A 55430-nucleotide genomic window follows, 5' to 3' on the forward strand; every position below is an offset into this window, starting at 1 on the left:
CAAAATCCGCCGAGTCGATGGGCGAACGCGCGATCATCGAACGCGGCATGGAGACGCTCGAAGAGATCGGCAAAGGCGAGTCGACGACGTTCGTGTTGCCCCAGGAGATGACCTCGCTGTTGAGCCGCTACGGCAAACACCTCACCGGCAGCGATACGGCCGCACAGACCGACGTCCTCGAGGGGCTCGATTTCGACGCGGAGACGCGCGAGATGCTCGGCTTGGACGACATCGAGGAGATCCTCGGCCAGATCGACCAGGAGGCCGAGATGGACGTCGAGGAGATGGAGGCCGAGGCCGAGGCGATCAAGACCGGGGCCGACCCCGCCGACATCAGGGGCGCCGACGAGGTCATCGCCGAGATGGACGACGAGATCCCCGAGGCGGACGTCGACGACGCCGACATCGAGTCCGCCGACCGCGAGCCCGAAACCGAGACGAACTGACCGGACCGGCGGTCGCGAACGCGACGAACGCGAGAACGTAACGAACGCGGCCCGTGGGAAGTGTTTTAGCTCTGTCCCCCGTACACACGGCTATGACCGACGGGGGAATCGACGAGGGAAAACGCGCCACGTTGAGACGCTTTGCGGCGCTCGGCGCGGCGACGCCGCTCGTGCGGCTCTCGACCGACGACGCCAGCGAGACCCGCGAGGCGATCGTCGGCTACCTCGCGACGACCCCCGGCGCGCACTTCTCGAAGATCCGCGACGACCTCCAGCTCGGGACCGGCGAGACCCAACACCACCTCCGGAAGCTCGAAGCGGACGGCGCGATCGAACATCGCAAGGACGGCGAGTACAAGCGGTACTTCTCGGCGGGGCGGTTCTCGGCGTTCGAACAGCGGGCGCTGGGATACCTCCGCCGGGAGACGCCGCGGAAAACGCTCATCGCGCTGCTCCGGGACCCCGACGCCTCCGGGGGCGACCTCGCCGAGTTCGCCGGGGTCTCCCGGTCGGCCGTCTCGAAGCACGCCGCGGAACTCGAGTCCGCCGGGGTGCTGTCCCGCAGCGACGGCTACGAGCTCCGCCGCCCCGAGACGCTTTTGACCCTTCTCGTCCGGTACGCGGACTCGTTCGGCCCCGACGCGGTCGCCTTCGCCGGCGACGCCGACGAACTCGTTCGGTACGACGCGTGAGCTACACGGTGACCTTCCAGGTCGTACCCGAGGAGTAGCCCCACTTCTCGACGGAGACGTCGAAATCGCCCTCCCGTATGGCGCTCATGTTGGAGCCGATCTCCTTTGCGGACAGCCCGAGTTCCTCGCCGATGAGCCGGGACTTGAAATACGTCTTCGTCCGGCCCTCCTCGCGGAGGTACCCGAGGATCCGACGCTGTTTGTCGGTGAGGTCCGTCGTCCCTCCCGTGGCCGTCGTGCTCATACCGATCTCTCGGAGCGGCGGCCTAATGGGCGGTTTGGTACGGTCCGAAAACACCGCGCAGTCCTGCGGTTTCGCCCGCTGACAACGGCGCGTGAGGAACGAACACGGTGCGGTTGGTACGGCACGGAAACGACGGGCGGCCGCGCTCGCTGCGGGCCGATCGATCAAAAAAGCGGTCGTGGGCCGTCAGTTATTCCGCGGCGTCGTCCGTCTCGTCGTCGTCCGTCTCGTCGTCGTCTGCCTCGTCGTCGTTCGCTTCCCCGTTGTCCGTCTCGTCGTCGTCCGCTTCGTCGCCGTCCGCGCCGCTCTCCTCGCCGGCCGCCCCGTCACCGAGCAGCTCGCCGAGCGAACCGCCGAGGTCGTCGATCGATCCGTTCAGGAACGAGTCGATCCGGTCGTGGATCTGGCCCACGTGATCGGGAACGGGTGCGGGGAGCCCGCCGTCGGGTCCGACGCTCCGTTCTCCGGCCGGGCCGGCCGACGACGCGTTCCGCTCGGTCCCGCTGTCGGCGTTCTCCGCGTTCGTCTCCGCGTCGACGGGCGTGTCACCCGCTTCGGCGGGCGCGTTCTCGCTCGCCTGATCGGCCGGGGCCGCGGCACCGAGCGCCGCAGCGCCGCCGATCACGAGCGTCGATACCACCGCGATCGTCAGCAGTCGTTTGGCGTTCATCGCGTCTGATCCTGCGACCCGTGGCCACTTAGTGGGGGTACGTAGTGAACTCGGATTCAGGCGTTTGAAGCCGCCTATCGCCGATTTAATCCGAATTAATCCGACTAAACGGGACGATGACCCTGCTCTGCCCGGGCCCCGATATTCCCCCTTCGGTCCGCCTGTCCGCGACCGACTTCGCCGACGGCCGATCGAGCGTCGGCGGATCGCTCCGGGTCGCCGACCGCGGCAACAAACCATTTACTGACCCCTCTCGTTCGACAACCCGTGATTCGGGGCTCCGCACTCGCACTCGCGCTCGTGCTCGCCGTGGTAGCGTGCTCCGCGGCGGCCGGTCTCGTCGGCGCCGATCCCGCCGCGACCGACGGGGTCGCACAGCAAGACATCGACGCCGACGACGTGCTGTTGGCGATCGACGTCGAGGACGACGGGGACGCGGTCTGGACGGTCGAGTACCGGACCCGACTCGAAACCGAGGAGGACGCGGCCGCCTTCGAGGACCTCCGGGGCGACATCGAAAACGGCTCACAGCCCTACGTCGATCGCTTCAGCGACCGGATGAACTCGACCGCCGGAAACGCGGCCAACGTCACCGGACGGGAGATGTCCATCTCCGAGACGCGGATCGAGGCCGAGCGCCGCGACCTCCCGCAGGAGTACGGCGTTGTCACCTACACCTTCCGGTGGTCGAACTTCGCGGCCGTCGAGGGAGACCGACTGCGCGTCGGCGACGCGATCGACGGGCTGTTTCTCGACGAGGAGACGACCCTCCTGATCTCGTGGCCGGACGACACCGAACTCGACGACGCGTCGCCGTCGCCGAGCGAGACCCGCGAGGGCTCCGTCGTGTACTCCGGGACGACGAACTTCGCGGCCGGTGAGCCGCGGATCGAACTCGGACCCCCCGGATCCGCGCCGCCGGCCGGCGTCTCGTCGTCCGCCCGGCTCGTCGCCGTCGGCTCTGCGATCGTCCTCCTGGTCGGCGGTGCCGTCGGCGTCTTCGCCTACCGCCGCCGCCGAGAGAGCGACACGAGCCCGGAGGTCCCCGACCGAGACGACGCGCCGGCGAGCGACCAACCGCCGGCCTCGGACGACGACCGGGACGTGGACCCGGAGCTACTGAGCAACGAAGAGCGGGTCATCCGGCTCATCGAGTCCGAGGACGGTCGGATGAAACAACAGGAGGTCGCCGAGCGGCTCGGGTGGACCGACGCGAAGACCAGCCAGGTCGTCACGAAACTCCGCGAGGAGGGCGACCTCGAAGGGTTCCGGCTGGGGCGCGAAAACGTGCTCTCGCTGCCCGACGACGAGTGAGGATCGCCCGTCGGTCGACGCTCGGAGCTACCGGTACCGGTACCGCACCGATGCGACCCCGAGCAGCGCGGCCGCGGCGACGGCAACCGTGAACCCGGGGGCGTTCTCGGTGCCCTCGTCGGTCGGTCCCTCGCGGGTCCGCTCGGCCGTGAGTTCGAACCCATCGAGGGCGGTCCCGGCGTCCCACGTTGCGACCGACCCATCGCCCGCCGTCGGCGTCGGCGTCGCGGCGGTTATCTCGTACCCGTCGGGCGCCGATACGGCGAGCGGCCGGTCGGTCGAAAACCCGCTCGTGAAGGGCTCGGTCACCGTCAACGTCCCGCCGTCGACGGCCGCGAGCCCCCGCCAGCGGACCGAGAGGGCCACGAGACCGATCCCCTCGTCGCGCTCGAACCCGATCGCGGCGTTGCGGACCGACATCTTCCGGCCGGTCCGCGCCGCGCTCCGCTCGGCGACGGTCCGCATCCGGCTCTCGAAGCGATCGGCGAACTCGGCCCCGACGGTCTCGTTGCGCGAGAGCGCCTCGAAGGCCCCCGTCTCCTCGTCGTCGCTCAGGTCGTACGCGTACGTCACCGACACGTCGGCGTTCCCGTCTGCGTCGATCTCGACGCGAAACCCTTCCCCCTCCCCGCCCGACTGCGCCGCGGCGGGCGCCGCGACTAAGCCCGAGATCAACGCGAGACAGCAGACGACGCCGACCGCCCGCCTCGTCGCTCGGTTCACGCTCACCGTCCGCCGTAGCCGCCGTCGTCGGTGCCGCCCTCCGAGCCGCCGGCCTCGCCGCCGCCACCGCCGTCGCCCGCGTCGGTGGTGCCGCTCTCGTCGGTGTCGCCGTCGGTGTCCTCTGACGCGGCGGTCTCCTCGCGCTCGCCGGAGTCCGCGGTGTCGGTCCCGTCCGTCCCCGTCCCGTTCTCGGCGCCGTCCGGTCGCTGATCGGAGACGGTGCCGTTTTCGGCCTCTGCTCTATCGTCCGTCTCCGCCGTGGCGTTATCGGCCCCTCGGTCGGCCGCTCCCGGCGCGGGCTCCGGGAGGCTGCCGCGGTTCGGTCCCGCGATGCTGCGGGCGATCTCGGAGACCTCGGGGCCGCTCAGATCGCTCGCGTTCTGCCGCAGCGTCTCGATCGAGCTGACGTTGACGCCGTTCGCCTCAAGGACGTCGTCGGGTATCTCGGCGGCGGCGGCCTCACTGCGGTTCAACTGGCGCTGGGCGTTGTCGCTCTCGGTGACGACGCGAGCCATGCGCGCCCGGTACTCACCCTGCGTGATCTCGCCGTTGGCCCGCTGGGTTTCGAGTCTGTCCCGGCGCTCCTCGAGTTCCGCGAGTCGCGTCTCGGTGTCGTTCAGTCGACTCGCGATCTCGCTCGCCCGGGTCGCGTTTCCGTCCGCCCGCTGTAGGGCGATCTCGAACGCGTTGTCGTCCAGTTCGCCGTCGAACTCCGCCTCCCCGACGCCGACGACCCCGGAGAGCTGTTCGCCGGGGCTCGTCTCGTCGGTCGTCGGCTCCTCCTGTGCGACCGCGCCGGCCGCGCCGGCGGCGATCAGCGCCGCGGTCACACACAGGACCGCGAGCAGTCTGGTTCGTCTCATCACGCCTCGCCGTACGACCCGTACCGGTATATAAATCCCAGACCGTCCCCCCGGATACGCCCGGTTCAACCCCGATCAAACCGGATTAACGGCGCGACGCGGCGGGGATCCGCCAGAATGCGCCCCCGAGAGCGTAAACGGTCGAAGGGTTTTAGTATGACCTCGGGACGCCGGGCGACAGCCCGGGTCGCGCTCCGTTTTTTACCGAACCGACCGCGCCCGCGACACCCCTCCGTCGGCGCTACTCGATGATCTCGCCGACCGCGAAGTTGGATTTGACCTCCGACACCTCGATCTTGACGCGCTCGCCGACCTCGGCTCCCGGGACGATGATCACGTACCCGCGCTCGACCCTGGCGATCCCATCGCCCTGCTTCCCGAGGTCCTCGATCTCGACGTACCTGATCTCGCCCGCCTCCACCGGTGGTTGGGGCTCGCCCGAGGGCTCGGCGTCTTGGCTCGCCGTCCCGGTCGCCGTCGGTCCGCCTCCGCTTATGAGCGCGACCCGGTAGGTCTCGCCCGCGTCGATGGCCCCCGTCTCGATCTCGCGGCGGGGTATCTCGATCGTGTAGCGGTCCTCGGCCGTCTCGACCTCGGCGCTGAACAGACACAGGAGTTTCTCGGAGATTTCCATAGAGCTACGCTTCTGTTATAACACGCTCGCGTATAGAAGCTATCGACTATCGCCCCGCGGCCGCCCCGCTCACACCGGATCGCACCGAAGACGGGGCGCCGCCGGGTCCGGTCCCCTCGACGCCGGCGGCTACCGGTCGGAATCTCCGGATACGGCGGTCCCGTCCGGCCGCTTTTGACCCTCCGAGTCGTGCACCACGACGCCGCTTGCGTCCGTCGGTTCGTAGCTGTCGCGGACCCCGATCGCCTCCTCGAGTTCCCTGACGGTCCGCTCTTTGAGCGCCGCCGCCAGTTCTCTCGCCTCCGCCCGCGAGATGTCGCGCCCGAGGCCCTCGCACTCGTGTGCCCTGACGTCGCCCCGTCGGTCCACCACCCCGCCGCCCATCGGATCGGGGGCCTCCGAGTCGTCCCCGACAGCGTCGAGCGGGCCGATCGAGAAGGGGTACGTCCGACAGATGAGCGGGCGGTCCTCGTGGACGGTACAGGCCCCGGTTCCGTCGTCGGCCTCGTCGTAGAACGCACAGTCGCCGCAGGCGTCCGTCTGGAGCGCCCACTCGAAGGTCTCGCCGCTCGCCGCCCCGATCCCGTCCTCAAGACCGTACGGCATCGGTCTGGCGACGTCCTGCCAGTCGTAGGCCCCCTCGTCGGCCGCCGCCACCTGTACCGTTCGGATCTCGTCGGGGAACACCGTCGCCGTGTGGGGCTCCGTCTCCCCCGAGGGAGCCGTCTCCGCCGTGCAACACTCCCCACAGCGGGTGCACTCGAAGCCGATCGATTCGATCGCGTCGGCGATACCCTCGACGGACAGCGAGCGCGCCCGCTCGAGTTCGACTTCCAGACCTCCCATACCCGATACACCCGCCTCTCGGGTATAACGCCTGCGACCGGACCCGGGACCGAATCCGCGCTCAGACGCCGCGGTACTGCCCGTGTTTCATGCCCAGCGCGAACGCGACGAGTCCGAAGACGACCATCGACGGCGCGACCATCATCAGGACCGTTCCGGGCCCCATGACCCCGCTGCCGGCGAGGCCGGCCACGCCGATCGCGACGATCACGAGCAACGCACCGAGAGAGACCGGGAGGGTGAATTCCATGTGCGCACTTCGCGCCGGGGGCGCATAACTCTTTGAGGTTCGACCCACCGGCGCCCCCCGACCGCCCCGGCGGTCCGGTCACACGATCGGCTCGAGCAGCGCGACGCCGGCGGCGAGCAGCTCCTCGAGGCGACCCTCGGTTCCGGCCTCCGCGTACACCCGGAGCTTCGGCTCCGTCCCGCTCGGACGGATCAACAGCCACGACCCGTCGCTCAAAAACAGTTTGAAGCCGTCCGTCCGCCCGACCCGATCGATCTCGGTTCCGGCGATCGACTCCGGGAGCGCCTCGGAGAGTTCCTCTACGACCGCCGCCTTTCTGTCGTCGGGACACCCGACGCTCCGGCGGTCCTGGACGATGTCGCCGTGTTCCTCCCGGAGCCGATCCAGCCGCTCGTCGAGGGGCTCCTCGGCGTGGGCGGCCGCCGCGGCGAGCGCGAGGAGCACGCCGTCCTTGTTCCGGAGGTGACCGGTGAACCCGAACCCGCCCGACTCCTCGCCGCCGACGAGGGCGTCGCGGTCGGCCATCGCCTCGGCGACCCATTTGAACCCGACCGGCGTCTCGTGGGCCGCGTGGCCGTGTGCGGCCGCGATCCGGTCGATGAGAAACGTCGTCGAGACCGTCCGCACCGCGTCGCCGCCCCGGTCTCGGTCTCGGTCCCGGCGCTCGAGGCGGGCGTCGTACAGCGCCGCGAACAGCCAGTTCGGGTCCACGACGCCGCGCGCCGGGGTGACGACGGCGAGCCGGTCGGCGTCGCCGTCGTTCGCGATCCCGAGGTCGAACGCGCCGCTGCGGACCGTCCGGACCAACTCGGCGAGCGCGTCTGCGGTCGGTTCCGGGGCGGTGCCGCCGAAGGTCGGGTCCGCTCTCCCCCGACGCGTTTCGACGGTCGCGCCGGCCCGTCCGAGCAGCTCGTCCGTGACGCCGCGGCCGCTGCCGTGCATCGCGTCGTAGGCGATCCGCTGTCCGTCGAGGTCGCCCCCGACGAACGACAGCGCGTGCTCGAGGTACGGTCCGACGAGATCGGTCTCCTCGACCGTGCCCCACCGCGCCCGCTCCAGCGGCTCGGGCGGTTTCAGTTCGGCCGCTAGCCGGTCCGTGACCGCCGGCAGCGCGGGGGCCCCGTCGCTGGGGATGAACTTGATGCCGTTGTCCGTCGGCGGGTTGTGACTCGCCGTCACCTGCAGGGCGCCGGCCAACCCCCGATCGACGACCGTCCAGGCCACCACCGGCGTCGGCGCGTCCCGCGGCGGCAACACCACGTCGTACCCGCCGGCACAGAGGACGCGACAGAGCTCCTCGGCCGCCGGGCGGGAGTCCTCCCGGGGGTCGTACCCGACCGCGATTGCGCCGTCGGCGCCGTCCGCCCGGAGGTAATCCACGACGGCCTGCCCGACGGCCCGTACCCGCGGCGCGGTGAACGCCGCCGTCGTCGTCCGCCAGCCGTCGGTGCCGAACTCGATGTCCATACCGGCCGCTGTGCGGGCGCGGACAAAACACTACTGACGGCGGACGGCTCCCCGACGTCAGGCCAACAGCGCCGCCGCCTCCTCGTCGTTTCTCAGTTCGCCCCGGAGCTCGTCGGCGTTGACGTCGAGGCGGTACTTCGGCCGGCCTTTCCCGACCGGGGACCTGCTATCCGGGCGGTCTTCGGCTATGAGGTCCGTCCCGACGAGGCCGTTGAGCGCGCGCGTGATGTCGGCCTCCGAGACGCTCCGCAGCGCCGCGTCCTCGCTGTGCTCTAAGAGCGCCTTCGCCCGCTCTCGGATCTCGGCCGAATCGACCGGCGTTCGGTCGTCCGCTGTCAGATCGACGAGACAGCAGAGCACGATCCGCTGTACGAACGTCGTCGACTCGGAGTCGTACATAGGGAAGCTAACACACCCGCGAGGAATAAACCTAGCCACCCCGAGACGCCGCCCACACCAAAGAGCTATGCGTCGGACCGACCCACCTCCGGACATGTCAGGACGCGCGGGCTCCGAGTGCCCCGAGTGCGGCGGCCGGTTGCGATCCGAGGACGGCGGCATGACCTACCGCTGTCGGGACTGCGACACCGAGTTCGACTCCGCCGACGTGTTCTTGCTCTGAGCGGTGCCCCCCGTCGGTCGGCGGTCGTCGGTCTCGATCACCGCTCGACGACGAGCAGCGCGACCCGCTCCAACACGAGCGCCTCGATCCCGGCGCCGGTCGCGTCGAGTTCGGCCGCCCCGATGTCGTAAAACGACCTGACGCGGTCGTCGTCGTACGATCCGAGCGTCTCCGCCCGAACGAGTCGCTCCCCGATCGCCTCGGCCGCCGCCCGCTCTCTCCGCTCGCTCTCCTCGTCGTCGGCCTCCGAGTTCGCCCCGTCGACCGCGACGACGACCGGCGTCTCGCCCGCCGAAACGCCCATCTCTAACGCCCGATCGATCTGTCGCCGCCCGGCGGCGTACAGCGTCATCTCGATGCCGCGATCGCGGGCGATCCCCGCTCCTCTGTCGCGCTCCCTGTCGGCCAACTCTAGGGCGCGCTCGAGGTGGCGCTCGGAGACCACGTACCGCGCGTCGAACGCCTGGGCGGTCACTCCGTGTGCGTCGCTGACTTCCTCGAGCACCCCGAGAAAGGAGCCGACGTCGGGAAAGCGCTCGCTGCCGATCTCCACGCTCGCCTCGACGAGTCTCACGCCGGAGCACCGCCCATCAGAAATCACCGAGGCTCGATTGGTCCTCGCCGTCGGTCGTCTCGCCCGCGGTTGCCTCCGGCGTCGCCGAGGCGTCCGGGGTGACGCCCTCCATCGTCGGGTCGCGGTGTCCGGCGGCTTCTAAGACGTTTTCGGCGGTCTTTTCGCGTCCGTCGAGCGCGCCCAACACGACCGCCTTCTCGGCGTTCCGGAGTTCGGCCCGCGTCTCGATGCCGGCGTCGTAGAGCCGTCTGGCCCGCTTTCGCCCGACGCCGCGGACGCCCGCGAGGTCGATGAGCTCCTCGCCGACGCCGTGCTCGACGCGCTTTCTCGCCTCCCGGATCGCGCCGACGCTGTCGAGGCCCAACTCCTCGGCGAGGGACTCGGCGGCGCCGAGTAGCCACTCGGCGGTGTCGACCTTCCCGCGGATGTCGCCCGGACCGACGCCGTAGCGCTCGGCGATCTCGTCCTCGTCGGTCTCGCTCGCCCACTCTTCGAGCATCCGGGCCGTCTTCAGCGCCGCCAGCCAGTCCTCGAAGCGCTCCTCTTCGAACTCGCTCGGCACCGCCCCGAGGAACTCCGATTCCCGCTCGTAGACGGCCATGGTGTACTCCTCCGTGTCCCCCGACCGGAGGTAGAGCTCGTACATGTCCGGCGTCCGGGACACGAGGTGATACAGCCCGAGGGCGGTCGGATCGTCCGCCCCCTCGATCCCGTCGACGATCTCCGCGGCGCTCATCGGGTCGAGGTAGAGCCGCGAGACGGTGTGGCCGAGGTTCGTCGCCTCGATCGTCCCGCCGCGGTCGAGAAACCCGTTGTGATCGAGGTACTCGAGGGTCGAATCGACGACCGCCTCCAAGTTGTCGGTCCCGTCGCCGCGGCGGTACTGCGTCGCGTAGAGCGTCCGGTCGAGAAACTCAAGCAGAGCCGCCCGCGAGTCGGCGAACCCGGAGGCGATCGTCGCCAGCAGGTGCGTCCGCATCGACGGTTCGCGGGCGAGTTTCGACTCGACGGGCTCGGGGTCGGCCCAGACGTACCGATCGAGGAGTTCGTCGAGTTCGTCGTGGCTCTTGGCCAACAGCAGCGCCTCGCCGTAGGGGTCCCGCCCCGGACGGCCCGCCCGCCCCATCATCTGGTGGACCTCCAGCACGGAGAGGGGCTTCATCCCGCCGACGTCCCCCGAGTAGCGCCGCCAGTCGCGGACGACCACCCGCCGCGAGGGGGTGTTCACGCCCGCGGCGAGCGTCGGCGTCGCGGCGACGACTTTGATCAGACGGTCCCGAAAGGCGTCCTCGATCAGCGACCGGTGCTCGCCGGAGCACCCGGCGTGATGAAACGCCGCGCCCCGCTCGACGCAGGCGGCGAGGTCCTCGCTCGTCTCCGTATCGGAGACCCCGCGGATCTCCTCGGCCAACGCCCCGAGTCGGTCGCGTTCGTCGGCCTCGAGACCCTCCGCCGTCGTGTTCGCGAGCCGCTTTGCCGCCCCCTCCGCGTTCCGCCTGGAGTTGACGAACACGAGCGTCGATCCGCCCTCGGCGAGCGTGTCCCTGACGATGGCCTCGGTCGGCTTCTCGCTCGACTCGACGCGGAGCTCGTCCCGCGACCCGTCGCCGAAGTGCAGCGCCTGTCCGTAGTGGACGCCCTTGCGGAGCTCGATCGGCCGCCACGAGGAGTCGACGAGGTCGGCCTCGAGCCACGCCGCCAACTCGTCGGCGTTGCCGACGGTCGCAGAGAGCGCGACGATCTGGAGGTTCGGGTTGATCCGGCGGAGCTTTGCGAGCGTCACCTCGAGGGTCGGCCCGCGGTTCGGATCGTCGACGAGATGGACCTCGTCGGAGACCACGCAATCGAGGTCGTCGACCCACGGCGCGCCGTTTCTGACGAGCGAGTCGACCTTCTCGCTCGTGGCGACGATGACGTCCTTGCCGGCGAGCCACTCCCCGGTGTCCTCGTAGTTGCCGGTCGCGACGCCGACGGAGACGCCGTAGGACTCGAACGCCGAGAACTCCTCGCGTTTCTCGCTCGCGAGCGCCCGTAGCGGGACGATGTACAGCGCCTTCCCGCCGCGGTCGACGGCCGCGAGCATCGCGAGTTGCGCGATCAGGGTCTTGCCGCTCGCGGTCGGGACCGAGGCGACGAGGCTCTCGCCGTCGGCGACGCCGGCCTCGACGGCCTCGGCCTGCGGCGGGTACAGCGACTCGATCCCGTCCTCGTGGAGGTGCTCGGAGAACCACGGCGGCACGCCGGAGACGTCGGCAACGTCCATTGGCGTCCGGTTGTGCGTCGTCGAATGTAAATGATCGTATCGCCGCCGCCCGATCGCGACGGTCGCGTCCGCGCTCGCGCCCACGTTCGCGCTCACGCCCGCGTGTCAGCGATCGAGTCGGCCCGAACGGTTTTTTTACCCCAGCGGAAAGACCGAGCAATGAGCGCTGACCTCCGCGAGCAAACGCCCGACACCGAGCGGATCTCCGTCCTCCACGTGGACGACGATCCGTCGGTGCTGGAGCTGACGTCTGCCTTTCTCGACCGGGAACTGGACGCGGTCTCGGTGGCGACCGCGAACCGCCCGGAGGAGGCCCTCGAGCGGCTCGGTTCGGGCGGCTTCGACTGTATCATCAGCGACTACGACATGCCCGGGCGAAACGGACTCGAGTTCTTCGAGGCGGTCCGCGAGGAGCACCCGCTCGTTCCCTTCGTCCTCTACACCGGCAAGGGCAGCGAGGAGATCGCCAGCAAGGCGGTCAACGCCGGCGTCACAGGGTACTTCCAGAAGGGCGGTCCGGATCAACAGCGCCGCCTCGCGAACCGCGTCGAGCAGGCCGCGGCGGAGTACCACACGAAGATCGAGGCCGACCGCTACTCGACGGTCCTCCGGGCGCTTCAGTACCCGATCTACGTCGTCGACGAGACGGGGGCGTTCTCCTACGTCAACGACGCCTTCCTCGAGATGACCGGCCACGACCGCGAAGAGATCATCGGCGCCGGGACCGACATCATCAAAGACGCCGAGGCCGTCGCCGAGGCCGAGGAGCAACTCGGATCGATCCTCTCCGATGCGGGCCCCGACACCGCGCAGTTCCCGGTCGACATCTACCCCAAGGAGGGCGACCCGATCCCGTGTCGGGACCACATGGGCGTGTTGCCCTACGAGGGCGAGGAGTTCCGCGGGTCGGTCGGCATCCTGCGGGACGTCTCCGACCAGAAGCGCCGCCAGCGGGAACTCGAACGCCGGACGCGGGCGATGGACGAGGCCCCCATCGGGATCACGATAAGCGATCCCGACCGCCCGGACAACCCGATGATCTACGTCAACGACCGCTTCGTCGAGAAGACCGGCTACGAGCGCGCCGAGGCCATCGGCCGGAACTGCCGGTTTTTGCAGGGCCCCGACACGCGCGAAGAACCCGTGGCCGAACTCCGGCGGGCGATCGACGCCGACGAGGCGACGACCGTCGAACTCCGGAACTACCGCAAGAACGGCGAGATGTTCTGGAACCGGGTCACCGTCAGCCCCCTGACCGACGGCTCCGGCGAAACCACGTACTGGGTCGGCTTCCAGGAGGAGATCACCGACCTGAAGCAGCGCGAACGGGAACTCGAACGGCAAAACGAGCGGCTCGAACGGTTCGCCGGCATCGTCTCTCACGACCTCCGGTCGCCGATGAGCGTCGCGACGGGGCGCATCGAACTCGCGAAGTCGGGCGCCGACCCGGAGGCCGCGGACAGCCTCGACGACGCGCTCGACGCGCTCGATCGCATGGGGACGATCGTCGAGGACACGCTCACGCTGGCCCGGCAGGGCGATACGGTCGGCGACATGGAGCCCGTCTCCATCGCGTCCGTCGCCGAGCAGTCTTGGCGGACGACGGAGACCGCCGAAGCGACGCTTGAGGTGGCCTCGGACGCCGAGGTCTGCGCCGACGCCGACCGCCTGGGCGTCATCCTTCAGAACCTCCTCGGAAACGCCGCAAAGCACGCCGGCCCGGAGGCCCGCGTCCGCCTCGGCGTCACGGAGGCGGGATTCTACGTCGAGGACGACGGCCCCGGGGTCCCCGAAGACGAGCGGGCGGCGGTCTTCGAACCCGGACACACCACCGACGACAGCGGCACCGGGTTCGGCCTCGCGATCGTCGAGGAGACCGTCGAGGCCCACGGGTGGTCGATCGGGGTCTCGGACGGCGACCTCGGCGGGGCGCGCTTCGAGATCACCGGCGTCGAGACGATCGGGTAACTACTGCCCGCCACACCTTTGACCGTGAGCGACGAACGCACACCATGCGGATACGATTCGACCGTCAGACCTGCATCGGGATGTTTCAGTGCACGGCCGAGTGGGACGCCTTCGAACGCGACGAGGACGCGGGCAAAGCCGACCTCGCCGGCGGGGAGCGCCCCGACCCCGACGCCGACGTGTTCGAGCGGGACGTGCCCGCAGACGCCGAACTCGACGCGAAGTTCGCCGCACGCGCCTGTCCGGTCGACGCGATCGAGGTTTACGACGACGACGGCGAACAGATCGTCTGAGTCGGTCGTCGCGTCCGCCCCCGACCCGACCGAGGCCGGACCGTCGGCGCGCGTTCGGCCCGTTCAGCCGAGCTTCTCGTACTGGTCGCCGAGCTTCTCGGCCGCGTCGTCCATCAGCTCGGACTCGTAGGCGTCGAGGTCCCACTCGACGACCTCCTCGACGCCCTCGGCGCCGAGCTTGACCGGCACGCCGAAGGCGGTGTCCTCGTAGCCGTACTCCCCGTTGAGGACGACCGACCCGGGGAGGACCTCGCCGGTGTCGTTCAGGACCGCCTCGACCATGTGACCGACGCCTGTTGCGGGCCCCCACTGGGTCGCGCCCTTCCGGGAGATGACGTCCATGGCCGACTCCTGGAGATCGCTCAGGATCTCCTCCTTTTCGTCGGCGTCGAACTCGGGGTCGGCCCCGTCGATCCGGACCTTCGAGAAGACCGGTACCTGCGCGTCGCCGTGCTCGCCGAGGATCGTCCCCTCGACGTTTCCGACCGGGGCGTCGAAGCGGTCGGCGAGGACGTACCGGAACCGCGCCGAGTCGAGCCGCCCGCCGAAGCCGATGACGCTGTGGCGGCCTCGGTCGCCGGACTCATAGAGGTGTCGGTTGAGCAGATCGACCGGGTTCGACGTCGTGATCGAGACGTAGTCGTCGTTGTACTCGTCGAGGGAGGCGCCGATGTCCTCCATGATCGGCGCGTTGTCGCCGGCGAGATCGATCCGGGTCTGTCCCTCCTTGCGGGGGATTCCGGCGGTGATCACGACGACGTCGGAGCCGGCGGTGTCCTCGTACTCGCCCTGTACGACCGTCGTGTTCGAGTCGTACGCGATGCCGTGGTTCGTATCGGCGGCCTGTCCGATCGTCGTCTCCCGCTGGTCGGGGATGTCGACGAACACCAACTCGTCGACGATGTCCCGAAGCGCGAGGTTGTACCCCGCCGCGGCGCCGACGGTCCCCGCGGCCCCGATGATGCTGACCTTGGTCATAACCGTTCGGGAACGGACGTGCGAGCCGATTAACTCTTGTTGTTTCCATTCGGACGCGTGAGCGGGCGGAACCGAACCCAGACGCCGTCTCGGTGTCGAACTAGCGTTCCGTCGAACGGCGTCACGTCAGCGGACGTACCGCCGGCGTCCTCCCGAGCCGCGTCGGTCCGCCGCGGCGACTGCCTCGCCGGCCGCTCGCCGCCGATTGCGCCCGCCGCAACCGACAGGATTTCACCCCGTCGACCCCAGATCGTGGTAATGACCGACGACATCGTCGTCCGCGGTGCGTCCGAGCACAACCTGAAGGACATCGACGTCTCGATCCCCCGCGACGAGTTCACCGTCGTCACCGGTCTCTCCGGCTCCGGCAAGTCCTCGCTCGCCTTCGAAACCGTCTACGCCGAGGGCCAACGCCGGTACATCGAGTCGCTCAGCGCGTACGCCCGGAACTTCCTCGGACAGATGGACAAACCCCAGGTCGAAACCGTCGAGGGGCTGTCGCCGGCGATCTCGATCGACCAGAAGAACGCGGCGAACAACCCCCGCTCGACGGTCGGGACGGTCACCGAACTCCACGACTACCTCCGGCTGTTGTACGCCCGCGTCGGCACGCCGCACTGCCCCGAGTGCGGCCGGGAGGTCGGCGAGCAGAGCGCTCAACAGATGGTCCGCCGGCTGCTCGAACTCCCCGAGGGGACCCGCGCGAAGATCTGCGCGCCCGTGGTTCGCGACCAGAAGGGGGCCTTCGAGGACCGCTTCGAGGCGCTCGTGAGCGACGGCTACACCCGGATCGAGGTCGACGGCGAGGAGTACGACCTCTCGATCGAGACGCCCGAGCTGGACGAGAACTACGACCACACCGTCGACGTCGTCGTCGACCGCGTGACGCTGTCGGCCGACAGCCGCTCGCGGATCACGGACTCCGTCGAGACGGCCCTCTCCGAGGCCGACGGCGTCCTGAAGATCGTCTTCCCCGACCCGCCCGAGGCGGCCGACATCGGCTCTGAGTCCCGGAACACGGGCGATCTGGCCGGCGGGGACGACGACCGACTCGTCGTCGAGTTCTCCGAGGAGCTCGCCTGTACCCACTGCGGGATCGACCTCCCCGAGATCGAGACGCGCTCGTTTTCGTTCAACTCGCCGCACGGCGCCTGCCCGGAGTGCGACGGCATCGGCGAGACGAAGGAGGTCGACGAGGACCTCGTCGTCACCGACCCCTCGAAACCGATCAAGGACGTGTTCGAGCCCTGGAGCTACGGCCGCTCGTACTACCGGACCCGACTCGACAGCGTCGCGGCGCACTTCGGCGTCAGCGTCGAGACGCCCTTCTGCGATCTCGACGCCGACGTTCGGCGGCAGTTCCTCTACGGCACCGACGAGGAGGTCGTCTTCGAGCGCCGGACGAAAAACGGGACCCGCCGCAAGCAGAAACGCTTCGAGGGCGTCGTTCCGAACCTCGATCGCCGCTACATCGAGACCGACTCCGAGAGCACCCGCGAACACATCGAGGACTACATGGCCACGACGACCTGTCCGGCCTGCGAGGGAACGCGGCTGAAACCCGAGTCGCGCGCCGTCCTCGTGGCCGACACGTCGATCACGGCGGTCAACCGCCTCTCGATCGGCGACGCCTTGGAACACTTCGAGAACCTGGACGCCGACCTCGACGAGCGCGAGCGGACGATCGCCGAGGAGATACTCAAGGAGATCCGCGCCCGCCTCGGGTTCATGGAGGAGGTGGGCCTCGAGTACCTCACGCTCGATCGGGAGGCGTCGACGCTCTCGGGCGGCGAGAGCCAGCGCATCCGGCTGGCGACGCAGGTCGGCTCCGGGCTCGTCGGCGTGCTGTACGTGCTGGATGAGCCCTCGATCGGGCTGCATCAACGCGACAACGACAAACTGCTCGACACGCTCGAGGGGCTCCGCGATCTGGGCAACACGCTCGTCGTCGTCGAGCACGACGAGGAGACGATGTGGCGCGCCGACAACGTCATCGACATGGGCCCCGGTCCGGGCAAACGCGGCGGCGAGGTCGTCGCCAGCGGCGACGTCGAGGACGTGATGGCCGCCGAGGAGTCCGTCACCGGCGACTACCTCGCCGGCCGCCGGTCGATCCCCGTCCCCGAGACGCGGCGCGACCCCGAAACGTACCTGACGGTCCGGGGGGCCCGCCAGCACAACCTCGACGACGTCGATGTCGATTTCCCGCTCGGCTGTTTCACCGCGATCACCGGCGTCTCCGGGTCGGGCAAATCGACGCTGCTCCACGAGATACTGTATAAGGGCCTCGTCCGCCGGATGAACGACACGGACGTCTTCCCCGGCGAACACGACGCGATCGACGGGATCGAGAACGTCGAGACCGTCCGGCTCATCGACCAATCGCCGATCGGCCGGACCCCGCGGTCGAACCCCGCGACGTACACGAACGTCTTCGATCACATCCGGGAGCTGTTCGCAGAAACGAAGCTCTCGAAGCAACGCGGCTACGAGAAGGGCCGCTTCTCGTTCAACGTCAAGGGCGGCCGCTGTGAGTCCTGCGGCGGCCAGGGGACCGTCAAGATCGACATGAACTTCCTCTCGGACGTGTACGTCCCCTGCGAGGAGTGCGAGGGCGCCCGGTACAACGACGAGACGCTCGAGGTCACCTACAAGGGCGCGACCATCTCGGACGTCCTCGACATGGAAGTCGACGAGGCCTACGACTTCTTCGAGAGCCACAGCGGCATCCGGCGGCGGCTCGAACTGCTGAAGGACGTCGGGCTGGGGTACATGCGGCTCGGCCAGCCCTCGACGACGCTCTCGGGCGGGGAGGCCCAGCGGGTCAAACTCGCCGAGGAACTCGGCAAACGGGACTCCGGCGACGCGCTGTACCTCCTCGACGAGCCGACCACCGGTCTGCACAGCGAGGACGAGCGCAAACTCATCGACGTGCTCCACCGGCTCGTCGAGGACGGTAACACGGTCGTCGTCGTCGAACACGAGCTCGATCTGGTGAAAAACGCCGACCACATCATCGACCTCGGCCCCGAGGGCGGCGAGGGCGGCGGCCGGATCGTCGCCGCTGGCACGCCGGAATCGATCGCCCGGACCGACGACTCCCACACGGGCCAGTACCTCCGCGATCACCTCCCGGCCGTCGAGTTGGACGGGCCCAGAAGCGACGGCCGTCGCGCCGCCGGCGACGACTGAGCACCGCCGCCTCCGGCCTGCTCACCCCCAGTGGCCGAGGACGTGTACGGCTCCGACGACGACCGCGCCGCCGATCGCGTGCCGCGACCCGACCGGGATCGCGGCGAGGGCCCCGACGACCCCGCCGTCCTCCCTTTCGTCCTCGTCCTTGTCGTCGCCCTCGTCTTCGCTTTCGGACCCGTCTCCGGACGTCCCGTCGTCGGATCGGCCGTCGCCGTCCGACCGCTCGCCGTCGCGCTCGCCCGCCCCGTCGTTTTGCTCCCCGTTCGGTTCGGTGACCGTCAACACGCCGGTCGCCTCGTCGTCCCCCGTCGTGATCGCGTACTCGTACTCGCCGGGCTCGAGGCCGACGTCCCCGCCGAAGGCCACCGCGTCGGTCTCGCCGCCGTCGAGTTCGACGCGGTCGGTGCCCACCGTCCGGTTGTCGACGACGAGTTCGACCGACCGGTTTCCGGGTATGTACCCCGCGTTCCTGACGGTCGCCCACGACGGGACCGCCGCGAGCGACCCCCCGGACGCGACCGTCACCGCCTCGGCGCGATCGACGACGCGGTACTCGACGAGCGGTTCGTCCGCCCCGACGACGACGCCGTCCCGCGCGTCGAGGAGCCGCTGGTCGACGTAGAACTCGACCCTGAGGTCCTCGCCGGCGTCGAGCGCCGAGAGGTCATGCGTGAACTCGAATCCGCCGTCGGCCCCGATCTCGACGTCCTCGATCGTGGTCCGATCGCCGTCGGTCCGGTCTTCCGGCACCAACTGCAGGGACACCTCCGTTCCGGGCGCGAGGTTCGTCCGCCCCGAGACGGTCGCCGACGCCGCGCTCTTCAACACCGGTCGTCCCTGACTGTCGGCCGTCTCGTACTCGACCGCCGGCTCCTCGACCGTCACGAGACGCGTCTCGCTCTCGTTGCCGGCCTCGGCGTCGGCGTACGGGAAGTGCGGTGCGGCGCCGTTCGGGTCGACGGCGCCGTGATCGACGCGTCCGAACCAGTCCGTCTCCCCCGTCGCGTCGTACCCGAACCGGAAGCGGTAGGTCTCGCCGGCCTCGATCTCGCCGTCGAACGCCCCCGTCCCCCGCGTGTCGAACACGAGGTAGTACCGCTCGATCGACCGCCGATCGCCCTCGCTCGCCATCGGCTCGTGGAGCAGGTACACATCGCCGTCCGTCGCGCCGCCGAGATCGAGCGCCGTCGCCCGCTCGTTCATCCCGGGAGCGGTCTGTTCGGCCTCGAGTGCGACCCCGTCGGGAAAGGCGAGCAGCGTCGACAGCGCCGCCGGATCGAACCCAGCCCCGTCCGGCGTCAGCCGGTCGCCGAGCCACGAGACGAGCCCGCTGATGCCGCTCGCCTCGATCTCGAAGACGACGCGATCGCCCTTCGCGACGGTCCGGCGCTGCGTCAACAGCCCCTCGAGTTCGCCGAGGTCGTCCTCGCCGTCGAACTCGCTCGCGCTCCCGGCCGGGGCGACGTAGGTGGTCACGTTCCCGAACCCCTCGGTGTCCTCGACGAGCACGTTCGACCGGGCGAGGGGCCGCTCGAAGTCGGGGATCCCGTCGTCGCGGACGACGACGGACCCCGACGCGCCCGCCACGAGACGGAGCCGCGTCGGCTGTAAGGGCCGCGGGAGGTCGGTGATGCCGATCTCCGAGCGGAACGACGAGAGGTCGTCGGCCGATCCCTCGAAGGTGACGCCGTCGAAGCCCTCGTGGTCCGGCTCCTGGAGGTAGCTCGTCACCTCGGCCCCCTCGGATTCGTACACCTCATCGGATGGGACGTTCGTCCCCAGGAGGCGCGTGTTGATCCGGATCGTCGCCCCGCCCTCGACGTGGAGGACGTCGAAGTAGTTCGTCAGCGCCCCCTCGCCGGTCGCCCGGTCACCGCCGATCATGACGTACGCCTCGTCGGTGTCCTGGAGGCTCACGTCGACTACGACGACGTCGCCGGCCGCCGTCCGAAAGAGGTCGCTGCCGAAGCTCGCGTCGACCTCGCGCTCCTCGACCGACACCGTGCTGTTGGCCGCCGCGCCCGTATCGGTCGCCTCGAACTCGAAGTCGTACGTGGCCGCCAACACCGGCTCGAACGTCATCGGCACCGACTCGCCCGCCTCGACGTCCCGGATCACGATCCGGTCACCGTCGGCGCGCTCGACCGTCCCGCTCGTCTCGCCCTCGAAGACGTCGAACAGCTCCTCGCCGTCGAGCGCCGACGAGGTGACGTTCACGTCGAACGCCGTCGACCGAAGCGGCGAGTCGAGCCGCACGCTCGTCGCCGCGCCCTCGCCGGTGCTGTCGACCGTCCCGTCGGCCTGCGTCGCCGAGAGCTCCTGGGTCCGCACCTGAAAGGCGTTCTCGGCGGTCGGGACGATGTCGCTCCCGTCGTAGACGAGGTACCATCCCGGCCCGACCGGCCCCTCGCCGGTCTCGATCGTCGCCGTCGTCCCGCTCGGTGACACCGATTTGACCGGACCGCCGAGCGTCCCCTCCTCGGGGTCGAACTCGTAAAGCGTGTAGCCCGTCCCCGCCTCGAGGTTCCCGACGGTCACGGCCTGATTGTGGTAGACGAACTCCGTGTCGGGCGGGAACCGCTCGTCGCCGTCGACGGAGTACGAGAGCCGCTTTATGCTCACCGCGGCGCTCTTTTGATCCGATCCGTCGGCGTCCTCGACGGCGGCGTCGATCGCGTAGTCCGTCCCGTCGAAGGACGACTCGAGGGGGTGTTCGAGCGTGAGCGTCACGTTCGCTTCGAGATCGATCGTCGATCGACCGGTGTCGTTGACGTCGAACGTCACCGCCGTCCCGTCCGTTTCGACGTCGCCTTCGAGTGCGACGCCGCTCGTTCGGACCTCGACGTCGGGGTCCCCGACGAGGGCGTCGTCCGGCCACCCCGACGGCGAGACGGTTACCGTCGCCGGGCCGTCGCCGGTTTCTATCCCGGAGGCCTCGATCTCGACGACGTGCTCGGCCTCGAGTCCGATCCACGACTCGTTGTCCGCGACGGTCACCTCCTCGACCGTCGGCTCGGCGGCGCTCGGGGCGGCGAAAAGCGCCGCCCCGCCGAGCACGCAGAGCAGAACGATCCCGACCCGGAGGCTCCGTGACGCCGGGCTCGGAGCGCTCCGTCGTCGGCCGAACGGGGTAGCGGGGATCATCGGTAGACGGCTGCCTACGGGGGGTACTCGCCGTCTCGGTATCAACCACCGGCGCGGTTCAGTTTCCGATACTGAGCCGGAACGAACGTTCATGTGCTCCGACGGCGTACCACGGAGCGATCATGCCGTCGTGTCGGAACTGTGGGACGGAGATCGGGGACTCGTACAACTTCTGCCCGACGTGTGCGACCCCACAGACCGACGAGGCCACCCAACGCCTCGAGGAGTTCGTTGACGAACGGGCGCGACAACGGCGCGGCTCGGCCGGCGGCGACGTCCGCGATCGGGTCCAGTACGCGCTCGGATACGTCGCCGTCGTCGCCGGATTGGCGACGCTGACCGCCGGATCGGGGCTGTTTTTTGTGCTAGCCGGGCTCGTCTTGCTCCCGCCGGTCCGGGCGGCCGCCGAGTCGCGTCTCGGTCGCACGCTCGGCGACAGGCCGACGGCCGCCGCCGCCGGCGCGCTGACTGTCGTCGGCGCGGCCACGTTCGTCTTCGTCTGAGGCCGCCGGTCGCGCCGTCGCTTTGCGCCCGGTCGGCCTCTAAACTTATTCGGGTGGGCGGCCAGGGACCCGTATGGAACTCATCGACATCGGGCTGGTGCTCGCCGGGCTGGCGCTCGTGTTTTTCGGAGCCGCGCTGTCCGTGTACGCGACCGCGCTGTTGGGTCTCGTCATCGGCGCCGCCGGGGGCTACGTCGTCGCTCCGCAGCTTCTCACCGCGTTCGGCGTCGGGGGGACGATCGGCCTCGCGGCCGCCGTCCTCGTCGGGGGCGCCCTCGGGGCCGCCCTCGCGTACGTCGCCCTCTCGTTTGCGACCGCGATCCCGGCGTTCGTCGTCGGCGCCTACATCGGGCTGTCCGTCATCACGCCCGTCTTCACCGAGGGCGGGCTGATCCGCTATCTCGTGATGGTCTCGGCCGGGATCGTCGGCGCGCTGTTGGGGGTCACCCTGACGAAGTTCGCGCTGATGTTCATCACCGCGTTCATCGGCTCGGCGCTCGCCTCCGGGTCCGTGGCAATGGCCGATCTCACCGCCGCACGCGATGGCTTTTCGCCCGACCCCATCCTGTTCGACCCGCTCGGTACCGCCCCGGTCCTCGGCGTCGACGTCCCGCTTTTCGGGCTCCTGTTCGCCCTCGGCGTGCTCTCGCAGATCGGGCTGTTCAAACTCGGGTGGGTCGCGCGCTTGGCGACGGTGCTTCCGGGCATCGGACGGGTGTTCGGCGGCGACGAGAAGGCCTGAACGACCGCTTTCCCCTCCCCTCCGGCCGCGCCGGCCCCGGCTTACCCCCGCGGCCGGGTGACGAACACATCCGAGTCGGTCCCGACCCGGAGGTCGATCCGCCCCTCGAGGACGTTGAGCACGCTCGATAGCTGCGGTCGGGGCGCCATGTAGATGTGTGCGATCGCGCTGACCTCCCGCAGCCGCGAGGAGAGCATGTCGACGAACTCGTACGACGTCCGGAGGTCCGAGGCGTCGACGATGTCGTACAGCACGTCTATCCCGACCGACACCCGCTGTCCCGGAGCGCGGTGTGCGTCGATGACCCGGGAGACGGTCTCGCCGAGCCCCCTCGGGCCCAGGCGCCGGTCGAGTTCGACGAGTTCGACCGGCGCGTCGGAGAGGTCGATGTCGAACGATCCCGCCAGCGGGCGGCGCTGCGTCGTGACGACCACCGTCCGGTCCGGCCACCCGCCCAACCGCCGGTGGAACAGCCGGAGGCGCTCTTTGGGGCTTTTCGTGACGACGATCGCGAGGTCGCTCCCGGAGACGAAATGCACCCTCGCGTCGTCGGCGGCGTTGCTCTCCGGCGGCACGCTGAACAGCACGTTCCCGTTCCGGCCGATCTCGTCGGCGATGTGCGCGCCGGCCTCTATCTCGCCGACGGCGTGCTCCCGCAGGTGACGCTCGAACGCGTCGACGACCGCCCCCTCGTCGTGGGCCGTCCCGCTGGTGTCGCAGTACGGACACGCCCACTGCCGGCGGAAATCCGCCTTCCGCACGCGCCCGGCGTGGTGCTCGAAGAGGTGCGCTCCGGCCGCCCGCGCCAGCCGCGCTCGGCCGTCGGACCACGACGTAAACCCGCAGTGACGACAGCTCCATCTACGTACCATACCGGTTCTGACACGCCCCTGTCCGTGCGTTCGGCGGCGCGTATTTAATAGCCCTCACCGTATCGCCGCTCGAGTCCCGCGAGGGGTCCGCGCCGCGGTTCAGCGAGCGATACGACTCGTGGCTTGAAGTACGGGACGGCCGATCTACGTCGTGTGAAGGGGGGCGAACCCGCACTCGGGGCGAGCGATCACCAACGAGCGTCGGCGAAACGCCGCGCCGAGCGCGCTCGGACGGCGGAGCGTGCGACATGAGCCCGGGCGAGACGGACGCCGAGACCTGGCTGGACCGACTCGAGGACGCGGAGTACTCCGACTCCGAGGGCGAGATCCACCCCTCGGTCCTCGATCCGCCGATCGACGCTGCGGACATCCCGGACCTCCGCCGCCTGCTCCGTCACGGCGGAAGCGAGACGGTCAAACGCCGCGCGGCCGAGGCGCTCGGCGCGCTGGCTCACACCGCCGCCGCCTACGACACGGCGGCCGTCACCGACGAACTGACGCGGGCCGTGCTGGCAAACGCCTCGGCGGGCGTCCGGGCCGAGGCGATCGCCTCGCTGTCGGCCCACGGCGACGAGCACGTCGACCGCCTGGTGGAGCTGATCGCGGCCGCCGTCGGACGCACCGACGGGACCGGACCCGCGGAGTTTTTTACCCGATGGCTCTCCGCGGAGTTCCCCGAGTTTCGGATGGTCGCCGCGACCGCCCTCGGAGACCTCACCGCCGACCGCGCGATCGACCGGCTCGAGGACGCGTTCCGGGACCCCGATCCGCGGGTCCGGACCCGCGCGATCGAGGCGTACGCCCGGTTCGGCGACCGCGCCGACGCCGGCGCGATCGAGCCGATGCTGGACGCCGCCGACTCGGCGGTCCGCCTGGCGGCGGCGAGCGCGCTGGCGACGATCGGCACCGAACCGGCCCTCGAGGCGCTGTTGTCGGTCACGACGGCCGACGACGACCGGCTCCGCCGGATCGCGGTCGGGGAACTTTACCGCCTCGACTCCCGGCGGGCCGCGGCCGCCCTCGCCGAGGCGGTCCGCGGTCGCTCCGCCACCGTCCGGCGGCGTGCGGTCGTCTCGCTCGTTCGGCTGTACGCGAACGGCGAGTCGGTCCGCCCCCGGACGGCGAGGGACCTCCTCCTCGAGGGGTCCGAACCGTCGGCCCTCGCGGCGGTGGCCGAGACGCTGTCTTCGGCCCTCGAAGACGCCGATGGCCCCGCGAGCGCCCCGACGGTCCAAAGAGAGATCGTCTGGCTCCTCGGCGAGACCGCCGACGCCGCCCCCTCCCCGTCGCCGGAGGTCCGGTGTCGCCTCGTCGACGCGCTCGCAACGCCGAGTCCCGCCGGCGACATCGCGGCCGCGTACCTCCGGCGCTTCGAGGGCGAGACGCTGGAGGCGGAACTCCGATCGATGAGCCGGAACCGCGACGCCCCGGCGGCGGCCAGAGAGCGGGCGGAGGCGGTGTTAGAGCGGATCAAGCGCGCGACCGCGACGGCGACCGAGGAGCGGTCCGTCGAGTACACCTACGTCAGGCGGCCGAGCGACTACACCGACGAACACGGCGACTGACACAGAGCGCCGGTCCCGTTGCGGTGGATACTTTTCTCTCGGTCCCGCCCGTACTCGTATGTACGACTTCGTCGTCGTCGGGGCCGGTCCGTCGGGGTCGCGCTTCGCCCGGTCGGCCGCCGAGGCGGGGCACGACGTGCTCGTCCTCGAGTCGGGCGAGATCGGCCGACCCCTCGCCTGTTCGGGCCACGTCAGCCTCGACGTCTGGGCGTTCGTCCCGGACGCGGCCCGCCCGCGGCTCCGGCAAAACGAGATCTACGGCGCGCGGTTTCACCCCGGTGGGGCCGACAGCCACGCCTACCCGTTCTACAAGGACGCGCCCGTCTCGAACGTCATCGACCGCGTCGGCCTCGATCGGACCCTCGCCGAGTGCGCCCGCGAGGCGGGGGCGACGGTCGCGACGGGCCACACGGTGACGAACGTCACGGAGCGCGCCGACCGCGTCGAGGTCGACGCCGAGACCCCGGAAGGCTCCGAGCGCTTTAGCTGTCGCGTCGTCTGCGGCGCCGACGGCCCCCGATCGAAGGTCCGGAGCCAACTCGGGCTCCCGGAACCCGACGAGTTGCTCCACGGCGTGCTCGGGTTCGCCTCCGGGGCGGACCACGACGACTTCGTCGATGTCCACCTCACGGTGCCGGGGTTTTTCGCCTGGCGGATCCCCCGGGGCGAGGCGGGCGTCGAGTACGGCCTCGCCGTGGAGCCGGGCGAGGACGCCGCCGACCGCTTCGACGCGTTCGTCGAGGCCTACGACGTCGACATCGAACGCCGGTGTTCGGGGGCGATCCCCATCGGGCCGCCCGACCGGACCGTCGGCTCGCGGAGCTTCCTCGTCGGCGACGCCGCCGGCCAGACGAAACCGTTCACCGGCGGCGGCATCCTCTACGGCATGCGGGCGGCCGACGTCGCCGCCGACGCGATCGACCCGACGCGCCCGGAGACGGTCGAGGCGTACGAGCGCGCCTGGCGGTCGGAACTCGCCCGCGATCAGCGCCTCGGGGCGGTGATCCGCGCCGGCTACTCGCTTCCGGCCGCGGTCCAGCGCGCCGGCATGCGGCTGTTCTCCGGCGAGATCGGCGTCCACATGGACCGCCCGACGTCGCTGTTTTCGATCGATCAGCTCCGGGCGATGCTGTCGTGGAAGTGATACAATGATACCGCGTCGCCGCCTACGCCCGGTATGACGGCGCACACCGACGGACCCTTCCGGGTCCTCCCGGGCAGACGCGACGGCGAGTCGCTTTTGATCGACGTCGCCTCGGCCGACCCGGTGTACGTCCCCCGTTCGTCGCTGCCGGACGTCTCGGTCGGCAACCGGATCGACGGCGACCTCGAGTGGACCGGCGACGAGCCGACCCTGGAGGCGGCGACCGTCCAGACGGCGACGCGCTTTCGGTTCCGCCGGACCGCCGAACCGATCTTCGAGGCCGCGAGCACGTGCTTCGAGACCGCGCGGGCCACCGGCGACGCGATGAACTCCCGGGTGACGTACGACACGGACCGCAACCCGAACGGGATCGTCTACACCTTCGCCGACCAGTCCGGGACCCGCGATCTCTTCTCGGAGTTCGAGGACGGCACCAAGCCGCTCGAGCCGCTCGTGGCCCGCGCCGCCGAGAACGCCGATCCGCCCTTTTCGGTGTGGATCCTCGACCCCGACGAGCCCTTCGTCGCCGTTTACATCGTGCTCGACCCCGGCGGCGTCCTCGATCGGACGATGCGGGACACCTACGGCTGATCGTCCCCGAGCGCGCCCCGCAGTTCCCCGGCTACGTCCTCGATGGCCCGATCGGCCCCGTCGAGGTGCTCGTAGAGGTTCAAAAACGCGTGGATCTGCGACTCGTAGCGCAACTCGGTCGTCGCCACGCCGGCCTTCTTGAGGCGTTCGGCGTAGGCTTGCCCCTCGTCTCTGAGCGGATCGAACCCCGCCGTCACGACCGTCGCCGGCGGCAGCCCGGAGAGGTCCTTCGCGCGATACGGGAACGCGTAGTGGTTGCCGACGTCGGCCGGATCGACGTACTGCTCGAGGTACCACTCGACGCTGTCCATCTCGAGGAAGTACCCCTCGCCGTTCTCCTCGTAGGAGTCGAAGTACCTGACCGACGGGTTGTTGACCGAGGGGTACAAAAGCAGCTGGTGGGCGAGATCCGGCCCCGTCCGGTCCCGGGCGGCCAGCGAGACCGCGGCCGCGAGGTTCCCGCCGGCGCTGTCGCCGCCGACCGCGACCCGATCGGGGTCGCCGCCGAGGTCGGCAGCGTGCTCGGCGGCCCACTCGGTGACGGCATAACAGTCCTCGAAGCCCGTCGGGAAGGGGTGTTCGGGCGCGCGGCGGTACTCCACGGAGACGACGACGCACTCGGCGCCGCTCGTCAGCCGCCGGCAGAGCCCGTCGTAGGACTCGACGGAGCCCCGGACCCACCCGCCGCCGTGGAAGAAGACGAGCACCGGGACCGACCCCGCCCCGCTCGGCGCGTAGATCCGGATCGGGATCGGCCCGTTCGGGCCCTGGATCTCGACGGCCGCCGTCTCGCCGACCGGCTCGGGATCGGCGACGGCGAACAGCTCTTCGAGCAGCTGCCGGCCGGTCGCCACCGACAGCGTCGCGGACGGCGGCGTGATCCCCGATCCGAGCTCCTCGAGCAGCGCGGCCGCCTGAGCGTCGAGTTCGTCGTCAGATGGCATGCGTTCACGCAGAACCCGGTGGGCGATATATCCCTCGGTGGTCGCGGGCCGCGCTCGCCCCGCGCCCCCGCCGGCCGTCCGGTCAGCTACAGAGCCCGGTCGCCGTGTCGAGGAGGTCGCTCTCCTCGAACGGCTTGGTGACGTACTCGTCGGCGCCGGCCCGCACCGCCTGTTTCATCTTTTCGGCCTGCTCGACGCTCGTACACATCATCACCTTCGTTTCGTCGGTCAGCTCCTTGATGCGGCCGGTCGCCTCGACGCCGTCCATCTCCGGCATCATGATGTCCATCGTCACGAGGTCCGGTTCGGTCGACTCGAACATCTCGACGGCCTCCCGGCCGTTCTCGGCCTCGCCGACGATCTTGAAGCGGTCGCCGAGCGCTCCGGTGATGATCGACCGCTGCAGAGCGGAGTCGTCGACGACGAGTACGGTTCGGGTCATCTCAGTACGTACGCTTGTTAGTGGTCGATCGCACTTAACGGCCGGATCGGTATCGGTCGTTGATACGCGCCGGCACGTGGTTTTATTCGCTCGGCCCCCCGCCGTCCGGTATGCACGAGGTGTACGAAAACAGCGTCCGCTTCGAGGAGACGGACGCCCAGGGGATCGTCTTCTACGGCAACTACGCGACGTACCAAGACGAGGCGTTCACGGAGTACATGGCCGCGATCGGCCACCCCTACGGCGACGTCGAGGACTACGAGTGGGACGTCCACGTCGTCAACCTGGAGCTGAACTACCACGCGCCGGCGCGGTTTCGGGACCGGCTGATAAACTCGATGCGGGTCGGACGCATCGAGCACTCGAGTCTCGTCCTCGAGTACGAGTGCCACAATACCGACGGCGACCTGCTGGCCGACGGGACGGTGACGCACGTCGTCGTCGACGACTCCGGATCGCCGATCAGAGTCCCCGAGGAGCTCCGCGAGGCGATCGCCGCCTACCAGGAGACGCCGCCCAAGACCGCCTGACCGGGCCGGCAGGTTCTTTGAGTTCGCCGCCGGACCGTCGGGTATGCCGACGCCAGGCGTCCTCAAGCGCCTCGAACGGAACCTGATGAGCCTCGGCGTCTACGTCGAACGCCACGCCCGCGAACCCGAGACGCTCCACGTCGAGTACGAGACCGCCGCCGCCGCGCTGGCGAAATCCGACATCGGGAACGTCTGCTCGGAGCTCAGAGACGCCCACGAGGCGGGCTGGGAGCCGACTGACTGCCGGTTTTGGGTGTTCGACACCGACGGCGGGTTCCACGGCCAGTGGGTCGTCCGCGCCGGCTGGCTGCGGGCGCTCGACCGCGGCGACATCTCGGAGACGGACTTCTCGACGCTCGTGCTCTCGGCCCGCGAACCGGCCCCCGAACCGCCGGCGGAGGCCCCCGCCTTCGGGACCGCCCCGGAGTGACCGCGCTCTCGCCGCGGGCGACGCGCTCAGCGCCGCCGCCCGCCGTGGCCGGGGTAGTCGCGCTCGAAGCGCTCCTCGATCTCGTCGGTCGGTATCTCGATGAGCGTCGGCCGACCGTGCGGGCAGGCGTAGGGGTTCTCACACTCGTCGAGCGCCGCGAGCAGTCCGCTGACGCGGCCCTCGCTGAGCGACGTGTTGGCTGTGACCGAGGGGTGACACGCGAGGTCGCCGAGCAACTCCTCGGCGAGGGCCTCGACGGTCCCCTCCGGGTCGCCCTCGACGAACGCGGCGAGAAGGTCCCTGGCGACCTCGGGGGCGTCGCTCCCGGCGTGCTCCGCCAACAGCGCCGGGACCGCCCGGACCGAGAGCGTCCCGTCGTCCGGCCGCCCGACCCGGAAGCCCAACCGCGAGAGCGCCTCGCCGTGCGAGTCGGCGAGCGCCGCCTCCCGGGGTGTCACCTCGACGTCGACGGGTTCGGCAAGCGCCTGCGTCGTCGTCTCCCCGGAGACTGCGGCCCGGAGCCGCTCGTAGTTCACCCGCTCGTCGGCCGCGTGCTGGTCGACGAGGACGAGCCCGTCGTCGGTTTCGGCGACGAGGTACGTCCCGTCGAACTGCCCGAGGACGGTCATCGACGGCAGCGTACCGAAGCCCTCGGGCGTGCCGGCCGTCTCCGCGCCGCCGAGCGTCCGCTGGCTCGGGCGCTCGCGGAACCGCCCGCCGCCCTCGGTGGGGTCCTCGGCGTCGCGCGTCGCGCCGTCCGCCGCGTTCCCGCGGCGTCCGGTCCGGCCCTCGGCGGCCCCTCCGGGGTCGGTTCGATCGCCCGTCCCGGAGTCGTTCGCGCCGTCGCCAGCGCCGGTGTCGGTGTCGGTGTCGGCGTCAGTGTTGGCGCCCGGCGCGACCTCGGTCTGTTCGGGCGCGGAGGCCCCCCGGGGCGCGCTCGATCGGAGGCGTCCCGACGCCGCGAGCGCGTCCTCGACGGCGTTCGAGACCTGCCGTTCGACCCCCGATTCGTCCGCGAAGAGCACGTCCAGCTTCCGGGGGTGGACGTTCACGTCGACGCCGCCGGGCGGGACCGAACAGTCGATGACGGCGAAGGGGTACCGGTCCGGCGCGAGCCGGTCGCCGTACGCGTCGACGACCGCGCCCCGGATCGCCCCGGCCGTCACGTAGCGCCCGTCGATGAGCGTCGTCACGTACTCGCCGCCCGCCCGGTTCGTCTCCGGGTGGCTCACGAGCCCGTCGACCCCCGACAGCGGCCCGCCGTCGCCGCCGGCGTTGAGGGGGATCATCTCGCTCGCGACCACCCGCCCGTAGACCGCCATGACGGCGCTGCGACGGTCGCCGTCCCCGGTCGTCGCGAACGCCTCCCGCCCGTCCCGGGAGAGACGCACGGCGACGTCCGGCCGGGCGAGGGCGTACCCGACGACGACCCGCCGGACGTGATCGAACTCCGTCGCGTCGGTCTTGAGGTACTTCCGCCGGGCGGGGACGGACCCGAACAGCTCCGTCACCTCGACGCTCGTCCCCTCGGGACAGCCGACGGGCTCCCGGGAGACGACGTCGCCGTGCTCGACGACGAGTGCGGTCCCCCGCGTTCCGCCGCGGGGCTTCGTCTCGATCCGGAGCCTCGCGACCGACCCGATCGCGTGCAGCGCCTCCCCCCGGAACCCGAGCGTCCCGATGGCGTCGAGCTCCTCGACCGACCGGAGCTTGCTCGTCGTGTGCTCGTCGACCGCCGCCGCCACCCCTTCGCTCGACATCCCGACGCCGTCGTCGGCGACGACGATCCGGTCGGCCCCGCCGCCCTCGACGGCCACCTCGATGCGGTCGGCGTCGGCGTCTAGAGCGTTCTCCACGAGCTCTTTGACGACCGACGCCGGGCGCTCGATGACCTCCCCGGCAGCGATCCGGTCTCTCGTCTCCGCGTCGAGCTCCCTGATCTCGGGGTCGGGCGTCATCGGTTACGTGCGCCGACGGCCGGCGGGGGTCTAACGGTTTCGCTCCCCGCGTTCGCGCCGGCCTCGGTCCCCGCTCTCGGATCGGCTTTCAGCTCCGGCTTCGCCCTCCCTTTCGGTCCCGCCTCCGTCCGTGCCCTCCTCGAGCCGCCGTTGCCACCCGCGGACGCGGTTCAACAGCTCTATCGGCGGCGTCTCGGCGAGATCGGCCGCCCGGAGTTCCTCGAGGACGGCGGCCGCATCCGGGTCCGTACTCGGGTCCGGGTCAGCGTTCGGGTCCGCCCGCCCGTCCGCCGCGGGTTCGCTCGCCGTTCGCCCGTCCCCGCTACCGCCACCGCCGTCCTCGGCCTCGCCCGCGAACTCGCCGCGCCCGAGGTCGAACACCGCCTGGACGGGCTCGGACGACCCGCCGCCTTTCGCCTCGATCGCCCGGTCCTCCCGGAGGCGATCCAGCACGTCGCCGGCCCGATCGACGACCGGCTCGGGGACGCCGGCCAACTCGGCGACGTGGACCCCGTAGGACCGGTCGGTCGCCCCGGGCTCGACGGTCCGTAGGAAGGTCACGTCGCCGTCGGCCTCCGTCGCCGCGACGTGGACGTTCTCGACGCGGGGCAACTCCTCTGCGAGCGTCGTCAGCTCGTGGTAGTGCGTCGCAAACAGCGCGAACGCGCCGATCTCGTTGTGGAGGTACTCCGTCGCCGCCCACGCGATCGAGACCCCGTCGTACGTCGCCGTCCCCCGGCCGACCTCGTCGAGGACGACGAGCGAGTCCTCGGTCGCCGAGTGGAGGATGTTCGACAGCTCCTCCATCTCGATCATGAACGTCGATCGCCCCTCCGCGAGGTCGTCCAAGGCCCCGACCCGGGTGTAGATCCCGTCGACAGGATCGATCGCGGCGCGCTCGGCGGGGACGAACGAGCCGACCTGCGCCAAGAGCGCGATGAGCGCCGCCTGCCGCATGTACGTCGACTTGCCGGACATGTTCGGCCCGGTGACGAGCAGGAACCGGCGCTCGCGGTCGAGATGCAGGTCGTTCGGCACGAACTGGGTGTTCGTCTCGACGACGGGGTGTCGGCCCGCCTCGACGTCGAACAGCCCCTCGTCGGTGAACGACGGCCGCGCCCAATCGCGGTTGGCGGCGTGCGCCGCGAGCGAACAGCGGACGTCGAGTTCCGCGAGCGCCCGCCCGGCCGCCTGAAGCAGGTCGGCCCGCTCGGCGACCGACCGCCTGAGCCGACGGAAGGCCTCGTACTCGCGGTCGCCGCGTTCGTCCTCCAGGCGGACCAGTTCGCGCTCGCGCTCTCTGAGCTCGTCGAACACGTACCGCTCGGCGTTCTTGAGCGTCTTGATGCCCTCGTAGCGATCGGGGACGGCCTCGGACTCGGATTTCGGGACCTGGACGTAGTAGCCGTCGGTCTTGTTCCGACCGACGGTGACGCGCGAGAGGCCGTGCCGCCGGCTGATCCGCTCCTCGAGGCCGTCGAAAAAGCCCTTCGCGGCGTTCAACCGCTCGATCAGCGCGTCGAGTTCCTCGTCGTACCCGCGCCGTATCAGCCCGCCCTCGTGCAGCGTCTTGGGCGGATCGTCGGCCAGCGCCGACAGCTCCGCCCGGAGGTCGGCGACCGCCTCGCCGTCGACGCCGTCGAAAAGCGACGCGACCGGCGAGTCGGCGAGGCGCGGCGAGCCCTCGATCGTCTCGCGCAGCTCCGGGACGAGCGCGAGCGTCTCCCGTGCGCGCAGGAGGGCGTCGGCGTCGGCGCTGCCGGAGACCGCTCGCGAGGCGACGCGCTCGAGGTCGTACGCCTCGCCGAGCGTCTCCGAGAGCCGCTCCCGGACGAGGGCGTCGCCCACCAGGGCCTCGACCGCGGCGTGTCGGCGCCGGAGCCGCCCGACGTCCCGAAGCGGGCGGGTGAGCCACTCGTTCAACAGCCGCCCGCCGGCGTTCGTCGCGGTGTGATCGACGGTCTCGAAGAGCGTCCGCCCGCCCTCCGTCATCGTCGCCGTGAGCTCGAGGTTCCGCCGCGTCGTCGCGTCCAGCGTGACGTGTTCGTCGGGCTCGTACGACCCGAGCCGCGTGATCGAGGCCAGCGCGCCCACGCCCGTGCTCTCGACGTACCCGATGGCCGCGCCCGCCGCCGCGACCGCGGCCGCCGACAGCCCGACCGTCCCGGCCGCGTCGCCGAAGTGCGACTCGAGGGTGTGTTCGGCACGTCCCGGGGCGAACGCCTCCGTCTCGTGAAGCGTCAGGCGGGCGTCGAACCCCGTTCGGAGCGCCGCGATAGCGTCGTCGTCGTTCCGAACCGTCGGCCCCGGCAGCAGTTCGACGGGATCGAACCGATCGAGTTCGCTCAGCGCGCGGGCGTCCGCGTCCGGCCCCGAAAGCGTCGTCACCCGGAACCGCCCCGTCGTGACGTCGCAGGCGGCGAGGCCGTACGCGCCGTTCTCGCGGACGAGACTGACGAGGTACTGCGCGTCGGCCGCGTCGGTCTCGATCAGCGTCCCGGGCGTGACCGTCCGCGTTATCTCCCGGACGATCCCGTCGTCGGTCTCGCGTTGATCGGCGATCGCCACCCGGTACCCGCGTTCTGCGAGGGCTTTCACGTACGGCGTGAGGTCGTCGACCGGAACGCCGGCCATCGCGTAAGTCTCCCCGCCCGAGGAGCGCTCGGAGACCTTCAGATCGAGCTCCTCGCCGACCGTTTCGGCGTCCTCGCCGAAGAACTCGTAGAAATCGCCCATCTGCATCGCCAACAGGTCGGCCGAGGCGCCGTCTTTCAGCCCGAAGAACTCCCCGACGATACCCGATGCCATGCCAGAACCGGGGGTTCCGGGGAATAAAGCGTGACGGGTTCGCGTGACCGACGCCCCCGGACGCGCCGCCGGAACGCTTTCCGGTCACCTCTCGTGTCGGCCACCGTCCGCGTCGGTCGCCGCCCGCGGCGCGTCCCGGCGGTCGACAAGGTGGTTGACCGCCCCGGGCCCGCGACCGACGTCGTGGTGGCGCTCGATCGCCCGCCGGACGAACGCGACGCCGGCGGAAACGGCCTCTGTCGTCGGTTCCCCGCGGGCGAGTCGCGTTGCGATCGCCGCCGACAGCGCACAGCCGGAGCCGTGGGTCGCGTCGGTGTCGATCCGCGCCCCGGCGATCGTTTCGGCGCCGTCCGCCGTCACCAACACGTCGCGCACCGTCCGGCCGGGGACGTGTCCGCCCGTGAGGAGCGCCGCGTTGGCCCCCATCTCGCGCAACCGTTGCCCCGCCCGCGTCGCGCTCGCTTCGTCCTCCGGGTCGACGCCGGTCAGCACCGCCGCCTCGTCCGCGTTTGGCGTCACGAGCGACGACTCGGCGATCAGCGCCTCGTAGGCCGATTCCGCGTCCTCGCTCAACAGCCTATCGCCCGTCGCCGCGACCATCACCGGGTCGACGACGCTCGGAACGTCGAGGTCGGCGACGGCCGCCGTCACGCGCTCGACGATCGGCGCGGTCGCGAGCATGCCCGTCTTGAGCGCCCGGACGTCGAAGTCCGAGCGAACCGCCTCGATCTGCGCCCCGACCTCCTCCGTCGGGACGACGTGGGTCGACTCGACGCCCGTCGTGTTCTGGGCCGTCACGGCCGTCACCGCCGACACGCCGAACCCGCCGGTCGCCTCGATCGTCTTGAGATCGGCCTGGATCCCGGCGCCGCCGCCGGAGTCGCTCCCGGCGATCGTCATCACGACCGGCCGCTCGGTCGGCTCCGGAGCGCGTCGTTCGTCCATACCGACGGTACAACCCAAGAATACAAATGAGTGGTGGTCGGATCGATCCGGGGGTCCGAGCCCCGTCGGGTCCACGCACCGCGCTCTCGTTGCGGTCCCCTCGCCGCCGGCCAACGGCGGGCGAACGCGACGCTGCGAGCGCTGGACTCAGACGTTGTCGGGCGTTTCGGCGTCGTCCTCGACGGAGCGTTTCATCGACTCGCGCCGCGCTTTGGCGTCGCGGCCGGTGCACTCGAGTAAGAAGTCGTTCTTCGCGGTGTTCGCGTCCCCCGCGGCGTCGACCTCGCCGGCCTCCATCAGCTCTTCGAGGCTGCGCTCCTCGAAGTGGACGGCGAGTTTGTCCTTCTTGCCGGAGTACGACACCGTGCCCGCGACGATCCTCGTGAACACGGGGTTGTCGGGCGATCCGACGACGTAGAGGTCGCTTCCGTTGTACTCCTCGGTGCCGGTTATCTCGCCGAAGTACCCCTCGATTGTCGCCTCCATGTCGGGGACCCGCTCCTCGAGGTACTCCCCGCGCCGCATCTTGTACTCTTCCATGCTGCACCCTTTCGGAACGGTGGTGTTTACTGGTTTCGTTCGGCCTCCAGCCACGCGTTGCACTCGGGACAGGGGTCGCCGTCCCGGTACCCCGACCGGGCGTCGATCCGGAACGAACAGTCCGGACAGACGATCTCGCCCTCGGGGACGGTGAGCCCCGACAGCGACTCCTCGCCCGGCGGCTCGGCGGCCGCCTCGGCGTCGACGGCCGGATCGTCGGCCTCATCCGACCCCTCCGGGTCGTCGCGCTCGTCCGCTTCGGGCCACTCGCCCGGTTCGCGCTCCGGGGAGTCCCCCTCCGTGAGGATCTCGGCGTCCTCCGATTCGGGGTCCGGCGGCTCCGCGTTCGCTTCCGACTCCTCTTGTGGTTCCGGTTCGACCTCCCGCTCGGCTTCCGGCTCCTCTTCCGGTTCCGGTTTCGATTCCGCCCCGCCTCCGGGCTCCGCAGCCGAGTCACCGCCGAGCACGACCGCGTCGTCGTCCTCCGTCCCCGACTCCGTTTCCGGAGATGACCCGGCGTCCGTTCCGTCGCTTACCTCTCCGACCGCCCCGCTGCCGCCCGCCGTTCCGCCGCCGTCCGGGTCGCTCTTTCCGCCCTCCCCCGCCTCGCCGTCACCGTTACCGCCACCGATCCCGACCTCGTCGCCGTCGACGACGGCCGTGACCTCCGTGCTCTCCGAGACGACCCGCTCGGTCCCACAGCGACGACACTGCTCGATCTCGCGTTCGGTCGTGACCACCTCGTCGCCCTGCTGTTCGCGCTCGCGCTCCACGCCGTCGGGCTCGAAGGAGTGGCCCAGTATCGAACACTGTAGTCCCATTACCGGTATGTGGCCGTGACGGAGGCATAAAACTTGAGCCCCGGGCGTCGGCGACCGCCGGCCGCCGAACGATTAATACAACCCCGGACAAACGCGGACGTATGCAGGCGAAGCGGGAGTACCGCGAGCGCGACGAGACGGAAGTCGCGGTGCTCGACGCGCTCGTCGACCGGACCGACGAGGGGATGACCGTCTTCGAGCTTCGGACCGACGTCGACGTGGAGATCGACGAACTCGAGACGGCGCTTGCCGAACTGAAACACGCGGACCTCATCGCCGTCGAAAACGACGACGGGCCGATGCGGATCTACCCCGAGGACCGCGTCGTCCCGGAGTTCGACGCCGACGACGAGCCGGAACGCGAGTCGCTGCTTGAGGGCCTCAAGCGGAAGCTCGGGCTGTGACCGCCGCGACCGCCGGGGCCGCGATCGCCCGTCCGAGACGCGGTTGTTTTACTCTTGGAACGCGTTCGTCCGGTCGATGACAGTCGTCGCGGAGTTACACGACGCCCACGGCGGAACGCTCACGACGCGCGGCGGCCGCCGCGTCGCCGCCCACTACGGCCGTCCCGAGCGGGTCCACCGCGCCGTCAGAAACGTCGTCGGAACGATCGAGATGGGCTACGGCGTCCTCGAGGTGACCGGCGAGGACCGCGTCGAGTTCGTCGACAACGCCGTCTCGAACCGCGTCCCCGACGCCGACGGGCGGGGCGTCTACGCGCTGTTGCTCGACCCCCAGGGGCGCATCGAGACCGAACTGTACGTTTATAATGCCGACGAGCGGCTGCTCTGTTTCGTCCCGCCGGGATCGGCGGCGGCCCTCGCCGAGGAGTGGAACGAGAAGACGTTCATCCAGGACGTGACCGTTCGGGCCGCGACCGACGACTTCGGCGTCTTCGGCGTCCACGGCCCGAAGGCGACCGAGAAGATCGCCTCCGTGCTCACGGGCCCGGGATCGCCCGACGATCCCCTGTCGTTCGTCCGCGGCAGCATCGGCGATTGGGGCGCCACCGTCGTCCGGACCGACGACCTCACCGGCGAGGAGGGCTACGAGGTCGTCTGCGCCGCCGAGGACGCCTCCGAGGTGTTCGACGCGCTCATCAACCACGGGCTCAACGCCGCCCCGTTCGGGTACCGAACGCTCGAGTACCTGCTGCTCGAGGCCGGAACGCCGCTCTTCGAGACGGAGCTGTCGGGACAGGTCCCGAACGTCCTCGGGATCCGAAACGCCCTCGACTTCGAGAAGGGCTGTTACGTCGGCCAGGAGGTCGTCTCGAAGATCGAGAACCGCGGGCAGCCCTCCAGGCGACTCGTCGGGCTCCGCCCCGAAGCCGTCCCCGAGAGCGGTTCGGCGGTCTTCGAGGACGATACGCACGTCGGCGAGGTGACCCGCGCCGACCACAGCCCCGCGCTTGAGGCCCCGATCGCGATGGCGCTCGTCGAGTACGGCCTCGAGGCGGCGACGGTGACCGTCCGGATCGACGGCGAGGCGACGCCGGCCGGGGTGGTCGAGTTGCCGTTCCTCGAGGGGTCGGCGCGCTCGCGGCGCCTCCCGCGGTACTGACCGCCGAAACGTCGGGAGGGGTTTTTACGGTGGCCCCGAGAGACCACGACACAACATGCCCGGCGACGTACTCGCGGTGACGAGCGGGAAGGGGGGCGTCGGCAAGACGACGACGGCGGTCAGCCTTGCCATCGCGCTCCGGCAGTACGGCCACTCCGCGGCGGTCCTCGACGCCGATCTCGGGATGCCGAACGTCGGGACGTTCCTCAGCCTCGACGCGCCGGCGACGCTGCACGACGTCCTCGCGGGCCGGGCAACGACGGCCGAGGCCACCGTCGAGATCGGCGACGGCCTCGGGTTTGTCCTCGGGGACCGATCGCTCGGGGGCTTCGCCGACGCCGACCCGGAGGGGCTCGACGCCGTCGTCGACGCCCTCGCCGAGCGCTACCAGTACGTCCTCGTCGACACCGGCGGCGGTCTGTCCTACGAGGGCGTCTACCCGATGGAACTCGCCGACGCGATCGTCCTCGTCACCTCGCCGGTCCCGGCCGCCATCTCGGACACCGAAAAGAGCACGCAACTGGCCGATCGCCTCGGGGTTCCGGTTCGGGGGGTCGTCGTCACGCACACGGTCGAGGACACCCGCCCGGAGTCGATCGCGAGCGAACTCGACGTCGACTTCCTCGGCGGCGTGCCGACCGACGACGCCATCGTCGAGAGCGCCGCAAAGCGGCAGCCGGTGATCGCGTACGCGCCCGAAAGCCCCGCGACGGTCGCGTACTACCGGATCGCGGAGCGGCTCCGAACCCCGGACGACGCGCCGCTGGAGCCGCTCGATACGGCGACGAAACCCCCGGACACAGACCCGTCGTCCCCGGACGGCCGGCAGGGGTCGGCGCGGGACCGATCGGCGAGCGCCCGCACCGATCCGAGCGCGGGCGATACGAGCGGTTCCGGTGCCGGCGGCGACGGCCGCGATACCAACGCGGACTCGGCGGCGACCTCGGAGCCGACGCCCCCGGGACCGGACGCGTCCTCAGAGCCGGACGCGGAGGCCGACGGCGAAGAGACGGGGTCTTCCAACGCGGAGTCGGCGGAGACCGCAGAGACGGAGCAGGCCCGCACCGACGCGGCGGACCGAGCGCGGGCCGAGACGTCCACGAAGGGCGACGCCAGCGCCAGCCCCGACGCCGATGTCGACATCGACGCCGACGCGGCACCGAACGCCGACCCGAACCGGATGGACGCGACCGCCGCCGGGGATCGGGGGACGAACGAAGGGGCCGGGGCCGACGACACGTCCGGCGTCGTCGCTCGCCTCCTCGATCGGTTCCGGCTCCGGTGACGCCGCCGCTCACCCCTCGTCTCCGCCCCGGTCGTCGTCCCCGGATCCGTCCGGGGCGTGAAGCGCCTCTGTGATCCGCTCGCTGAACAACTCGAGGTCGGCGAGGCGGTCCTCGACGTCCGCGCGCTCCTCGTCCAGTCGGTCGAACCGCGACTCGATCGCCGCCTGGGTCTCCCGGACGTCCCCGAGTTCGGACTCCACCTCCGAGCGGAGCTTTCGGACCTCCCCGTCGATCCCGTCGATCGCTTCGAGGGCCTCCGAGAGCTCCGCGAGCCGGGCGTCGGTCCGCTCGGCCCGCTCCTCGAGCGCCGACAGCTCGTCGTGGACGTCCCCGACGACGGCCTCGAACGTCCCGTACCTGTCGATGAACGCCTCGATCGTGTCGGCGTAGGCGGCGAGGTCGGCGACCTCGTTTTGGAGGTGATCGATCCGCACCTCCTGGCTCCGGCGCGTCTCGACCCCCAGTTCCGAGCGGAGCGCCGCCGTGACCTCCTCGTCGACGCGGCCCTCCCGGAGCTCCGCCAGAAGCGCCCGCGCGACGCTTCGGGGCTCCGATCCCGACCCGGGGTCGGGGTCGTCCTCGTCCTCGGAGTCCCCGTCCGGCGTCTCTCCTGCGTCGGTACCGGCGCCGGGTCCGGGTTCGGTCTCAGCCCCGGATTCCGGTTCTGGTCCGGTCTCGGCCTCAGCCTCGTCCTCGACGGTCGAACCGCCCTCCGAGACGGCCCCCTTTTTTGTGCCCAGGCCCGCTCCGGCGGACGCGCCGCCGTCCGTCCCTCCTTCCGCTCCGAGCGCCAGCGAGCCGCGCTCGCCCCCGAGGAACCCCCGGAGCGCGTCCGAGCGCGTCCGATCGACGATCCCCTCGAGGCCCGCCCGCTCGGTCACCGACAGCCGCGGCTCCGCGCCGAGCGATCCGGGGTCGACGCCCGGGACCCGGTACCGGACCGTCCGGCTGTCGCGGGGGCCAAACGTCCACTCGAAGGTCGCGTCGCCGGCGTCCCATCCGTCGTCGCCGTCCGACCGGAACTCGACGTCCGCCTCGGACCGTTCGAGCGCCGGGTCGGCCAGCCGGACCCGCAGTCCCGCCTCTCGGTCCGACGCGACCGCAAGCGTCACGCGACCGCCGTCCTCGACCGTCTTTCGGACGGTGACGCCGTCTCCCTCGACGGTCCGTGTCGTCTCTGTCCTCTCGCCCATGCCCGCACGTCGGCGCGGCGATATATATGACTCCGGGTGAACACGGCGGCCGTCGGGGACGCCGCGGTCAGCGGCGATCGCTCTCGAGTTCGACGTCGAGTCCGGCGAGGACCTCTCTCGCCTCCTCGCGTTTCTCCTGGTGCTCCTCGAGGAACTCGGCCATGAGCTCCGCGGCCTGTTCCTTGCACCCCCCACAGAGCCGTTCGCCGCCGACGCACTCCTCGTACACCTCTGCCGCGAACTCGTCGTCGTCGCCCGACAGCAGGTACGCGTACAGCTCGTACACCGGACACTCGTCGGCCTCGCCGCCGAGTTCGCGCTGCTTTTCGGCCGTCTCGCGGCCGCCGGTCGTCGCCGACATCACCTTGTCGTGGCCGTCCGCCGGATCGTCGAGCAGGCTGATGTGACTCGCCGGGACCGACGAGGACATCTTTCCGCCGGTCAGTCCGGTCATGAAGCGGTGGTATACCGACGACGGCGGGCGGAACCCGTACCCCCCGTGCTCGGTCTCGATCTCGCGGGCCAGTTCCTCGGCGGCCTCGCGGTCCAACGAGAAGCTGTCGACGTGGCCCTCGTAGACGCGCTTTTCGCCGTCGATCGCCTCGATGAGCGCCTCGAAGGCCGCCGGCGTGGCGTTGCGGTCGAGGAACCGAACGCGGGGGCGAAGGGGCTCTTTGCCGCCGGCTTCGAGCGTTTCGATCGCGCCCTCGAGCGCGTCGCTCGGCGGCCGCTCGGAGTTGAGCCACGCCGCGGCGTCCGAACACCGGACGTCACTGTCGTCGCCGTCGCTGTCCTCCGGCGCGTCCTCGGTCAACGCGTCGTAGGCCCGCGCGACGAGCCCGCGCTCGGCGTCGTCCAACTCGAAGCTGGCGTACGCCTCGGTCACGCCGAAGTACCGCATCCGTCCGGCGAGGTCCCGCGCCAACCGCATGTGCGGGTCCTGGTCGGGACCGACCGGGATCACCGTCGGCTTCGGCTCCTCCAGTTGGGGGTAGAGGATGTCCGCCATCTGCGTGACGACCGACTGCATGTACGAGACCTCGGTCTCGCCGTCGAAGTCGTAGATTGCGCCGAGCTCCGAGAAGTTCGCCTTCGTCCCGAGCTCGAAGGCCAACTCCTGTACGGCCTCGTTCGTCGATTGGCGGTACAGCGTCCCCTCCTCGGGATCGAACCCGAGCGCGAGAAGCGAGAGGAGGTAGCTCTCCGCGTGCTCGTCGATCTCCTCCCACGACAGCCCCCGCGCCGCGTGGGCCTCTAAGTCGGCGATCAGCCCGTAGGCGTCGCCGCCGCGCTCCTGGTGCCAGATCAGCTCGTCGAAGACGAGCTTATGACCGATGTGTGGGTCCCCGGTCGGCATGAACCCCGAGAGCGCGGCGAAGGGCTCGTCGTTCGCCATCGCCTCGGCGACCGCCCGGTAGTCGCGGTGGCCGAAGATGACGCCCCGGCGCATCAGGTAGTGCGGCGTCGGCACCCGGGGAAGGACGTCCTCGAAGGACTCGATGCCGAACTCCTCGAAGAGCTTGCGGTAGTCCCCGACGGACGTCGACCCCCACGGATCGAGCGCGACGTCGTCCGCCCCCTTCGTCCCGCCGTCGCCCCGGACGGCGGGCGTCCGCGCGCGTCGATCCGCTTCGTCGTCGTTCATGCGACACCGTGCGTGTGGTCCGCCCAAAAACCGTTCGCTTGTCCGGTCGCCCCCGTCTCCGCCGTCCGACTCAGGGCGTCAACCGCTCGACGGAGCGCCACCGGACCGTCCCGTCCCCGACCAGCGCGAACACCATCCGCTTGCGGACGCCGTGGGCGAGTCTGACGTCGAGCGCGATGTCCCGCGGCGACGCGACGGCGTCGGCCGGGAGCACGCGGACCAACAGCTCGGAGTGCCCGAGGCTCTCGACGCCGTCGACGTCGGCGTAGGTCCGGAAGTCCGCGCCGAACTTGAACCCCGTCTTCGGAACGACGCCGCGCTCGCGGAGCGTCCGGTACGCCAGAAGCCGGCGATCGAACCGCTCGCCCTCGACGTCGCGGCCGCGGGCTTCGATCGCCTCGACCCCGCCGTCGACGTCCAAAACGCCCTCCTCGGCCAGGTGGGCGGCCTCCAAGAGCGACAACTGGAGCGCCCCGTCCTCGCGGTCCATCGGCTGGCCGTAGAACCCCCGCCCGTGGAGGGCCGACGGCGGGTTCCAACAGAGCACGCGGTCCTCGAGCAGCGCCCCCCCGGCGGACGCGTCGATGCCGGTCGGGCTCGACCCCGCGATCTCCGGCGTGTCCGTCCGCAGGTACGTCAACTCGCTTTCCTCGTCGACAACCGCCAGGACGACGTCGCCGACGTCCTCGAGTGCGACCGTTCCCCGCTCGGTGCGCACGCGGACCCGGTGCTCGACGGTCCCGTCCCACGGCCCCTCCCCGCGGGGGTGGACGACGAACGCCGCGCCCTCCGGCGTCTCCACCCAGCCCTCCCGCGCCGGCGAGAGGTAGAACCCCCGGTCCCGGAGGTCCTTGTACACGAGAAACGGCACGACGATGTCGGCGTTGTCCACGAGAAACGCGGCGATCCCGCGACCGTCGACGGCGTCGAGGTCGCCGCGGTGAAGCAGGTGGGCCGCTTCGACGCGGGACAGCGCCACGCCCTCGCCGCGCGGACGGCCGTACCCCCGCGAGTCGTAGTAGCGCTCGCGGCCGTTCGGCCCCACTTCGACGACCCCGTCGGTGAGGTGGCCTTCCATACCCGACGTTGCCGCTCGGAGTCGTATAGCCCCTCCGGTCGCCCGCCCGCGCCCCGGGCCTCAGGCCCCCCGCGCCGAACAGTCGGCATCGAGACACCGCCTCCCGGTCGCCGTTTCGAAGACCGGAAGCCCGCAGTCGCACGTCCCGTCGACCGTTCCCTCCGGCACCGAGAAGGCGGCCTCACAGTCCGGAGAGCCCCCACAGGCGGCGACGAGGCCGCCGCGTCTGCGTATCCGGAACTCGCCGCCGCACTCCGGGCAGCGCCACTCGCGGTCGAACCGGTCGCGAACGGCCTCGAGCAGCGACCCGCACTCGTAGTCGAAGCACAACTCGAAGGGCTCGCCGCGCTCGACGCGAAACGTCGGGAGACCGCACTCACACGCGGAGTCCGTCGTCGACGCGCCCACCGGGAGCCCGAAGCGGTCGCCGCAGCCGAGACAGACCGCCTCGGAGCCCGTCCGGACCAACCGCCCGCCGCAGCGACAGTCCCCGACGGGTGTCCCCGCGTCCGTCGCGTCGTGCTCGGTGACGGCGACGTCGCCGAGGGCTTCGACCCGCAGCGTCTCGTCGCCGTCGCTCGCGAGCACAGACACCGGGTCCCGCATCACCGAGAGCGACTCCGCGCGGGTCAGCCACGCGACCGGCTGGTAGCCGTCGACGTCGTGGACGAGGACGGTGTCGTCCGGCTTCAGCACGACGACCACCCGGCCGCGGACGGTTCGTTCTCGGCGGCCGTCGAAACGGATCCGGCAGTCTCCGGCGATCGTTCGGATCGACATGGGGCGTCTGGCCGCGCTCCGGTAGATAAACCCGTGGTCGGTCCCCGACGGGCGCGGGGGCCCTACAGCCACTCCGCGAACGAACCCGACTCGCGGCTCCGGCGGACGTACTCCCGTTGCATCCCGGCGATCGCCGACTCCAGATCGGCCCCCTCCTCGAGCCGGTCGCGGACGGCCGCCTTCTTCCAGGCGCTCGGCGTCGTCTGCGCGCGCCAGCGGGCCTCGATCGGCGAGAGGTACTGCTGTGTGTCGGACTCCGGGACGCCGACGGCGTCGAGTCCGGCCCGGGCGTACTCGAACACCTCCCCGAAGACGACCGCCGGGTCTGCGGTGCGCTCGCCGTCGGCCGTCACCCACGCCAACTCGGCGTCGAGTCCCTCCCGGGCGGCGTTATAAAAGCTCGACTCGGCCGCCTCCCACGGCAACTCGCCGATCGGGTGCTCGGCGCGGACCACCCCGACGAGCAGCCCCGCGACGAGCGCCTGCATCCCGACGACGTCGGTGACGGTCGGCTGTGTCGGGATCGGGCGGTACTCGATGCGGATCGAGTGTTCGTCGTTCTCGGCGTCGATGTCGTCCCCGCCGAGGACGCCCCTGACCCACCGCCAGTACGTGCCCCGTTTGTGATCGAACTCCCAAACGCGGTCCGAGAGCGTCCGACGCGCCGTGTCCCCCTCGACGTGCTCTCTGAGAAACGGGGCGTAGCGGTCGTCCTCGAGGACGCGGTCGACGACCTCGGCCGCCGTTTCGACGTCGCGCGGCACCCTGACCTTCGGCGCGGCGGTGTGGTTGACGGACTGCTCGAAGACCGCGATGCGGAGCTCGTGGTGGGTCCGATCGACCAGCCCGCCGGGGTCCTCGACGCCGTCGTACAGCGCCGCCGGGAGAAACGGCGAGTTCGCCGACAGTGCGAGCACGGGCCCCAGCGTCCGGATCGCCGCGTTGTGGTACGCCGGGAACGCCTCGGCGCTCGGCACCTGGAGGTGCGGCTGGATCGACGTGGCGAGGGACTCGAAGAGGATCGTCGGAAACGCCCGATCGACGCCGGGAACCGACAGTTCGATCCGCTCGCCGTCCGCATGACCCAGGACGTCGTTGTCGATGGCGACGTACCGGGGCTCCTGTCGCATGTTTTCGGCGACGACGACGCCGTCGCGCCGTTCGGTCGCCGAGAGGTACTCGAGCGGCCCCTCCGGCGGCGGGAGCGTCCACATCGCGTCCCACGCGAGCTCACACCCGTGCTCTTCGGCGGCCGCGGCGGCAGTCCGCGCCCGCTCGCGGATCTCCTCGGCCTGTGCGGTCAACCCGGGCCCGTCGAGGACGTTCGGATCGGTGTTGATCTCGACGTTGTGCACCCCGAGTTCCTTGTTCGCCGCCCCGAAGACCGCCGTCGGAACGCGGGCGAGACGCGGCCCTTCGCCCTCCGTCCGGTCTCCGCCGCCCGCGATCGCGTACAGTTCCGCTTCGAGCCCGACGGCCGGATCGGCGTTGTCCATCCGTCCGTCGGCGATGGCCGCCCGGAGCCACGCGGCCTGCGCCGTTACCCGCTTTTCGAAGGTCCGTGCCGTTTCCTCGGCGAGCGAGCGCTCGACCGCCCCGACGACCGCGGGCTCGTCGTCGCTCATCGGTAGCCCCCGTCCACGTCCACGTCCACGTTCGCCGGGCGCCGCGGTCGCCGCGGTCGCTGCGGCCTCCGTCGCCGGCCCCATCGCCTCATACCCGTGGTTCGGCCCCGGCGAATAAATATCATGACGCACGCGGCGGCCTCTTTGGGGGTCGTTCGCCCCGGCGGCGCGATAATACATGAACATTTATTAAGGATAGGCACACACGTGGTCGTAATGACGCATCCGGTACACCTCGGGTGACGACAGCCGGCCGGTACCGCACTCCGAACACCCACACCAACCGACGATGTCAACCCGAAACACCGCACCCGACGCCGACGCACCGACCGAAACTGAGCCGACCGCCGACCCCGACGCCCGGTTCATCCCGCTTCAACCCCGCCACGGCCCCCAACCGAAGCGGCTCCGGTAGACCGCCCGGCCCTCGCCCGGCCGCCCTCGTTTTCGCCGATCCGACCGCCCTCGCGGTCCTCGCGGTCGCCCGCGCCGACAGGATGAATACCGTCCGCAGGCACGGTCCGACATGGAGACGTTACTGTTGAACCCCGACGACGTCGACGAACACGCCGCGATGGCGGAGGTCATCGTCGCCGTCGAGGAGGCCTTCGCGGCCTACGAGGCCGACCGCGTCATAATGCCTGCGAAGTCCTACATCGATCTCCCCGAGTACAACGGCGACTTCCGGTCGATGCCGGCGTACATGGACGCGGGCGAGTGGGACGCCGCCGGGATCAAGTGGGTCAACGTCCACACCGACAACCCCGACGCCTACGACCTCCCGACGGTGCTCGGGACGATGATCTACTCCGATCCCCGGAACGCGTTTCCGCTTGCGATCCTCGACGGAACCACGCTGACGCGAAAACGGACCGGGGCCGCGGCGGCCGTCGCGACGGACCACCTCGCCGTTCCCGACGCGGGTTCCCTCGGGATCGTCGGCGCCGGCGTTCAGTCGTACACCCAACTCGAGGCGATACGCACCGTCAGGGACATCGAGCGGGTGATCGTCGCCGACGCGCGCGAGGACGCGATCGAGCGGTTCGTCGACCGCTTCGGCGGGGGCGAACTCGACGTCCGCGGGGGATCGATCGCCGAGGCCGCCGGCTGTGACGTGCTCTCGACGGTCACGCCGGTCGAATCGCCCATCGTGCACGCCGCGGACCTCGGGGACAGAACGCACATCAACGCGATGGGGGCCGACGCCCCCGGAAAGAACGAACTCGCCCGGGACGTCGTGACGGCGGCCACGATCGTCATCGACGACCACGAACAGTGCACCCACTCCGGGGAGATAAACGTCCCCTACGGCGAGGGCGTCCTCGACGACGCCGACCTCTACGGGACCTTGGGCGAGATCGCTGCCGGGAACAGACCCGGACGGACGGACGACGACGGCGTGACCGTCTTCGACTCGACCGGGCTGGCGATACAGGACGTCGCCGCCGCCCACGTCGCCTACCAGCGAGCCAGCGAACGCGGCGGGGGCACGCCGTTCGAACTCGTCGACACGCGCCTCCGCTGACCCCGAGCGACCGGTATCGCGCGCCCCTCAGACGAGCGGGCCGAGTTCCCCAAGGTGATCGACCCGGTGGTCGCCGAGGACGCACCGCCCCCGTCTCCCGTGGCCGTGTCGCTCGACGTGGGCCCCGTCGAGACCGGCGTTGTGCGCCGCGCCGATGTCGTGGACGCTGTCGCCGACGAGAACCCCCGGTCCCTCCCGCGCCCCGGCCGCCGAGAGCGCCCGCTCGACCGGTCTCGGGTCTGGCTTCCACCCGGTTTCGGCCGTACAGCAGACGACCGCGTCGAACCAATCGCCGATGTCGAGCGCGGACAGCACCGGCTCGGTCAGGTACCGCTGACAGTGCGTCACGAGCACCGTCGGCGCGTCGATCCCGGCGACGAGTTCGGCGTCCTCGTACAGGAACGTCGCGTCGGCGCGCGCCTCGGGGTCCTCCTCGTCGTGGAACACGTCCCAGAACCGCTCGGGATCGACGCCGGCGGCCGCGAGCGTGTCGTTGCGCTCGCCGCCGAAGCCGTGCCAGAGCGCCTCCGCCTCGCGTTCGGAAAAGTCGTGTCCGAGGCGCTCGCCGACCCGTCCGAGCAGCGCCCGAACGTAGGAGTCCTCGACGTCGACGAGCGTCCCGTCGAGGTCGAACGCCCACCGGTCGTACGACGGCGTCTTCATGGGAACGCGGATAGGCCGCCCAGCCGCAAGTGCTTTGCGTGCCGTCCCCTCCGGTTGGGGACTCCGCCGTCGGTCCCGCGTTCGGCCCCACCCGGCCCGCTCGACGTTCGAGACGGCGTTGGCTGGCGCGCCCGCGGCGCCCGCCTCTCCGTCGGCACTCAGCGCCGATACCACCGTCTCTCGAAGCCCGATCGTTCGTGACATAGGTTCGTCGTCCCCGGTCCTGCCGACCGGCGTCGGCTTGCGCTCGCGGTAGTGTAACCGTTACGCCGGTAACGAGCCTGCGAGCGACTCGACGCGCTATACGCCCGAAACGTATAAATACGGCCGTATAGGCCTCGTCCGTGGGTATTAGATGCGAGCGAGCCGAAGGCCTCGTGTGTCAGAGCCAACAGCCGGAGACCGACCCGCGGTCGTCGCTCTCGTCGGCCCGAGCGACGCCGGCAAGACCTCCCTCGTCGAGACGCTCGTCGGCGCCTTCGACGACCGCTCGGTCGCGACGATCAAATCGATCCACCACGACATCGAACCGGACGCGCCCGGAACGGACACCCACCGCCACCGGAGCGCCGGGGCCGACGCCGTCGTCGGCGTCACGCCGCGTCTGACCTTCGAGGTCGCCCGCGGCGGCAAGGGGGCCGACCGCGACGCCGACGACGAGATCGCGGCGCTTCGCCGCGCCCTCGCCCGCCTCTCCGATCGGGGGATCGAGCTCGTTCTCGTTGAGGGGTTCAGCGCCGCCGCCCTCCCGACGATCCACGTCGGGGACGACGCCGCCGCCCGCGCCGACGCCGACGCGCACGCGATCGGCACCGGATCGGATCCGATCGAGCGGCTCCGGGCGGCGATCGAGGCGGTAGAACCGATCGGGCCCGCCTCGCTCTCGGCGCGCTGAGTCGCCCGGACCGAAGGGTGTCTTTGAAGTCCGCCGGCGCGGTACGAGGCCGTATGAACCCCGGGGACCGCGTCCGCGTCGACCGAACCGACACGACACACGAGGGCGTCCTCCTGCCCTCGACGACGGCCGAGGAGTTCGTCGTCAAACTCGACGGCGGCTACAACGTCGGTATCGACAGGGACGAGGCCGACGTCGAGATCGAGGTCCTTGAGACCGACACCTACGACATCGCCGCCGCCGGCGAGGGCGAGGGGGCCTCTGAGATCACCTTCGACGAGGACCTCCCGACGGTCGCGCTCGTCTCGACGGGCGGCACCATCGCCTCGACCGTCGACTACCGGACCGGCGCGGTCACCGCACAGTTCGACGCCGAGGACGTCCTCCGGGCCGTCCCCGAACTCGCGGGGCGGGCGAACTACCGCGGGCGGGTCGTCGCGAACATCCTCTCGGAGAACATGACCCCCGACGTCTGGCGGGACCTCGCGGCGGCCGTCCACGAGGCGATCGAGCGCGGCGCCGACGGCGTCGTCGTCATGCACGGCACCGACACGATGCAGTACACCGCCGCCGCGCTCTCGTTTGTGCTCGACCCGCCGGTGCCGATCGTGTTCACCGGCAGCCAGCGCTCGGCCGATCGGCCCTCCTCGGACAACGTGATGAACGCCGTCTGCGCCGTTGAGGCGGCGACGGCCGACCACGCCGAAACGCTGGTGTGCATGCACGAAAGCGGGTCCGACGACGCCTGTGCGCTCCACCGCGGAACCCGCGTCAGAAAGAACCACACCTCGCGCCGGGACGCCTTCGAGACGGTCGGCGCGAAACCGCTCGGCCGCGTCGAGTGGGAGACCGGCGACGTCTCCTTTCGCCGTCCGACCGCCGACCGCGGCGCGGGCTCGAACGCGTTCGCGCCGGCGTTCGCCTCCGACGTCGAACTCGTCAAGTTCGTCCCCGGGACCGGACCCGCCGCGCTGGACGTCGCCGAGGGCGCCGACGGGCTCGTGTTGGAGGGAACCGGGCTCGGACACGTCAACACCGAGTGGACCGACCGCATCGCGGCGCTCGTCGACGGGGGAACGACGGTCGTCATGACGAGTCAGTGCCTCGAGGGCCGCGTCTGCGATCGGGTCTACGACACCGGCCGGGACCTCCTCGAGGCCGGCGTCGTCGAGGCCGGCGACACGCTCCCGGCGACCGCGTACGTCAAACTGATGTGGGCCCTCGAGAACACCGAGGACGCCGCCGACACGATGCGGCGCTCGGTCGCCGGCGAACTGCAGGCGCGCTCCGTCCCGTGGACCTGACGGGAGACGGCCGCGTTCGACGCCCGACGCCGGTCACCCCGTGCCGACGACGACCGCCTCCCGCAGCTCAAGGGCCGTCTCGAACTCGTCGCGCCGCCCGAGGTCGCCCCCGAGCCGCTTGAGGTGCTCGGCGTGGACCCGCCGGAGCGCCTTCCACTCGCGCGCCTCGAGACCGAGCGCCGCGCCGACGTCGGCCCAGTGGCCGTCCTCGACGAAAAACACCGTCTGGGCGTCGTCCTCGTGGGCCCGCTCGTAGCGCGCCTCGTACTCCGAGAGCCGGGTCGCGACGTGCTCTTGGGCCCGCTCGGCGAGCTCCGGCAGCCGCTCGCCGGAGATCGACGCCTGCGCGGCGGCGAGCACCAAGGCGTTCCCGTCGAGCGGTTCGCCGGGCATCTCACCCACCGGCGCGCATCGCCTTCTGGGCGAAGCGATCGACGACCGCCCGGAGGCGCTCCTCGTCACCCTCGAACTCGACGCGGACCTCGTTGAGCGTGATGCTCGCCCCGGGCACCGGGTTCACCTTCCGCTCGGTGAGTTCGGCCGCCCACCCGTCGCCCTCGACCCGATCGCCGGCCGAATCGGAGCGCTCGCCGCCGAGGTTCTCGAGGTAGTTCGCCGCGAGCCGCTTCGAGATGCCGCGGAACTCGCGCGTCTCCGCCGTCCGAGCGCCGCCCGCGACCGGCGGGAAGACGCTGAGTTGGTCCCCCGCCTCGAGCGCCGTCGCCGTCCCGTCCATGTGGACGACCTCGCGGCCGTTTTTCAGCACCGAGAGCTGCGGTTTGATCGCGCCCTCGCCGTCGAGGACCTCGCCCTCCAGCCCCGGGAACTCCGATTCCAGGGCGGCGAGGACATCGCCGACCGTCGCGCCGGCGTCGAACGTCCGCGCGATCTCCTTTTGCCCGACCGCGCTCCGGAAGTTCGCGAAAAACCGGAGCTCGATCTCGATCGGTCCGTCCGCGCCGGTCATACGTCCGACAGCCGGATGCCGTTCTCGACGATCCGGGCGTTCCGCTCGCGGTCCAGTTGGGCCGCGAGCCACTCGTGTTCGTACAGCTGCTCGATGAGGTCCGCATAGAGGTTCCGCCAGGCGATCGCGAAGATCGGCGACTGTCCCCACGCGCGGAGTTCCGGAACGAACCCGTGGAACTGCTCGATTCGGGTCTCGAAGTGCTCGATGAGATCGAGCGCCGCGGCGGCGGCCTCCCCGTCGCCGTCGGCCGACTCGAGCGCCCGCTCTAAGCGCGCGTTGTACCCCTCGACGGCGCGGTGCATGTCCTGTCGCGCGCCGTCGCCGTCCTCCGGCAGCGAGTCGACGAGCGGCTCCGGAACGCCGAGTTCGATGTCGTCCATACCGTCCGGTAACGCGCCACGAGTAAAAAGGTGGCCGGCGGCCGGCCTACCGGCTCTCGCAGTGTCTGACGTCGACCGCGACGCCGCGGGTCCCCTCGACCATCGCTCGCCCGTGAGAGGCCGCCCGCCCGACGCCGACGGCCTCCGGCCCCTCGAAGACGACCTCGTCGCCGGGCCGGATCGCCTCGTCGGCGCTTAACACCCCGGGCGCGAGGACGCTCCCGCTCGGCACGAACCCGTCGATCCGGACGGTTTTCGTTTCGGCCCCGCTCTCGCGCCAGGCCCGCGCCCCGGCGAGGGTCAACGACAGCGTGCCGTACTGCGGCACCATCGTCGCGAGGTGGGTTCCCTCGCCGTCGTCGACCCGAAGCTTCGGGTACCGGCCCTCCGTCCGGGCGTCCGGTCCGAACACCGCGTCGCCGGCGCCGTCCCCGAACTGGAAGTCGGCGATCGCCCGCACCGTGGCGGTCTCGCGCTCGCGCTTGTAGTAGGGCTCCTCGCCCTCGAGGGCCGCCTCGAGCGCCCCGAGCGAGGCGTCGGTCGTCGGGTGCTCGGCGGCGGTGTACTCGAACTCGACGCCGACGGCGTCCTCGACGCGCGCGCAGATCTCGCGGTACTCCGCCGGCAGGTGGGCGATGTGGCGGTCGTAGTCGGCCCGCTTGAGGTACCGCTCGAGGACGCTCGCGACGAACTCGATCTCCGTCTCGCTCCAGCGCCCCGTCACGACGCTGTCGTAGTGCTGGGCGGGATAGGTCGTCTCGAGTTCGTTCGGGACGACGCCGATCGGCGAGGTCATCGACACCATGTGTCCCCGGTAGCCGATCGCCTCGGCGAACTGCTCGTGGCTCTGTGAGTCGCTGTAGGGCTTTCTGGCCGAGCACGGCAACAGCACGAGCGGCGCGTCCAGACGGCGGCGGTACCGCCCCGTCACGCGCTCGGCGAAGCGCTGTATCTCGGGCCGCCGCAGCGAGTCCTCGCTCGCCGCGAGCAGTTCGTTCCGCCGGAAGACCGGCGTCCGCTCCTCGAGGTACCCGTACTGCTGATCGAGCAGCCGGAACGTCGCCGTCAGCCACGCCTCGTGTCTGGCCTGCCCCTCGAGGTAGTCCCGGAGCCGCCCGTTTGCGATCCGCCCGCGGACGCGGGCCAACTCCGCTTCGAGGGCGTTGACGTTGTGCTCGGCGCACTCGCGCCGGTCGAACCCCTCGACGCCGCCCCGACAGGCCGGACACGCACACGGGAGCTCCGAGAGGTCCTCGAGGAACGCCTCGCCGTCGGTCGTGAGGTAGAACCCCTCGAGGCCCCGGGCTCGCGCCCGCGCCTCGTCGAGGAGGTCCACCCCCGCGTAGACGAGCGTCGCGGCGTTCGCCGGGGTTGCGACCGCCGGACAGTACAGCGCGGTGTCGTCCGGAACCGCCCGCCGGACGGCCACCACCGCCTCGACGAACGCCTCGGCGTGGCCCGCGTAGCCGCCGGCGTTCGACAGCACGTAGGCGTCGGCCCCGAAATCGTCGGCCGTCCCCGGCGACACGACGGCCGCGCTCGGATAGTCGACATCGGGGTACTCGACGCCGAAGGCCTCCTCGATCGGCGGCTCGGTCCCCGGGGGCAGCGCCCGGTGGGGCAACACCGTCAGCGCCGACGCCTCGCCCTCCGGGACCGCCTGCGTCTCGTGCCACCGGCTGCCCGAATCGACGAGGACGTCGTCGACCGTCGCCGGCGTCGGGCGCGGCTCGGAGAGCCGCAGCGTCCCCCGGCGCGCGGCCCCGTCGCGGTCGCCGACCTCGAAGTACTCCGTCATACCCGTTTTTGTACGTCCGAGGGGTAACTGTCCGTCGGTTCGGGGGCGGGTCCGGGTTCGGTGCCGATCGGAGCCGACGCCCCCAGGGCCGCTTGCCCGCCGGAGTCGACGCGGCGGGCCGGGCAGTATAAACCCCGCGCCCGTCGACGTGTAGACGTCATGGATCCCGACGACGTCCGACAGGACTGGGCCGAGCGCTCCGGGCGGTTCTCGCCGGAGTACTACGCTCGGATCGGGCCGAACGAGGTCAGCGAGACGCTCTCGGGCGTCCTCTCGCATTACGTCGGCGAGGACGCGGCGATCCTCGAGGTCGGCTGCGGCTCCGGGCGACACCTGGCGCACCTCCTCGATCGCGGGTTCGGGAACCTCTCGGGGATCGACATTAACGGGGTGTCCTTCGAGGTGATGGCCGAGGAGTACCCGCGTCTGGCCGACGCCGGAAGCTTCCGTACGGGCGCCCTCGAAGACCTCGTCGGGGACATCGACGACGACGCCTTCGACGTCGTCTACTCCGTCGAGACGCTTCAGCACGTCCACCCCGACGACGAGTGGGTGTTCGAGGAGCTCGTTCGGATCAGCGCCGACCTGCTCATAACGGCCGAAAACGAGGGCAACAGTCCCGAGCGCGGCCGCGGCGACTCGACTGTCAGCCACGTCGACGGCGAGTTCCCGCTGTATCACCGCGACTGGAACCGCGTTTTCACCGGCCTCGGCGCCGCCGAACTGATCCGCGAGCCGACCGCGCGCGACACGATCCGGGTCTTCCGGGTGCTGTGAGCGCGCCCCGACCGGCGGGTCACCGCGTCGGGTCGTGCTCCGCGCCGAGTTCCAACAGCTCGACGCAGTCCGGCAGCGCCGCGAGCGCCGCGTCGGGCCACGCCCAGTGGGCGACCGCGAACGCGACCTCGGGGTTTGCCTCGACGAGCCGCGAGACGCCCGCGGCGGCGGCCTCGTAGGCCTCGCGATCGAGCCGATCCGGGCGCTCGGCCGTCAGCGGGTAGCTGTCCGACAGCGCCGGCGGCACGGGACCGAAGGGGGGCCGGAGCCGCCACGTCGCGTCGAAGCGGCTGTTGTCGCCGCCCGCCGACAGCAGGACGCTGTCCCCGGGGACCGACAGCCGCCCGAGGCGGTCGTGGTGCCGCGAGACCTCCGGGCGGCGCGCCGAGTCCGCCGAGAGATGGAAGAACGTCCCCTTCGAGACGGGGTCGTGCCGTTCGAGCGCCGCCGCGTCGTCCAACAGCGCCCGGTAGCCGTCGACCATCGCGGGGTGGCTCCGCGCCCGCCGCTCGAGCAACTCGAAGAGGTTCCCCTCGCGGATCGCCTGCTTGACGGTCCGGAGTTCGCGGTAGCTCACGTGGAGGTTGTGCCTGGCGAGCAGTTCCTCGCGGCGCTCCTCGGGGTGCCCTCTGAGCCCCGCTGGCGTGTGTGCGCTACAGACCGGACACGAACACGGGAAGTACTCGAGGTCCTCTATGTGGTCCGTTCCGGAGACGGTGAGATACCGCCCGTCGCGGGCGTACAGCGCGTAGGCGGCCGAGTCGAACAGATCGCAGCCGGCGGCGGCAGCCAGCGCGAACATCATCGGGTGTCCGGCGCCGAAGAGGTGGACGGGCGCGTCGCTGCCCAGCCCCCGCTTTGCCGCTCGGACCACCTCGATCATGTCGGCGTACCGGTAGCCGTTCATCAGCGGCACAACGGCGCCGACGGGGAACACGTCGAAGCCGCCCCCGTGGGCGTCGGCGTCGGCGGCGGCCGACTCCCGAAGCTCCGGGTGCGTCGAGCCCTGTATCGGGGCGTTGAGCAGCATCTCCCCGACGTCGATCCCGGCGGCGGCCTCGCTGTTGGCCCGCGTCGTTTCGAGCTCCGACGCGGCGCGATCGTAGGCGGCGTCGGGCGGCGTCGGGATGTCGATCGGCGTGCCGAGATCGGAGCCGATGTCGCGCTGAAACCGAACGATCTCCTCGTTCGTCACCGAGATCTCGCCGTACTCCGAGAGCTGAAACGACCCCGAATCGGTCACGATCGCCCCCGAAAAGTCGTACAGGTCGGCGAGCCCCTCCGACAGCGCCCGCTCGCGGAACTCCTCGCTCTGATAGAGGATGTACCCGTTGGTAATGAGCATCTCCGCGCCGAAATCGGCCTCCAGCGCCGCGGGCTCGACCGTCCGCAGGTGGGGGTTGACGACCGGCAACAGCGCCGGGGTCTCGACGGTCACGCCGGCCCGCGGGACGGTCAACTCGCCGATCCGCCCCGCGCCGTCGCCGTTCCGGATCTCGAAGATCTCGCCCATCGGAACGGACCGAGGGTTCCGCGAGGCATAAGCCGATTGGATGCCGCCGCTCCCGGAGTCGCATAACGCCCCCGACTGCGGCGTCAAACGCCTTCGGGTACCGGCGGGACGACGGCCGGGTCCTGACGGGTCAAACGATATAAGTCGCGCCGCCGCCCACTCTCCGGTATGGAATGGCGCCTGTTCGCCAACCTCGCCGAGACCGCCGGAACGAAACGCGTCACCGTCGAGGCGGCCCCCGGCGACACGCTCGGCGACGCCTTCGAACAGCTGCTCGCTGCCCACCCCGAACTCGAGGCCGAGGTGCTCGATGAGTCAGGCGACCTCCGCGAGCACATCCGGGCGCTCAGAAACGACACCGACCCCTTCCGCGCCGGCGAGGGCTTCGGGACGACCCTCGAGGCCGGCGACGAA

At 70.6% G+C, this 55430-nt stretch carries 53 protein-coding genes and 2 pseudogenes (1 of these 55 running past the window's edge); 22 read left to right on the top strand and 33 right to left on the bottom strand.

Features of this window, described 5'->3' with window-relative positions; genetic code table 11:
• Positions 1-446 (top strand): annotated as a pseudogene (locus Q0916_RS08065) (phosphoesterase); the annotation flags it as partial.
• Positions 447-538: 92 nt separating this feature from the next.
• Positions 539-1138: a winged helix-turn-helix transcriptional regulator gene (locus Q0916_RS08070; RefSeq protein ID WP_299236436.1), complete on the top strand. Its 600-nt coding sequence runs from the start codon at positions 539-541 to the stop codon at positions 1136-1138.
• A 1-nt stretch (position 1139) separates the two neighbouring features.
• On the opposite strand, the gene Q0916_RS08075 is transcribed toward Q0916_RS08070, so the two are convergent.
• Entirely contained in the window at positions 1140-1382 is a 243-nt protein-coding gene (locus Q0916_RS08075) for a DUF7123 family protein (RefSeq protein WP_299236437.1), read from the bottom strand.
• Between the two features lie 190 nt (positions 1383-1572).
• Positions 1573-2052 carry a hypothetical protein gene (locus Q0916_RS08080; protein WP_299236439.1) on the bottom strand — a complete coding sequence of 160 codons (480 nt, stop codon included), beginning with the start codon at positions 2050-2052 and terminating at the stop codon, positions 1573-1575.
• Positions 2053-2319: 267 nt separating this feature from the next.
• On the opposite strand from Q0916_RS08080, the gene Q0916_RS08085 reads away from it, so the two are divergent.
• Complete coding sequence (locus tag Q0916_RS08085) at positions 2320-3366, top strand: helix-turn-helix transcriptional regulator (RefSeq protein ID WP_299236441.1); 1047 nt, start codon at positions 2320-2322, stop codon at positions 3364-3366.
• A gap of 27 nt (positions 3367-3393) precedes the next feature.
• Here the strand turns inward: Q0916_RS08085 and Q0916_RS08090 are convergent, their stop codons facing one another.
• From Q0916_RS08090 to Q0916_RS08120, 7 genes are all read right to left on the bottom strand, one after another.
• Positions 3394-4089 carry a DUF7345 domain-containing protein gene (locus Q0916_RS08090; protein WP_299236442.1) on the bottom strand — a complete coding sequence of 232 codons (696 nt, stop codon included), beginning with the start codon at positions 4087-4089 and terminating at the stop codon, positions 3394-3396.
• Positions 4090-4091: 2 nt separating this feature from the next.
• Positions 4092-4952, bottom strand: coding sequence for a DUF7096 domain-containing protein (locus Q0916_RS08095; protein WP_299236444.1), 861 nt, complete (start codon positions 4950-4952; stop codon positions 4092-4094).
• Between the two features lie 241 nt (positions 4953-5193).
• Positions 5194-5586, bottom strand: coding sequence for a TRAM domain-containing protein (locus Q0916_RS08100; protein WP_299236445.1), 393 nt, complete (start codon positions 5584-5586; stop codon positions 5194-5196).
• A gap of 129 nt (positions 5587-5715) precedes the next feature.
• Positions 5716-6432, bottom strand: a complete 717-nt coding sequence (locus Q0916_RS08105; RefSeq protein WP_299236447.1) for a YkgJ family cysteine cluster protein — start codon at positions 6430-6432, stop codon at positions 5716-5718.
• A 61-nt stretch (positions 6433-6493) separates the two neighbouring features.
• Positions 6494-6682, bottom strand: a complete 189-nt coding sequence (locus tag Q0916_RS08110; RefSeq protein WP_299236449.1) for a DUF7333 family protein — start codon at positions 6680-6682, stop codon at positions 6494-6496.
• A 78-nt stretch (positions 6683-6760) separates the two neighbouring features.
• Positions 6761-8149 (bottom strand): phosphoglucomutase/phosphomannomutase family protein, encoded by a 1389-nt coding sequence (locus tag Q0916_RS08115; RefSeq protein ID WP_299236450.1) that lies wholly within the window; start codon positions 8147-8149, stop codon positions 6761-6763.
• A 57-nt stretch (positions 8150-8206) separates the two neighbouring features.
• Entirely contained in the window at positions 8207-8548 is a 342-nt protein-coding gene (locus Q0916_RS08120) for a hypothetical protein (RefSeq protein WP_299236452.1), read from the bottom strand.
• A 94-nt stretch (positions 8549-8642) separates the two neighbouring features.
• Here Q0916_RS08120 and Q0916_RS08125 point away from each other — a divergent pair, with 94 nt between their 5' ends.
• Positions 8643-8771 carry a hypothetical protein gene (locus Q0916_RS08125; protein ID WP_299236454.1) on the top strand — a complete coding sequence of 43 codons (129 nt, stop codon included), beginning with the start codon at positions 8643-8645 and terminating at the stop codon, positions 8769-8771.
• A 37-nt stretch (positions 8772-8808) separates the two neighbouring features.
• Here Q0916_RS08125 and cgi121 read toward each other — a convergent pair whose 3' ends face one another.
• A complete protein-coding gene (gene cgi121, locus Q0916_RS08130; protein ID WP_299236455.1) occupies positions 8809-9345 on the bottom strand; it encodes a KEOPS complex subunit Cgi121 in 537 nt (178 codons plus the stop codon).
• A gap of 16 nt (positions 9346-9361) precedes the next feature.
• The gene (locus Q0916_RS08135; RefSeq protein WP_299236457.1) at positions 9362-11608 is read right to left on the bottom strand and encodes an ATP-dependent DNA helicase; all 2247 of its coding nucleotides are present in this window, start codon (positions 11606-11608) and stop codon (positions 9362-9364) included.
• Between the two features lie 159 nt (positions 11609-11767).
• On the opposite strand from Q0916_RS08135, the gene Q0916_RS08140 reads away from it, so the two are divergent.
• Complete coding sequence (locus Q0916_RS08140; protein WP_299236459.1) at positions 11768-13576, top strand: PAS domain S-box protein; 1809 nt, start codon at positions 11768-11770, stop codon at positions 13574-13576.
• A gap of 44 nt (positions 13577-13620) precedes the next feature.
• Positions 13621-13869, top strand: a complete 249-nt coding sequence (locus tag Q0916_RS08145) for a ferredoxin (RefSeq protein WP_299236461.1) — start codon at positions 13621-13623, stop codon at positions 13867-13869.
• 63 nt (positions 13870-13932) lie between these two features.
• Here Q0916_RS08145 and mdh read toward each other — a convergent pair whose 3' ends face one another.
• Entirely contained in the window at positions 13933-14847 is a 915-nt protein-coding gene (mdh, locus tag Q0916_RS08150; protein WP_299236463.1) for a malate dehydrogenase, read from the bottom strand.
• 258 nt (positions 14848-15105) lie between these two features.
• Here mdh and uvrA point away from each other — a divergent pair, with 258 nt between their 5' ends.
• On the top strand, positions 15106-18039 hold the full coding sequence (gene uvrA / locus Q0916_RS08155; protein WP_299236465.1) for an excinuclease ABC subunit UvrA: 2934 nt from the start codon (positions 15106-15108) through the stop codon (positions 18037-18039).
• 21 nt (positions 18040-18060) lie between these two features.
• On the opposite strand, the gene Q0916_RS08160 is transcribed toward uvrA, so the two are convergent.
• Positions 18061-21186 (bottom strand): BGTF surface domain-containing protein, encoded by a 3126-nt coding sequence (locus tag Q0916_RS08160; RefSeq protein WP_299236467.1) that lies wholly within the window; start codon positions 21184-21186, stop codon positions 18061-18063.
• Between the two features lie 122 nt (positions 21187-21308).
• Here Q0916_RS08160 and Q0916_RS08165 point away from each other — a divergent pair, with 122 nt between their 5' ends.
• Positions 21309-21689 (top strand): zinc ribbon domain-containing protein, encoded by a 381-nt coding sequence (locus Q0916_RS08165; protein ID WP_299236469.1) that lies wholly within the window; start codon positions 21309-21311, stop codon positions 21687-21689.
• A gap of 73 nt (positions 21690-21762) precedes the next feature.
• A complete protein-coding gene (locus tag Q0916_RS08170) occupies positions 21763-22431 on the top strand; it encodes a hypothetical protein (protein WP_299236471.1) in 669 nt (222 codons plus the stop codon).
• A gap of 41 nt (positions 22432-22472) precedes the next feature.
• On the opposite strand, the gene Q0916_RS08175 is transcribed toward Q0916_RS08170, so the two are convergent.
• Entirely contained in the window at positions 22473-23192 is a 720-nt protein-coding gene (locus tag Q0916_RS08175) for a DUF7504 family protein (RefSeq protein ID WP_299236473.1), read from the bottom strand.
• 359 nt (positions 23193-23551) lie between these two features.
• Between Q0916_RS08175 and Q0916_RS08180 the strand changes: the two genes are divergently transcribed.
• From Q0916_RS08180 to Q0916_RS08190, 3 genes are read left to right on the top strand one after another with little or no spacing between them, the layout of a single operon-like run.
• Positions 23552-24868 (top strand): HEAT repeat domain-containing protein, encoded by a 1317-nt coding sequence (locus Q0916_RS08180; protein ID WP_299236475.1) that lies wholly within the window; start codon positions 23552-23554, stop codon positions 24866-24868.
• Between the two features lie 58 nt (positions 24869-24926).
• Positions 24927-26012 carry a geranylgeranyl reductase family protein gene (locus tag Q0916_RS08185; protein WP_299236477.1) on the top strand — a complete coding sequence of 362 codons (1086 nt, stop codon included), beginning with the start codon at positions 24927-24929 and terminating at the stop codon, positions 26010-26012.
• Between the two features lie 33 nt (positions 26013-26045).
• The gene (locus Q0916_RS08190) at positions 26046-26603 is read left to right on the top strand and encodes a DUF6663 family protein (protein ID WP_299236479.1); all 558 of its coding nucleotides are present in this window, start codon (positions 26046-26048) and stop codon (positions 26601-26603) included.
• Here the strand turns inward: Q0916_RS08190 and Q0916_RS08195 are convergent.
• Both Q0916_RS08195 and Q0916_RS08200 read right to left on the bottom strand, forming a co-directional pair.
• Positions 26594-27547 carry an alpha/beta hydrolase gene (locus tag Q0916_RS08195; protein ID WP_299236481.1) on the bottom strand — a complete coding sequence of 318 codons (954 nt, stop codon included), beginning with the start codon at positions 27545-27547 and terminating at the stop codon, positions 26594-26596. The genes Q0916_RS08190 and Q0916_RS08195 overlap by 10 nt on opposite strands.
• An 82-nt stretch (positions 27548-27629) precedes the next feature.
• The gene (locus Q0916_RS08200) at positions 27630-27989 is read right to left on the bottom strand and encodes a response regulator (protein WP_299236483.1); all 360 of its coding nucleotides are present in this window, start codon (positions 27987-27989) and stop codon (positions 27630-27632) included.
• A gap of 110 nt (positions 27990-28099) precedes the next feature.
• Between Q0916_RS08200 and Q0916_RS08205 the strand changes: the two genes are divergently transcribed.
• Both Q0916_RS08205 and Q0916_RS08210 read left to right on the top strand, forming a co-directional pair.
• A complete protein-coding gene (locus tag Q0916_RS08205; RefSeq protein ID WP_299236485.1) occupies positions 28100-28519 on the top strand; it encodes an acyl-CoA thioesterase in 420 nt (139 codons plus the stop codon).
• Between the two features lie 43 nt (positions 28520-28562).
• Positions 28563-28949 carry a hypothetical protein gene (locus Q0916_RS08210; RefSeq protein ID WP_299236487.1) on the top strand — a complete coding sequence of 129 codons (387 nt, stop codon included), beginning with the start codon at positions 28563-28565 and terminating at the stop codon, positions 28947-28949.
• Between the two features lie 26 nt (positions 28950-28975).
• Here Q0916_RS08210 and mutL read toward each other — a convergent pair whose 3' ends face one another.
• The 5 genes from mutL to Q0916_RS08235 form a co-directional block, all read right to left on the bottom strand.
• Positions 28976-30907, bottom strand: a complete 1932-nt coding sequence (mutL, locus tag Q0916_RS08215; RefSeq protein ID WP_299236489.1) for a DNA mismatch repair endonuclease MutL — start codon at positions 30905-30907, stop codon at positions 28976-28978.
• A gap of 30 nt (positions 30908-30937) precedes the next feature.
• Entirely contained in the window at positions 30938-33715 is a 2778-nt protein-coding gene (mutS, locus tag Q0916_RS08220) for a DNA mismatch repair protein MutS (protein ID WP_299236491.1), read from the bottom strand.
• Positions 33716-33799: 84 nt separating this feature from the next.
• Complete coding sequence (gene thiD, locus Q0916_RS08225) at positions 33800-34660, bottom strand: bifunctional hydroxymethylpyrimidine kinase/phosphomethylpyrimidine kinase (RefSeq protein ID WP_349254515.1); 861 nt, start codon at positions 34658-34660, stop codon at positions 33800-33802.
• A gap of 147 nt (positions 34661-34807) precedes the next feature.
• Complete coding sequence (locus tag Q0916_RS08230) at positions 34808-35200, bottom strand: DUF5611 family protein (RefSeq protein WP_299236493.1); 393 nt, start codon at positions 35198-35200, stop codon at positions 34808-34810.
• Positions 35201-35226: 26 nt separating this feature from the next.
• Positions 35227-36021: a DUF7093 family protein gene (locus tag Q0916_RS08235; protein ID WP_299236495.1), complete on the bottom strand. Its 795-nt coding sequence runs from the start codon at positions 36019-36021 to the stop codon at positions 35227-35229.
• A 101-nt stretch (positions 36022-36122) separates the two neighbouring features.
• On the opposite strand from Q0916_RS08235, the gene Q0916_RS08240 reads away from it, so the two are divergent.
• The 3 genes from Q0916_RS08240 (at position 36123) to Q0916_RS08250 (ending at position 38869) form a co-directional block, all read left to right on the top strand.
• On the top strand, positions 36123-36425 hold the full coding sequence (locus tag Q0916_RS08240; RefSeq protein ID WP_299236497.1) for a DUF6432 family protein: 303 nt from the start codon (positions 36123-36125) through the stop codon (positions 36423-36425).
• A gap of 76 nt (positions 36426-36501) precedes the next feature.
• On the top strand, positions 36502-37584 hold the full coding sequence (locus Q0916_RS08245; RefSeq protein WP_299236499.1) for an aminomethyltransferase family protein: 1083 nt from the start codon (positions 36502-36504) through the stop codon (positions 37582-37584).
• Positions 37585-37639: 55 nt separating this feature from the next.
• Positions 37640-38869, top strand: a complete 1230-nt coding sequence (locus Q0916_RS08250; RefSeq protein ID WP_299236501.1) for a P-loop NTPase — start codon at positions 37640-37642, stop codon at positions 38867-38869.
• 9 nt (positions 38870-38878) lie between these two features.
• Here the strand turns inward: Q0916_RS08250 and Q0916_RS08255 are convergent, their stop codons facing one another.
• The 5 genes from Q0916_RS08255 to Q0916_RS08275 form a co-directional block, all read right to left on the bottom strand.
• Complete coding sequence (locus tag Q0916_RS08255; RefSeq protein WP_299236503.1) at positions 38879-40063, bottom strand: hypothetical protein; 1185 nt, start codon at positions 40061-40063, stop codon at positions 38879-38881.
• Positions 40064-40130: 67 nt separating this feature from the next.
• Complete coding sequence (locus Q0916_RS08260) at positions 40131-41708, bottom strand: tryptophan--tRNA ligase (protein ID WP_299236505.1); 1578 nt, start codon at positions 41706-41708, stop codon at positions 40131-40133.
• A 70-nt stretch (positions 41709-41778) separates the two neighbouring features.
• On the bottom strand, positions 41779-42786 hold the full coding sequence (gene endA, locus Q0916_RS08265; protein ID WP_299236507.1) for a tRNA-intron lyase: 1008 nt from the start codon (positions 42784-42786) through the stop codon (positions 41779-41781).
• A 60-nt stretch (positions 42787-42846) separates the two neighbouring features.
• Positions 42847-43566 (bottom strand): endonuclease NucS domain-containing protein, encoded by a 720-nt coding sequence (locus Q0916_RS08270; RefSeq protein WP_299236509.1) that lies wholly within the window; start codon positions 43564-43566, stop codon positions 42847-42849.
• 62 nt (positions 43567-43628) lie between these two features.
• A complete protein-coding gene (locus Q0916_RS08275; protein WP_299236510.1) occupies positions 43629-45191 on the bottom strand; it encodes a hypothetical protein in 1563 nt (520 codons plus the stop codon).
• Positions 45192-45717: 526 nt separating this feature from the next.
• On the opposite strand from Q0916_RS08275, the gene Q0916_RS08280 reads away from it, so the two are divergent.
• On the top strand, positions 45718-46716 hold the full coding sequence (locus tag Q0916_RS08280) for an ornithine cyclodeaminase family protein (protein ID WP_299236512.1): 999 nt from the start codon (positions 45718-45720) through the stop codon (positions 46714-46716).
• 27 nt (positions 46717-46743) lie between these two features.
• Here the strand turns inward: Q0916_RS08280 and Q0916_RS08285 are convergent, their stop codons facing one another.
• Complete coding sequence (locus Q0916_RS08285) at positions 46744-47379, bottom strand: HAD family hydrolase (RefSeq protein ID WP_299236515.1); 636 nt, start codon at positions 47377-47379, stop codon at positions 46744-46746.
• A gap of 355 nt (positions 47380-47734) precedes the next feature.
• On the opposite strand from Q0916_RS08285, the gene mobB reads away from it, so the two are divergent.
• Positions 47735-48274 (top strand): molybdopterin-guanine dinucleotide biosynthesis protein B, encoded by a 540-nt coding sequence (gene mobB / locus Q0916_RS08290; protein WP_414689325.1) that lies wholly within the window; start codon positions 47735-47737, stop codon positions 48272-48274.
• Positions 48275-48327: 53 nt separating this feature from the next.
• Positions 48328-49578 carry a Glu-tRNA(Gln) amidotransferase subunit GatD gene (gene gatD / locus Q0916_RS08295; protein ID WP_299236519.1) on the top strand — a complete coding sequence of 417 codons (1251 nt, stop codon included), beginning with the start codon at positions 48328-48330 and terminating at the stop codon, positions 49576-49578.
• 33 nt (positions 49579-49611) lie between these two features.
• Here the strand turns inward: gatD and Q0916_RS08300 are convergent, their stop codons facing one another.
• The 5 genes and pseudogenes from Q0916_RS08300 to arcS all read right to left on the bottom strand — a co-directional run bounded on the left by Q0916_RS08300 (position 49612) and on the right by arcS (position 52726).
• Positions 49612-49971: a hypothetical protein gene (locus tag Q0916_RS08300; protein WP_299236640.1), complete on the bottom strand. Its 360-nt coding sequence runs from the start codon at positions 49969-49971 to the stop codon at positions 49612-49614.
• Position 49972: 1 nt separating this feature from the next.
• On the bottom strand, positions 49973-50212 hold the full coding sequence (locus Q0916_RS12155; protein ID WP_349254517.1) for a DUF1952 domain-containing protein: 240 nt from the start codon (positions 50210-50212) through the stop codon (positions 49973-49975).
• A 33-nt stretch (positions 50213-50245) separates the two neighbouring features.
• Positions 50246-50524: pseudogene (locus Q0916_RS12160) on the bottom strand (ubiquitin-like small modifier protein 1); the annotation flags it as partial.
• Positions 50525-50541: 17 nt separating this feature from the next.
• Complete coding sequence (locus Q0916_RS08310) at positions 50542-50928, bottom strand: hypothetical protein (RefSeq protein WP_299236522.1); 387 nt, start codon at positions 50926-50928, stop codon at positions 50542-50544.
• Positions 50929-50974: 46 nt separating this feature from the next.
• Complete coding sequence (arcS, locus tag Q0916_RS08315; protein WP_299236524.1) at positions 50975-52726, bottom strand: archaeosine synthase subunit alpha; 1752 nt, start codon at positions 52724-52726, stop codon at positions 50975-50977.
• Positions 52727-52885: 159 nt separating this feature from the next.
• Here arcS and Q0916_RS08320 point away from each other — a divergent pair, with 159 nt between their 5' ends.
• The gene (locus Q0916_RS08320) at positions 52886-53503 is read left to right on the top strand and encodes a class I SAM-dependent methyltransferase (protein WP_299236525.1); all 618 of its coding nucleotides are present in this window, start codon (positions 52886-52888) and stop codon (positions 53501-53503) included.
• 19 nt (positions 53504-53522) lie between these two features.
• On the opposite strand, the gene tgtA is transcribed toward Q0916_RS08320, so the two are convergent.
• The gene (gene tgtA / locus Q0916_RS08325; RefSeq protein WP_299236526.1) at positions 53523-55016 is read right to left on the bottom strand and encodes a tRNA guanosine(15) transglycosylase TgtA; all 1494 of its coding nucleotides are present in this window, start codon (positions 55014-55016) and stop codon (positions 53523-53525) included.
• 168 nt (positions 55017-55184) lie between these two features.
• On the opposite strand from tgtA, the gene Q0916_RS08330 reads away from it, so the two are divergent.
• Positions 55185-55430, top strand: the 5' portion of a protein-coding gene (locus Q0916_RS08330; protein WP_299236527.1) for a ubiquitin-like small modifier protein 1. 39 nt of this gene lie beyond the right edge of the window; 246 of the gene's 285 nt are visible here — the first part of the coding sequence; its start codon is at positions 55185-55187; the stop codon falls past the right edge of the window.

It is taken from the genome of Natronomonas sp. (assembly GCF_028274965.1).
Lineage (GTDB): Archaea > Halobacteriota > Halobacteria > Halobacteriales > Haloarculaceae > Natronomonas.

Bases quoted from the DNA above. Each gene is read 5' to 3' on its own strand.
- Q0916_RS08070 (WP_299236436.1), top strand. From the start codon at position 539: ATGACCGACGGGGGAATCGACGAGGGAAAACGCGCCACGTTGAGACGC.
- Q0916_RS08075 (WP_299236437.1), bottom strand. From the start codon at position 1,382: ATGAGCACGACGGCCACGGGAGGGACGACGGACCTCACCGACAAACAG.
- Q0916_RS08080 (WP_299236439.1), bottom strand. From the start codon at position 2,052: ATGAACGCCAAACGACTGCTGACGATCGCGGTGGTATCGACGCTCGTG.
- Q0916_RS08095 (WP_299236444.1), bottom strand. From the start codon at position 4,952: ATGAGACGAACCAGACTGCTCGCGGTCCTGTGTGTGACCGCGGCGCTG.
- Q0916_RS08100 (WP_299236445.1), bottom strand. From the start codon at position 5,586: ATGGAAATCTCCGAGAAACTCCTGTGTCTGTTCAGCGCCGAGGTCGAG.
- Q0916_RS08105 (WP_299236447.1), bottom strand. From the start codon at position 6,432: ATGGGAGGTCTGGAAGTCGAACTCGAGCGGGCGCGCTCGCTGTCCGTC.
- Q0916_RS08110 (WP_299236449.1), bottom strand. From the start codon at position 6,682: ATGGAATTCACCCTCCCGGTCTCTCTCGGTGCGTTGCTCGTGATCGTC.
- Q0916_RS08115 (WP_299236450.1), bottom strand. From the start codon at position 8,149: ATGGACATCGAGTTCGGCACCGACGGCTGGCGGACGACGACGGCGGCG.
- Q0916_RS08120 (WP_299236452.1), bottom strand. From the start codon at position 8,548: ATGTACGACTCCGAGTCGACGACGTTCGTACAGCGGATCGTGCTCTGC.
- Q0916_RS08125 (WP_299236454.1), top strand. From the start codon at position 8,643: ATGTCAGGACGCGCGGGCTCCGAGTGCCCCGAGTGCGGCGGCCGGTTG.
- Q0916_RS08135 (WP_299236457.1), bottom strand. From the start codon at position 11,608: ATGGACGTTGCCGACGTCTCCGGCGTGCCGCCGTGGTTCTCCGAGCAC.
- Q0916_RS08140 (WP_299236459.1), top strand. From the start codon at position 11,768: ATGAGCGCTGACCTCCGCGAGCAAACGCCCGACACCGAGCGGATCTCC.
- Q0916_RS08145 (WP_299236461.1), top strand. From the start codon at position 13,621: ATGCGGATACGATTCGACCGTCAGACCTGCATCGGGATGTTTCAGTGC.
- mdh (WP_299236463.1), bottom strand. From the start codon at position 14,847: ATGACCAAGGTCAGCATCATCGGGGCCGCGGGGACCGTCGGCGCCGCG.
- uvrA (WP_299236465.1), top strand. From the start codon at position 15,106: ATGACCGACGACATCGTCGTCCGCGGTGCGTCCGAGCACAACCTGAAG.
- Q0916_RS08160 (WP_299236467.1), bottom strand. From the start codon at position 21,186: ATGATCCCCGCTACCCCGTTCGGCCGACGACGGAGCGCTCCGAGCCCG.
- Q0916_RS08165 (WP_299236469.1), top strand. From the start codon at position 21,309: ATGCCGTCGTGTCGGAACTGTGGGACGGAGATCGGGGACTCGTACAAC.
- Q0916_RS08170 (WP_299236471.1), top strand. From the start codon at position 21,763: ATGGAACTCATCGACATCGGGCTGGTGCTCGCCGGGCTGGCGCTCGTG.
- Q0916_RS08180 (WP_299236475.1), top strand. From the start codon at position 23,552: ATGAGCCCGGGCGAGACGGACGCCGAGACCTGGCTGGACCGACTCGAG.
- Q0916_RS08185 (WP_299236477.1), top strand. From the start codon at position 24,927: ATGTACGACTTCGTCGTCGTCGGGGCCGGTCCGTCGGGGTCGCGCTTC.
- Q0916_RS08190 (WP_299236479.1), top strand. From the start codon at position 26,046: ATGACGGCGCACACCGACGGACCCTTCCGGGTCCTCCCGGGCAGACGC.
- Q0916_RS08195 (WP_299236481.1), bottom strand. From the start codon at position 27,547: ATGCCATCTGACGACGAACTCGACGCTCAGGCGGCCGCGCTGCTCGAG.
- Q0916_RS08200 (WP_299236483.1), bottom strand. From the start codon at position 27,989: ATGACCCGAACCGTACTCGTCGTCGACGACTCCGCTCTGCAGCGGTCG.
- Q0916_RS08205 (WP_299236485.1), top strand. From the start codon at position 28,100: ATGCACGAGGTGTACGAAAACAGCGTCCGCTTCGAGGAGACGGACGCC.
- Q0916_RS08210 (WP_299236487.1), top strand. From the start codon at position 28,563: ATGCCGACGCCAGGCGTCCTCAAGCGCCTCGAACGGAACCTGATGAGC.
- mutL (WP_299236489.1), bottom strand. From the start codon at position 30,907: ATGACGCCCGACCCCGAGATCAGGGAGCTCGACGCGGAGACGAGAGAC.
- mutS (WP_299236491.1), bottom strand. From the start codon at position 33,715: ATGGCATCGGGTATCGTCGGGGAGTTCTTCGGGCTGAAAGACGGCGCC.
- thiD (WP_349254515.1), bottom strand. From the start codon at position 34,660: ATGGACGAACGACGCGCTCCGGAGCCGACCGAGCGGCCGGTCGTGATG.
- Q0916_RS08230 (WP_299236493.1), bottom strand. From the start codon at position 35,200: ATGGAAGAGTACAAGATGCGGCGCGGGGAGTACCTCGAGGAGCGGGTC.
- Q0916_RS08235 (WP_299236495.1), bottom strand. From the start codon at position 36,021: ATGGGACTACAGTGTTCGATACTGGGCCACTCCTTCGAGCCCGACGGC.
- Q0916_RS08240 (WP_299236497.1), top strand. From the start codon at position 36,123: ATGCAGGCGAAGCGGGAGTACCGCGAGCGCGACGAGACGGAAGTCGCG.
- Q0916_RS08245 (WP_299236499.1), top strand. From the start codon at position 36,502: ATGACAGTCGTCGCGGAGTTACACGACGCCCACGGCGGAACGCTCACG.
- Q0916_RS08250 (WP_299236501.1), top strand. From the start codon at position 37,640: ATGCCCGGCGACGTACTCGCGGTGACGAGCGGGAAGGGGGGCGTCGGC.
- Q0916_RS08255 (WP_299236503.1), bottom strand. From the start codon at position 40,063: ATGGGCGAGAGGACAGAGACGACACGGACCGTCGAGGGAGACGGCGTC.
- Q0916_RS08260 (WP_299236505.1), bottom strand. From the start codon at position 41,708: ATGAACGACGACGAAGCGGATCGACGCGCGCGGACGCCCGCCGTCCGG.
- endA (WP_299236507.1), bottom strand. From the start codon at position 42,786: ATGGAAGGCCACCTCACCGACGGGGTCGTCGAAGTGGGGCCGAACGGC.
- Q0916_RS08270 (WP_299236509.1), bottom strand. From the start codon at position 43,566: ATGTCGATCCGAACGATCGCCGGAGACTGCCGGATCCGTTTCGACGGC.
- Q0916_RS08275 (WP_299236510.1), bottom strand. From the start codon at position 45,191: ATGAGCGACGACGAGCCCGCGGTCGTCGGGGCGGTCGAGCGCTCGCTC.
- Q0916_RS08280 (WP_299236512.1), top strand. From the start codon at position 45,718: ATGGAGACGTTACTGTTGAACCCCGACGACGTCGACGAACACGCCGCG.
- Q0916_RS08285 (WP_299236515.1), bottom strand. From the start codon at position 47,379: ATGAAGACGCCGTCGTACGACCGGTGGGCGTTCGACCTCGACGGGACG.
- mobB (WP_414689325.1), top strand. From the start codon at position 47,735: ATGCGAGCGAGCCGAAGGCCTCGTGTGTCAGAGCCAACAGCCGGAGAC.
- gatD (WP_299236519.1), top strand. From the start codon at position 48,328: ATGAACCCCGGGGACCGCGTCCGCGTCGACCGAACCGACACGACACAC.
- Q0916_RS08300 (WP_299236640.1), bottom strand. From the start codon at position 49,971: ATGCCCGGCGAACCGCTCGACGGGAACGCCTTGGTGCTCGCCGCCGCG.
- Q0916_RS08310 (WP_299236522.1), bottom strand. From the start codon at position 50,928: ATGGACGACATCGAACTCGGCGTTCCGGAGCCGCTCGTCGACTCGCTG.
- arcS (WP_299236524.1), bottom strand. From the start codon at position 52,726: ATGACGGAGTACTTCGAGGTCGGCGACCGCGACGGGGCCGCGCGCCGG.
- Q0916_RS08320 (WP_299236525.1), top strand. From the start codon at position 52,886: ATGGATCCCGACGACGTCCGACAGGACTGGGCCGAGCGCTCCGGGCGG.
- tgtA (WP_299236526.1), bottom strand. From the start codon at position 55,016: ATGGGCGAGATCTTCGAGATCCGGAACGGCGACGGCGCGGGGCGGATC.